The following is a 56805-nucleotide window of genomic DNA, read 5'->3' as shown; positions in this document are numbered from 1 at the left end:
CCGGGCGGTCGGCGTCGCGGCCAGCCCGCGCAGCGGGTACGAGGTGGTGGAGCTCGACGCCATCACCGGCCGCGCCCGGGTCGTCGGCGCCCCCCACACCGACCCGGTGGACCCCGCGTACTACCCGGCCCCGGAACACCGCACCTTCCGGGGCCCCGGCGGGCGCGAGATCCACGCGCAGGTCTATCCGCCGCACAGCCCCGACCACACGGCGCCGGAGGGCGAGCTGCCGCCCTACGCGATCTGGGCGCACGGCGGGCCGACCGGCCGGGCACCGCTCGTACTCGACCTGGAGATCGCCTACTTCACCTCGCGCGGCATCGGCGTGGTCGAGGTCAACTACGGCGGCTCGACCGGCCACGGCCGCGAGTACCGCAATCGGCTGCGCGAGCAGTGGGGCGTGGTGGACGTGGAGGACTGCGCGGCGGTGGCCCGGGAGCTGGCCGCCGAGGGCAGTGCCGACCCGGACCGCCTGGCCGTCCGGGGCGGCAGCGCGGGCGGCTGGACCAGCGCGGCCTCCCTCGCCGCGACCGAGGTCTACGCCTGCGGCACGGTCATCTACCCCATCCTCGACCTCACCGGCTGGGGCACGGGGGAGACCCACGACTTCGAGTCGCAGTATCTGGAGTCCCTGGTGGGGCCGCTCGCCGAGGTGCCCGAGCGGTACGCGGAGCGCTCGCCCTCGGAGCACGCCGAGAGCGTCACCGCCCCCTTCCTGCTGCTCCAGGGGCTCGACGACGTCATCTGCCCGCCCGTCCAGTGCGAGCGCTTCCTCGCCAAGATGAAGGGCCGGGGCGTGCCGCACGCCTACCTCACCTTCGAAGGAGAGGGGCACGGTTTCCGCCGCGCCGACACCATGGTCCGCGCCCTGGAAGCGGAACTCTCCCTCTACGCCCAGACCTTCGGCCTCACCGGCACGGGGGTTCCGCTCCTGGAGCTCAGCCGGTGACCAGCACCACCGCGGGAGAGGGCGCGCGTACGGCAGTGGACCCGGCGAGGGGCGCGGCACTGCCGGGCGCGCCCCGGCCGGGGGCCGAGCCGGTGCCCGCGCTCCGCCGGCCCCGTCGGCTCGCCCCGGGCGCCCGGGTGGCGGTCGTGGCGCCCAGCGGGCCGGTGCCGGGCGAGCGCCTGGAGGAGGGCCTGCGGATCCTGCGCGAGTGGGGGCTCGACCCCGTGGCCGGGCCCCATGTCCTCGACCGCCACCGGGAGTTCGGCTATCTCGCGGGCAGCGACGCCGACCGCGCGGCGGACCTCCAGTCAGCCTGGTGCGATCCCCGGGTGGACGCGGTGTTCTGCGCCCGGGGCGGCTACGGCGTCCAGCGGATGGTCGACCTGCTCGACTGGGAGGCGATGCGCGCCGCGGGACCGAAGGTCTTCCTCGGCTTCAGCGACATCACCGCACTCCACGAGGCCTTCGCCCGGCGGCTGGGACTCGCCACTCTGCACGGGCCGATGACCGCGGGCATCGACTTCCTCCGCAACGCCGAAGCGCGGGAGCACCTGCGGGCCACGCTCTTCGAGCCGGAGACGGTACGGACCCTCGGCCGCGGCCGGACACTGGTACCGGGCCGGGCGCGCGGCGTCACCCTGGGCGGCTGCCTGTCCCTGCTCGCCGCCGGTCTCGGCACGCCGGACGGCCGGTCCTCGGCGCGCGGCGGGCTGCTGCTCCTGGAGGACGTCGGCGAGGAGGCGTACCGGCTCGACCGCTACCTCACCCAACTCCTGCGCGCGGGCTGGCTGGAGGGCCTCGGCGGACTCGCGCTGGGCTCCTGGGAGGACTGCGGACCGGCCGCCGAGCTGCGCCCGCTCTTCCTGGACCGGTTCGGCTCCCTCGGCGTCCCGGTGGTGGAGGAACTCGGATTCGGCCACTGCGCGGGGGCGTTGACCGTCCCCTTCGGCATCCCGGCCGTACTCGACGCGGACGCCGGGACCTTGGCCCTTGAGGAGCCTGCTCTGGCCTGAGGCGGGGCGGGGGACGGGGGTCGCCGCTCCCGGGGCGGCCGTCGTCCCCTCAGGGCCTCGTGCGGCCTTCGTACCTGTGGCTGCCTGAGGCTGTCGTGCGTGGTCCGGTCTTTGCTGAGCTGAGCTGAGCTGAGCTGAGCTGGGCCGGGCCGAGACGAGCCGAGGCCGGGCCGGGGGAGTGGCCTGAGCGCGCCGGGCGGCGCCGGTTGCCGCATCCGCCACCACACCCGAGCACCAGCCACCGCACTCGCACCCGCACCCACGGCACCACACCCGCGCCCCGATCCCGGCGCCGATGCGACACCTGGCGCCACACAACGCCAAGTTGAGCCCCCCGGCATGCGCACCCCCGCACCCGCACCCCCGCACCCACGGCGCGCGCCGGAGCGTGCGCCCTTTTCACCACTCTCCGCTGCCCCTCTGCACCGGTTCACCGCACGCCCGTTGACCCTTTTCCGTATATCTCCCAGCATGAGCGACGACCGGTACCAACCGGTCGGTAGGCGACCTCAGCGTGGAGGATTCCGTGTACCGAGCACCCCTCAAGTCCCGGCCCTTATCCCTGCTGTCTCCGCTGTCTCGGCTGTCTCTGCTGTCCCGGCGTTCGACCCGGCGTCCACGGCGGGCCCTGGCCCTGGCCGCCATCGCCGCACTGGCCGCGCCGCTGGCGTTCACCGCCCCCGACCGGGCAGCCGCCACCGAGCCGTACACGATCACTCCGGTGCGGGTCACCGTGGACACGGGGGCCGCGGACTGCCGCGTCGACGCCGACCTCTACCGGCCCGCCGGGGTGAGCCGGGAGCACCCGGCACCGGCCGTGCTGATCACCAACGGCTTCGGCGGGAGCAAGAACGACGGCTCCACCGACGACACCGCCCGGGCCTTCGCCTCCCGGGGCTATGTCACCCTCGTCTACTCCGGGCTCGGCTTCGGCAGATCGGGCTGCACGATCTCGCTGGACGATCCGCGCATCGACGGCCGGGCGGCCTCCGGGCTGGTCGACTTCCTCGCCGGTGAGCGGCCCGCCGAGGACGGCACCCGGCCCGACTTCGTCACCCTCGACCGGCGCGGGGACCCCCGGGTCGGCATGATCGGCGGCTCCTACGGCGGAGCCGTCCAACTGGCCACCGCCTCCCGCGACCACCGGCTGGACGCCCTGGTGCCGATGATCACCTGGAGCGACCTCGGGCAGTCGATGCTCCCGAACGGCAGCGGCGCCGAGGACGTCCCCGGGGTCTACAAATGGCAGTGGACCAACGGCTTCTACCTGATCGGCGAGGGCCAGCCGATCACCGTGCCGAACGCCGACCCCTCCCGCATCAACTCGCTTGCCTGCCTGCACTTCGTCTCCGAGGCCTGCAACATCTTCAAGACCCTCAACTCGGGGGTGCTGCGCGAGAAGCCGATGCGCGAGCTGCTCGGGTACGCGCGCGGTATCTCGGCCGCCGGGTACGCCCAGGGCATCAAGGCGCCGACCCTGCTGATCCAGGGTCAGGCCGACAGCCTCTTCACGCTGAACGAGGCGGAGTCCACGTACCGGATGCTGCGTTCGCAGGGGGTCAGCACGCGGATGATCTGGCAGTCGGCGGGCCACAGCGGGGGCGTCAGCGATCCGGCGAGGGGCGAGCTGAACATGGACGCCGGGAATCTGGAGACCTCCTATGTGGGCAAGCGGATCCTCGCCTGGTTCGACCGCTATCTGCGGCACCGGGACGTCGGCACCGGACCCGCCTTCGCCTACTACCGCGACTGGATCGAGGACCCCGCCCGCACCTACGCCACCGGCCCGGCGGTGCCCGCACCGAGCGAACGGCTCTATCTGTCCGGGGACGGCAAGCTGGTCGGCGAGCGGCGGCAGGTGCGGTCCGGCAGCAGGACGTACGCCAATCTGCCGGTGCCCACCAGCCATTCGGGCAGCCCGCTCCTGCACACCCTGGGCCTGCCGGATCCGGCGCCCTACGACCTGAAGGGCACCCACCTCGCCTGGACCTCGGCCCCGCTGCCGGAGCCGACCGAGGTGGTGGGCGCGGCCCGGGCGCACCTGAGGGTGCACTCGCCGCGGACCGAGCGGGTGCAGCACTCCGGTGACGCCGCCGACAAGCTGGTCCTCTTCGCGAAGCTGTACGACCTCGCCCCGGACGGCAGCAAGACGCTGGTGCACCGGCTCGTCGCCCCGGTCCGGGTCCCCGATGTGCGGCGCGACTTCAGCGTGGAGCTGCCGGGCATCGTCCACCGCTACGAGCCGGGCCACCGGCTGCAGTTCGTGGTGGCGGCCAGCGACGACGCGCACTTCGGCAACCGCGGCATCAAACCGGTCACCGTCACCAGCGCGCCCGGCAGCACCGGCACCCTCGACCTGCCGGTGGTCGGCGGCTCCGGCTGACCGCGCGGGGGCCCCGGCCGGTCCGGACACCCCGGGCAGCCGGGCGGGGCCCACCCGGTGCGGCCGCCTCCCGTACCGTTGCCCCGTGCCCGACGACCCTCACCTCGCCCGCGGTCCCCGCGTGGGCATCCGCCCGTTCGCCGCCGCCGACTCGGCGGAGTTCACCGCGCACGCCCGCGCGAGCGTGTCCCTGCACCACCCGTGGCTGTTCCCGCCCCGGACCGAGCAGGAGTTCGCCGTGTACGAGGGGAGGCTGCGCGAGGATCCGGCCAAGCGCGGCTTCCTGGTGTGCACCGCCGAGGACGGGGGGATCGCCGGGTTCGTCACCGTCAACAACATCGTCGGCGGCGCCTTCCAGTGCGGCGCCCTCGGCTACGGCGCCTTCGCGCACGCGGCGGGCCGCGGCCTGATGACCGAGGGGCTCGGACTCGTGGTGCGGTACGCCTTCGGGCCGCTGGGGCTGCACCGCCTTGAGATCAACGTCCAGCCGGAGAACACGCCCTCCCTCGCCCTGGCCCGGCGCGCAGGGTTCCGCAAGGAGGGCTACTCGCCGGACTTCCTCTTCGTCGACGGCGCCTGGCGCGACCACGAACGCTGGGCCCTGACCGCCGAGATGCTCCGCGCCCGGGAGGCCGCCGGGCCCGGCGAGGGCGGCCGGGCCTGACCCTCCGGGGCCGGGCGGCGCGCTTTGCGCAATCCTGTCCCGTGCGCCCCTGGTCACCGCGGCGATCACCGTGTTCCATGGTCATCGGGGCGGGGCCGCATGCCGTGCCCTCGTGAGGGGAGGCCGCATGCCGAGCACCGCGACGACGATCCGCCGCGAGCAACTGACCCTGCCCGCAGCCGAAATGGGCCCCGACAACCCGCTGCCGCCGCTCTGCCCGCTGGACGAGGTCCACGAGGTCGACAGCCGCACCCTCCAGGGTCTGCCGCGCGCGATGGCACGCCAGATCGGCTACGAGCCGCTGCACAGCATCCTGCCCGCCCGCCTCCGGGACGGCTACGGGCGCGAGCGGAGCGAACGCGCCCTCGACGCGCTCGTCCTGGAGAACGACCACCTCAGGGTGACGGTGCTGCCGGGGCTCGGCGGCCGGATCCACTCGCTCTTCCACAAGGCCACCGGCCGCGAACTCCTCTACCGCAACCCGGTGTTGCAGCCCGCCTCCTTCGCCCTCAACGGCGCCTGGTTCTCCGGCGGCATCGAGTGGAACATCGGCGCCACCGGGCACACCACCCTGTCCTGCGCACCGCTGCACGCCGCGACCGTGCCCGGCCCGGACGGCACCCCGATGCTGCGCCTGTGGGAGTGGGAGCGGCTGCGCGACCTGCCCTTCCAGGTCGACCTGTGGCTCCCCGCCGACTCCGCGTTCCTCTACGCCGGGGTCCGCATCCGCAACCCGCACGAGCGGCCGGTGCCCACGTACTGGTGGACCAATATCGCCGTACCCGAGGAGCAGCGCGTCCTCGCGCCCGCCGAGGAGGCCTGGCACTACGGCTACGAGCGGACCCTGCGGCGCGTCCCGGTCCCCGTCTCGGACGGCGTCGATCGCACCTACCCGCAGCGCAGCACACACGCCGCCGACTACTTCTACGAGGTGCCCGCGGACCGGCGCCCCTGGATCGCCTCCCTGGACGAGCGGGGCCAGGGCCTGGTGCAGACCTCCACCGGGGTGCTCCGCGGGCGCAAGGCCTTCGTCTGGGGCAGCGGCCCCGGCGGCCGGCGCTGGCAGGAGTGGCTGACCGAGCCCGGCACCGGCGGCTACGCCGAGATCCAGGCGGGGCTCGCCCGCACCCAGCTCGAACACGTCCGCCTGGAGGCCGAGTCGGAGATCGGCTGGCTGGAGGCGTACGGCCCGCTCACCACCGACCCCGGCCGGGTGCACGGCGGCGACTGGGCGGCGGCCCGCGCCGAGGCCGAGGACCGCCTCGCCCAGGCACTGCCGAGCGGCACCGTCGACGCCGCCTACGCGGACTGGCTGCCGTACGCGGATCACGAACCGGTCGAGACGCTGGCCACCGGCTCCGGCTGGGGCGCCCTCGAAGTGCTGCGCGCGGGGCACAAGCTGCCCGGCACCCCCTTCGAGGAGAGCACCCTCGGCCCGGACCAGGAACCCTGGCGGGCCCTCCTGGACACCGGCAGCTTCCCCGCGCCCCGCAGGGTGGCGCCGCCCGGCCCCTCCCTGGTGGCCACCCACTGGCGCGACATGCTGGAGACCGCGCCCGCCGAGCCGCTCACCGAGTACCACCTGGGCGTGGCGCAGTGGCACGCGGGGGACCTGGCGCAGGCCGTCCGCAGCTGGGAGCGCGCCCTGCCGCTCGCGCCCTCGCTCTGGCCGCTGCTCCGGTGCCTGGCCGTCGCCGACCGGCTCGGCGGCAACCGGGAACGCGCTGCCCAGCGCTACGCGGAGTCCTTCGAGGACCTGGTGGGCGAGCGCCGGGACGCGGGCGAGACCTGGCGCGCGGTGACCGCGGCCCTCGGACGCGAGGCCATCGAGGCCCAGTTGGCGATCGGGGACACCGGGGCCGCACGCCGCGTCTGGGCCGGGCTGCACCCCTCGACGCGCGCCCGCGGCCGGTTCCGGTACCTGGAGGCCACCCTGCTGCTCGCCGAGGGCAGGTGCGAGGAGGCGAGGGCCGTGCTCGCGGAGGACTTCGAGGTCGCCGATCTGCGGGAGGGCGAGGAGTCGCTGGGCACCCTGTGGGAGAAGCTGGGCGAGGGGCGTCCGCTGCCGGGGCACTACGACTTCAGGATGCGCCCGACGGGGAACTGACCGCGCGGTTGGCCGGATCGCAGCGGTCGGGCGGTCCGGCAGGCGGTCTCCTCGCGGGGCGGTCCGGCGGGGAGAGCCGGTCCGGCGGGGGCCGACTCACCGCGCGGTCCGCGGCAGGCCTCCGGCACCGCCGCACCACGGGCCGCCGCATCACCCGCCGCTACATCACCGCGCGGCGGTCCGCGTACTCGAAGACGGCCCCGTCGGGGTGGAGCGCGATGAGGTTGCGGCCCACCGGGGTGGGCAGCGGACCGGCGATCACGCGGGCGCCCGAGGCGCTGAGCACCTCCTGGGCCTCCTCCACGTCCTCCACGGCGATGGTGGCGGTGACCTTGCGCAGCACCTCCAGCTCCTGCTCGGGTCCGCTCATCAGCAGGAAGCAGCCGATCGCGGCGACGGACACACCGCCCCGCTCGAACCGCATCGCCTTCGTGCCCGCGAGCCGCTCGTAGAACTGGACCGAGGCCTCCAGGTCCTCGACGCAGATACGCAGGGTCGCTCCCAGGATGTCCATAGGGCGGAGCCTAGTTGGAGCTGCCCGGGAAGGAGATCGTTTCGGCCGCATCGATCCGCGGCTTCGACACCCGGCCTCGACACTCGGCTTCGATCCGCGGCATCGACACCGGCAACGACACCTGGCATCGATCCGCCGCTCCGATCCGCGTATCGCTCCGGTCTGCCGCTCGGCCCGCCGGAACCACGCCACGCTCCCGAAGCCGCTGCCGCCTCCGCAACGGTGCCCGCCTCAGGCCCGGCAGAGCACCTCGCCGTGCAGCACCGCGAACCAGCCGTCCGGCGAGGCACCCCACGCGCGCCAGCCCTCGGCGATCTCCCGGAGCCTCCCGGGGTCGGCGTGGCCGCCCTCCACCGCCTGCTGTCCGTAAGGGGAGTTGAGCGTCCGGTCCGCCCACAGTCCGCTCCACCAGGCGCGCTCCTCGGCGGTGGCGAAGCACCAACTCCCGGTCGTCGCCGTGATGTCGGTGAAACCGGCCGCCCGCGCCCAGGACTTGAGGCGGCGGCCCGCGTCGGGCTCGCCCCCGTTGGCGCGGGCGATCCGCCGGTAGAGCGCCAACCAGTCGTCCAGGGCGGGGACTTGGGGGTACCAGGTCATCGCCGCGTAGTCCGAGTCGCGGGCCGCGACCAGGCCGCCGGGCCTGCACACCCGCCGCATCTCGCTCAGCACCCGCACCGGATCGCCCACGTGCTGGAGCACCTGGTGGGCGTGGACGACGTCGAAGGACCCGTCGGGGTAGGGGAGTTCGTGGACGTCCCCCACCTCGAAGCCCAGATTGCGCAGCCCGCGTCCGGCGGCGTGCTCCCGGGCCTGCTCCAGGATCCCCGGGGCGCGGTCGAGACCGGTGACCCGGCCCTCGGGGACCAGCGCCGCCAGGTCCGCGGTGATCGTGCCCGGCCCGCAGCCGATGTCGAGCACCGTGTCCCCGGGGCCGAGCGAACCGAGCAGATAGGCCGCCGAGTTGGCGGCGGTGCGCCAGGTGTGCGAGCGCAGTACGGATTCGTGGTGCCCGTGCGTGTAGACGGCGCTCTCCCGCGGCATGCCTGTTCTCCTCTTCGTGACCGGTGCTGCTCCTGGGCCACGGTACGCCGACAACCGCATGGTGAGACCGTCCGTCTCACCATGCGGAAGTGGGCGCGGAGCGGGCGCGGCTCAGAGCGCCGAGGGGCGGTACACGGTGAGCGCCTCGTGGCGCTTGTCCACCACCAGTTCGCCGCCCGAGGTGGTGGTGATCTCGCCGTCGAAGGCCAGCGGCGTACCGGGAGCCAGGCCCTCCACCACGAGACGGGTGCTGCGCACCGCCGCGTGGAAGGGCGAGCGGGTCAGCGGGCCCGCGAGGGCGGCCCCGAGCAGCCGCAGGCTCGGCAGCCGCCCGCCGTGCACGGCGCGGACGTCGAGCAGCCCGTCGGCGAGGTCGATCCGCCGGGCGGCCACCGGGCCCATCCGGGCGTAGGTGCAGTTCCCGGCGAAGAGCAGCCACAGGGCGCGCTGCTTGCCGTCCAGGCGGGCGTCGAGCGGGTGGTCCCGGCGCAGCACGTGCACCGCGCCCACCACATCGGCGAGCCGTCCGCCGACCCGCTTCGACCAGCGCTCGCGCTCCCGTACGAGTTCCGGATAGACCCCGAGGCTGAAGGTGTTGAGGAAGATGCCCTCGGTCCGCCCGGAGCGGAAGCGACCCACGTCCACGGCGACCGCGTCACCGTCGCGCACCGACTGGAACAGGTCCCGCGGATGCTCTATGCCGAGGTCGTAGGCGAAGTGGTTGAGGGTGCCGCCGGGCAGCACCGCGAGCGGGAGGCCGTGCCGCAGGGCCACGGCCGCCGCCGCGTTCACCGAGCCGTCGCCACCGCAGACCCCGAGCGCCTGCGCGCGGCCCGCGGCCTTCTCCAACTCGGTCTCCAGCTCGGCACCTTCGCACTCGACGATCTCGGCGAGCGGCAGCGCGTCGGCGAGGCCCCGTACCGCGTCCGGGGTGCCCGCACCGGAGTTGACCACCATCACCAGACCCTGGCCGCCGGGCAGCGGGGGCGCGTCCACCAGCGGGCGGCCGGGCGGCGGCAGCATGTCGCGGGTGGGCACCAGCCCGCGCACCGCGAAGGCCGCGCCCGCGCCGAGGGCGGCGCCCGCGAGGACATCGCTCGGGAAGTGCACCCCGGTGTAGACGCGGGAGAAGGCGACCGAGGCGGCGATCGGCGCGACCACCGCGCCCCAGCGCTTCGACTCCAGGGCCACCCCGGTCGCGAAGGCGGCCGCCGAGGCGGCGTGCCCGGAGGGGAAGGAGGTGGTCACCGGCTGCCGGTTCAGCTGCCGTACGAGGGGGACCCCGTCGCGTACCGGGCGGGGCCTGCGCACGGCCCGCTTGCCCAGGGTGTTGACCGTGGCGGAGGCGAGCGCGAGCGAGGAGAGCCCGCGCACCGCGGCCCGGCGGGCGCGCGGCGAACCGGTGGCGGCGATCCCGGCCGCCACCCCGAGCCAGAGCGCCGAGTGGTTCGCGGCCCGGCTCAGACCGGGCAGCACCTGCTGGGCGCCCGGCCAGTTGCGGGAGGCCACCGTCTCGAAGGCACGCCGGTCGAGCCCGGTGAGGCGGGGGAATCCGCGCCCGGCGGCGGGCGGCTCGCTCCCGAGGGCGCGCAGCAGTTCGCGGGGGCCGAGGACCCGGGGACGGGCGGTTTCGTAAGGCATTCCCCTCGGTTACCCGCAAAGCGTCAGGGCACCCTGCCGTGCGGCGCATTTCACGTCGATTGCCCCGCGCGGGCCCTCCCACCGGCGCTTCCGCCCCAGGTCACGGCCGTCCCGCCGGGCCGCCCCCGCGCTGGAAGGGACGCGGCGGCCCCGGCTTCGTACAGTGGACTGAGTACGGCCGGACCCGCGCCCCGCGGGTACCGGGCCGCCGGACACGGCACGGGGCGTGCCGGGCGGCGTACGGAGCGAGCGCTCGCGGATGTCGAGGATCCCGAGGAGAGCGAGGAGAAGGACGGAGCCCACCCCGGCCACGACTGAGAAGTGGGGTGCACCATGATCGGAGTCGAACCCGGGCGCCTGGACGACCAGCAGCTCATGAAGGAGCTGGAGACCATCCACCGCACCCGCCACTCCACCCTGCTGCACGGCTCGAACGACGCCCTGCACGCCCACAACGAACGCATGGCGCAGCTGGAGGGCGAGTACCTCCGGCGCCATCCGCGCCGCGTCATCACCAGCGGACGTACCCGTTCGGGCGCACGCGAACGGGAGCCGCAAGGAGAGTGACCATGCCAAGGACCGCCACCCGCAACCCCCTGCTCGAAAGGCATGGGCGGGCGCTGGACCTGTTCACCGACCGGGTCCGCGCGGTACGCCCCGCCCAGTGGCAGGACCCGACCCCCTGCGAGGGCTGGGACGTCCGCGACCTCGTCGGCCACCTCACCTCCGAACAGCTCTGGGTGCCGCCCCTGGTGCGGGACGGTGCCACCGTCGAGTCCGTCGGCGGTGGACTCGACGGCGATGTGCTCGGTTCCGATCCCCTCGCGTCCTGGGAGCGCGCCGCCGAGGGCGCCCGGGAGGCCTTCCGGCAGCCCGGCGCCCTGGACCGGACCGTGCACCTCTCCTACGGCGACACCGAGGCCCGGCACTACTGCGCCGAGATGGTCTGCGACCTGGTGGTGCACGCCTGGGACCTCTCCCGGGCCGTCGGCGCACAGGAGCGCCTGCCGGAGGCTCTGGTGGACTTCGTGGTACGCGAACTGACGCCCCGCGCGGCCGACTTGGCGCGCAGCGGACTCTTCGCCGCCCCGGTCGAACCCCCGCCGGACGCCGATGTGCAGACCAAGCTGCTCTGCCTGCTGGGGCGCAGGCCCTGACCCCGGCCCGTCCGGCGCGGGCGCGCGGACCCGGCGGCCGCCCCGGTCGCGAGCCCCACCGAGCCCGGAGGTACGGATGACCACCGCGGACGGCGCAGCCTCCGGCGGGCAGGTCCGCCACCTGCCCCCGCCGCCCGAGCACGGCTTCGGCGTGCTGGACGAGCTGGCCGAGGTCTTCGTGGGGGCGGCCGGCAGCACCCGGGCCGTCCCGCCCGGCGGGGACCCGGCGCTCCTGGAGGCGGCCGCGGGCTACTGGGAGCGCAGGGGCCTGGCCACCGGCCCCGGGCACCTCGCCGCGGCGCCCGGCGCCGGGACCTTCCTGCTCGCCTTCGACGCCCTGCTCGGCGGTGACGTCCTGCTGCCCCGGCCCTGCCCCGCCCACTGGGCGCCGCAGGTGCGCCTGCTCGGCCGCCCGGTCTTCCCGGTGCCCGCCCCGGCCGACTCCGGGGGCGTGCCCGATCCCTACGCCCTGCTCGAAACCGTCCGCAGACTGCGGGCCGAGGGGCGCGACCCCCGGCTGCTCGTGCTCTGCCCGGCCGACGATCCGACCGCCTGCGTACCGCCGCCCGAGCTGGTGCACGAGACCCTGGAGGCCGCGGCCGGGGAGGGCCTGCACATCGTCAGCGACGAGACCTGGCGGGACACCCTGCACCACCCGGACGAGACCGTCTTCCTCAGCCCGGCGGAGATGCTGCCGGAGCGGGTGACCGTCTTCGCGGACCTCTCCGGCGCCTTCCTGCCGCCGGGCTGGCCCGCCGCGGTCGCCCGCTTCCCGGCGACCGCCGAGGGCGCCGCGCTGCGCGCCCGCACCCTCGACGTACTGACCGCGCTCGGCGCCCGGCTCACCACACCGGTGGCGGCCGCCGCCGCGCACGCCCTCGGCGAGAGCCCGCCGACCACCCGGCGGCTGCTCGACTCCGCGCGCCTGCACGGCGCGGTCGCCGCCGCCGCGCACCGGGCGCTCGGCGGCGCCGGGGTACTCGCCCGCTCACCCCAGTCGGGGCGGCACCTCTACGCGGACCTCGCCTCGCTCAGCGGCGCCCTGGAGCGGCGGGGCGTCGGCGACTCCCAGGAACTGGAGAACGTCCTCGGCGGGCTGCTCGGCATGCCCGCACCCGGCGGCCACCGCTTCGGCGACGATCCGGCGGCCCTGCGCGTACGCCTGTCGACGGGGCCGCTCCTCGGCGCCACCGAGGCCGACCGCGAGCGGGCGCTCGCCGCCCCGGATCCGCTGTCGCTGCCCTCGGTACGGGAGCGCCTGGACGCCTTCACCCGGGTCTTCGCCGCCCTCGCCGCCGACAACGGGGCGGCCGGTGAGCCCCGCCCGCCCGCGTCCTCCCCGGCTCCCCGCGGCTGACGGAGCCCTCACCGCCGGGCAGCGCGCACCCGCCGCCACAGCGAGGGCGCCGCGCTGATCAGCAGGGTCAGCGCCACCGCGGCGACCACGCCCTGCCAGGGCTCGGGGAAGAGCGAGCCGCCGAGGACGCCGATCAGCTGGTACGCCAGCGTCCAGGCGAGGCAGGCGGCGGCGTCGGCCCGCGCGAACTCCCGGGTCGGCATCCGCGAGAGCAGGCAGGCCAGCATCACCGGCAGGCGGCCCGCGGGCACCAGACGGGAGAGCACGAGCACCGTCACACCGTGGCTGCCGAGCTTCTCCTGCGCCTGGTAGAGCTGCTCCTCCGGCGCGCGGGAGCGGATCGCCTCCAGCCAGCGGGAGCCGTTCTTCGAGTGCAGCCCGCGCCGCCCGAGCCAGTACAGCGCCACATCCCCGGCGAAGGCCGCGGCGGAGGACACCAGGAAGACGGCGAGCAGGCCGAGCGGCGACTTGTCGTGGAAGGCGACCACGGCCGCCGAGCTGACCAGCGCCCCGGTCGGCACCACCGGCACCAGCGCGCCGACCAGTACGAGCAGGAAGAGCGAGGGGTATCCGAAGGCCTGGTGCGAGCCCTCGGCGGAGGCGGCGGCGAGGATCACCGGCGCACCTCCGGGCGCACGCTCTCCCCGTGGTCGAGCCGGAGCACCCGGCTGCCCGGCGCCCGCACGGCGGCGAGCCGCGCGAACTCCTGCCCCGGAGCGTGGAATTCGTGCGGCCGTACCGCGTCGAGCCCGATCGGCCAGTACGTGCCGTAGTGCACCGGCACCGCGTGCGCCGCGCCGATTTGGGCCAGCGCCTGCGCCGCCCGCCCGGCGTCCAGGTGCTCGGGCCCGAGCCGGGGCCCCCAGCCGCCCACCGGCAGCAGGGCCACATCGACCTCGCCGACCTCCTCGGCCATCGCGTCGAACAGGCCGGTGTCCCCGGCGAAGTAGGTACGCGTCTGCCCGCTGAGCACATAGCCGAGCGCGGGCGACAGCTGCGGCCCGAGCGGCAGCCTGCGCCCGTCGTGCCGCGCGGGCACGGCCCGCACCCGTACCCCGCCCTCCTCGAACTCCTCGCCCGCCGAGACCTCGGTCAGCCGCAGATGGTCCAGCTTGCGCAGGGCCGGTACGGCGCGGGCGGCGCCGCGCGGGACGACCAGGCGGGCGCCGGGGGAGACCCGGGCCAGCGAGGGCACATGCAGATGGTCGGCGTGCAGATGCGAGACCAGGACCAGATCCGCCCGGTGGGCCTCCGCCGGGGGCACGGCGCCCCGGCGGCGCCGCAGATGGGCGAGGCGCCGGGCGAACAGCGGGTCGGTGAGGATCCGCAGCCCGGAGTCCTCGACCGTACAGGTGGCATGCCCCCACCAGGTGATCTCGGCAGGCACCTGTTTCCTCCCTCGGCCGACTCCCGCGAGCCTAGCCGCCCGGCCCCGGAGGCGGTCGCCCACGTCCCGCCAGGCACCCGGCAGGCGCGATTTCGACGACGCCGCGCGGGGCAGGAGTAGGGTCGGCGGCGCGCGCAGAGAGCGGGCAGGGGCCGGGGAAGACACGGAACGAGGGGGCCCATGGCGGGGAGAGGGACGGGGGCGGCCGCCCCCGCGCGGGGCCGCCCGGGCGCACTGCGGGTGACCGCGATCACCAGCCTGGTGCCCCTGGAGGAACTCGACCGCGAGCCCTTCCTCGTCGACTCCCGCAGCCAGTACGCGCTGTGCGCCGCCTGGGCCGAGCAGCACGGCCACGTCCTCACCCGCCAGCTCCTCGTGCACGGACTGCGCCCCGACCACCGCGCCCTGTGGACCGATGTCGAGGCCGGTCTCGTCGACCTCTTCGTGGCGGCCGGGCCCCGGGTCCTCGCGCGGGCCCTCTCCTCGGTCGAGGAGTTCACCGCCGAGTGCGCCCGCCGCGGCGTCCGGGTCGAGAGCACGGGCCTCGGTGAACCCTCCTACGACGCCGCGATGAAGGCCGATGTGCACCGCAGGCTCTCCATGCCCACCGCCGGTTACGACGGACGCTGAACCCGCCGCCCTCCCTGCCCCCACTGAGGTCACTGCCCTCGGCCGATCGCCGTGCCGGGCAGCCGCGGCCCTGTGACAAGGTGGAGGCCGTACGGACGTGAGGTGGGCGAAACGTGAGCGACGGCAGATGGCGGGCGGCGGGCCGCGCCCTTTGGCGTGTGGTCGCCGTCTGGTCCGTCTCCACCCTCACCATGCTGGCGCTCGCCGGGATCCTGCCCGACTTCCAGCTCCAGTCCGACTCCGGCGACAGCTCCACCCGGATCGCGATGACCGCGGCGCTTGGCGCCGGAGCCTTCGGCCTGCTGTCCGCCCTCGTCTGGCCGCTCCTCGTCCGGGCCCTGCTCCTGGTGCCCGCCCTGGTGCTCGGCCTGCTCGTCTTCTTCCTCAACGGCTCCCTGCTCCTGCTCGCCCTGCGGCTCAACCCCTCCGGCCGGGGCGAGGTGGCCCCCGAGACCGCGGTGGTGGTCGCCGCCGTGATGTCCGCGGTGGCCTCCGCGACCGGCGGTGCGCTGGCCGTGCGGGACGACGACGCCTACCGCCGCCGACTGGCCCGGCGGGCCGACCGCCGCCGCAGACGCGGTGCCGAGGGCGGCGGACCCACCACCCCCGGCACGGTCTTCCTGCAGTTCGACGGCGTCGGCCACGATGTCCTCCTCGACGCCGTCGCCCGGGGCCATCTGCCCACGGTCGCCGACTGGCTGGGACCCGCGGGCGCCGCCGCGGCCACCGGTGAGGCCCCGGCCGGGTCCTCCGCCGAGGGCGCCGCCGGGACCCACCGCCTGAGCAGCTGGCGCACCGACTGGTCCAGCCAGACCGGCGCCAGCCAGCTGGGCATCCTGCACGGCAGCAACCACGACATCCCCGCCTTCCGCTGGTACGAGAAGGACACCGGCGAGGTCATGGTCAGCAACCGGCCCGCCTCCGCCGCCGAACTCCAGCGCCGCGCGGCCGAACGCACCGGCGACCGCGGACTGCTGGCCCAGGACGGCGCCAGCCGCGGCAACCTCTTCAGCGGCGGCGCCGACCAGCTCGCCCTGGTGCTCTCGGTGGCCGCCCGCCGCGGCCGCCGCAACCGCTCCCGCGCCGGGTACTTCGCCTATTTCTCCGATCCGGCGAACGCGGTGCGCACCGCGATGTCCTTCCTGGCCGAAGTCGCCCGCGAGACGGGCCAGTCCGCCCGGGCCCGGCTCTCCGGCCGCCGTCCCCGGGTCGGCCGCGGCGGTCTGTACCCCCTGATCCGGGCCTTCGCGACCGTGGTGGAACGCGATGTGGTGGTCGCCGCGGTCATCGGCGACATGTTCGCCGGGCGCACCGCCGTCTACGCCGACCTGGTCGCCTACGACGAGGTCGCCCACCACTCCGGGCCGCGCAGCCAGGACGCGTACAAGGTCCTGCAACGCCTCGACCGCTCGCTCGCCCTGCTCGCCAAGGTCGCCGAACACGCCCCGCGCCCCTACCGGATCGTGGTCCTCTCCGACCACGGCCAGAGCCCCGGCGAGACCTTCCGCACCCGCTACGGCCTCGGTCTCACCGATCTCGTACGGGCAGGCTGCGGGCTGCCGGTGCCGCGCCGGGCCCGGCGCACGCACAGCGGGGCGGAGGCCAGGGCGACGGTCCGCGCGGCCCTGCACCGCTCGGTCGAGGCGGACGCGGCACAGCACCCGGGGCGGCGCCCGCGCGAGCCGATCGTCCTCGCCTCCGGCAACCTCGGCCTGGTCTCCTTCCCGGACGTGCCGCACCGGATGAGCCAGGAGGAGATCGACCGGCGCCACCCGGCCCTGCTCACCACCCTCGCCAACCACCCCGGCATCGGCTTCGTCCTGGTGCGCAGCGAGACCGACGGCGCGGTGGTGCTCGGGGCCGGCGGCGCCCGGATCCCGCTCGCGCGACTGGACGAGGAGCCGGGCCCGCTGGCCGACTTCGGACCGGGCGCGGCCGAGGCGGTACGCCGCACCGACTCCTTCCCGCACTGCGCCGACATCATGATCAACTCCTGGTACGAGCCCAAGGAGGGCGAGGTCCTCGCCTTCGAGGAGCAGATCGGCTCGCACGGCGGCCTCGGCGGCGACCAGACCCGGGCCTTCCTGCTCTGGCCGCACGAGCTGTCCGACCCGCTGGCGGGGCGGGGCGAACTGGTCGGCGCGGAGCAGGTGCACCGGGTGCTGCGCCGCTGGCTGGGCGAGCCCGCGGGGCCCCGGGTGCCGGTCGGGCCCCGCCGCCGGATCCGCGGGCTGCGCACCCCGCGCGGGACCGGGGCCCCGGAGCGGCCCAACACCCCGCGGGAGCACAGCACCTGAGCCGCCCTCGGCCGCTTCCCGCCGCCCGCCGGTCCTCGCGTCCTGCGTGTACGCGAGGGGCCGGTGTGATCGGATGGGCGGTGGGGAATCCACGTACCGCACATTCTGAGGAAGGAACCACGGTGGCAACCACTCGCTCCGCACACACAGTCTGGGACGGCAGCCTGACCGAGGGTCAGGGGGTCGTGAAGTTCGACTCCTCCGACATCGGTGAGTACGCGGTGACCTGGGCTTCGCGCGCCGAGGAGCCGAACGGCAGGACCAGCCCCGAAGAACTCATCGCGGCCGCCCACTCCAGCTGCTTCTCCATGGCGCTCTCGCACGCGCTCACCCAGGCGGGCACCCCGCCGACCCGGCTCGTCACCTCCGCGGACGTCGACTTCCAGCCGGGTACCGGGATCACCGGCATCCACCTCACCGTCGAGGGCCAGGTCCCGGGTCTGGACGAGGCGGCCTTCACCGCTGCCGCCGAGGACGCCAAGAAGAACTGCCCGGTCAGCCAGGCGCTCGCCGGCACCACCATCGGCCTCACCGCCAAGCTGGCCTGAGGCACCCGGGCCGCGGCCGTCCCCGGGGCGGCCGCGGCCCGGTTCAGTCCCGCCCGCGCAGCTGGGCCAGGGTCTGCGCGTCGGCGGGCAGGAAGGTCTCGACGGCGAGTCCGGCGACGGTCACGTCCATCGGGGTGTTGAAGGTGGCGATCGTCGACAGGAACGACAGCACCCGCCCCTCGTGCTCGATCCGCAGCGGCAGCGCGAAGTGCGCGGCGCCGCCCGTCTCCTCGGTGCCGGGATCGGCCACCGGATAGGCCGCGACCTCCTCGTACAGGGCGCGCAGCGCGGGGGAGCGGTCGAGGGCGATATCCCGCTCCATCTGGGCGAGCAGATGGGCCCGCCACTGGCCGAGATTGCGGATCCGGGGCGCCATCCCCCGCGGGTGCAGCGTCAGGCGCATCGCGTTGAGGGGGCCCGCGAGCAGCTCCTCGGCGACCCCGGCGAGCAGGGTGTCCACGCCCTTGTTGGCGGCCACCACCTCGTAGTGCGCGTCCAGGACCAGGGCCGGATACGGCTCGTAGCCCGCGAGCAGGGCCTCGATCCCGGCGCGTACCGGAGCGAAGGAGGGATCGCTCAGCGGGGTCTCGGTGAACCGGGGCGCGTACCCGGCGGCGAGCAGCAGGGCGTTGCGCTCGCGCAGCGGGACGTCGAGGTGGTGGGCCAGCTTCAGGACCAGCGCCTCGCTGGGCCGGGAGCGGCCGGTCTCGACGAAGCTGAGGTGGCGGGCGGAGGATCCCGCTCGCAGCGCCAGGTCCAGTTGGCTGATCCGCCGCCGCTCGCGCCAGCCGCGCAGCAGCGGACCGATTCCCCTGCCGGAGGAGGGAGTTGGGGTACGGGGCGGGGCCGAGGTCATGGGCCGACGGTAGCCCAGTCAGGGGCGCGCGGCCCGGATCGGCCACCGGGCGGACCTCCTGTGGCAGGCTGCGCAGCGGACCCCGCACCCGTACCCGAAGGAGCCGCGGCCATGGCCGTCGAACCGCTCGCCCAGCAGGACATCGAGAACCGGCTCGCCGAACTCCCCGGCTGGACCCTGGTCGGCGACAGGATCGCGCGCTCCTATGTGATCGGCCCGCACTTCGCGGCGGCGGCGCTGGTCATGCACATCGCCCAGGTCCAGGAGGAACTGGGCCACCACGCCGACCTCACCCTCGGCTACAACAGCGTGGCGGTGGCCGTGAACACCCACAGCGCGGGCGGCGCCATCACCGAACTCGACATCGACCTGGCCCGCCGGGTGGAGACCCTGGCCGCGGCGCACGGCGCGGAGTAGGCCGGACGGGGCGCCCCGGAACGCGGCGGAGCCGCCGCACTCCTGGTGCGGCGGCTCCGCTCTGTTCCGTACGGCGTCTTGCGTGGGGCTGCTCAGGCGGCGTCGAAGGTGGCCGGGTCGGGGCCGAGGCGGCGCTCCTCGTTGAGGGCGCGGATGGCGGCCAGGTCCTCCTCGTCCAGTTCGAAGCCGAAGACGTCGATGTTCTCCTCGATCCGCGCGGGGGTCACGGACTTGGGGATGACGATGTTGCCGAGCTGGATGTGCCAGCGCAGCACGACCTGAGCGGGGGTGCGGCCGTGCTTCTGGGCGATGGCCACGATCGCGGGCACCTCCAGGAGCCCCTTGCCCTGGCCGAGCGGCGACCAGGCCTCGGTGGCGATGCCCTCCTCGCCGTGCAGCTCGCGGGAGGCGATCTGCTGGAGGTGCGGGTGCAGCTCGATCTGGTTGACCGCCGGGATCACGGAGGTCTCGTCGATCAGGTTCCGCAGGTGCTCGGGAAGGAAGTTGGAGACGCCGATGGCGCGGACCCGGCCGTCCTGGAGCAGCTTCTCGAAGGCCTTGTACGACTCGATGTAGGTGCCGCGCGAGACCATCGGCCAGTGGATCAGGTACAGGTCGAGGTAGTCGAGCCCGAGCTTGCGCAGGGACTCGTCGAAGGCGCGCAGCGTCGCGTCGTAGCCCTGGTCGGCGTTCCAGAGCTTGGTGGTGACGAAGAGCTCCTTGCGGGGGACGCCCGAGCGGGCGAGTGCCCTGCCGGTGCCCTCCTCGTTGCCGTAGATCGCGGCGGTGTCGATGCTGCGGTACCCGGCCTCCAGCGCGGTCGCGACGGCCGTGGTGGCCTCGTCGTCCGGCACCTGCCAGACGCCGAAGCCCAGCTGCGGCATCTCGACGCCGTTGTTCAGGATGATCGGGGGGACCTTGCTCACGAGCTCTCGATCCTTAGTTCTCTCGGGGGTGGTACTCCCATGGTCAACGATCGGCACCCGGAGTGCATTCCAGAGGCGGGCGGGCGGCCGGACCCCCGGCTCAACTGCGGTACAGCGCCTCGACCTCGGCGGCGTAGACCCCTTCGATGGCCTTGCGCTTGAGCTTGAGCGAGGGCGTGAGCAGCCCGTGCTCCTCGGAGAACTGGTGCGCCAGGATGCGGAAGGTACGGATCGACTCCGCCTGGGAGACCAGCGTGTTCGCGGCGACCACCGCGCGCCGGACCTCCGTCTCCAGGTCCGGGTCGCGCACCAGCTCGGCCGGGGAGAGCGAGGGCTTCTCGCGCATGGCGAGCCAGTGCTCCACGGCGTCCGAGTCCAGGGTGACCAGGGCGGCGATGTACGGCCGGTCGTTGCCGACGACGATGCACTGCGCCACCAGCGGATGGTCGCGCACCCGCTCCTCCAGCTGGGCGGGGGAGACGCTCTTGCCGCCGGAGGTCACCAGGATCTCCTTCTTGCGGCCGGTGATCGTCAGATAGCCGTCCTCGTCCAGGGAGCCCAGGTCACCGGTGGCGAGCCAGCCCTCGTGCAGGGTCTCGTCGGTGGCCTTGGGGTTGTTCAGATAGCCCTGGAAGACGTTGCCGCCCTTCACCCAGACCTCGCCGTCCTCCGCGATGTGCACCGTGGTGCCGGGGATGGCCTGGCCGACGGTGCCGAAGCGGGTCCGCTCGGGCGGGTTGGCGGTGATGGCGGCGGTGGTCTCGGTCAGCCCGTAGCCCTCGAGGACGCTGACCCCGGCGCCGAAGAAGAACAGGCCCAGCCGGCGGTCCATCGCCGAGCCCCCGGACATCGCGTACCGGACCCGGCCGCCCATCGCCTCGCGGACCTTGGCGTAGACGAGCTTGTCGTAGAGCTGGTGCTGCATGCGCAGGGCCGCCGAGGGGCCCGGGCCCCGGCCGAAGGACTTCGCCTCCAGGGCCTCCGCGTAGCGCACCGCGACATCGACCGCCTTCTCGAAGGGGCCGTCCTTGCCGCTCTTCTCCGCCTTGCGCAGCCCGGCCTGGAAGATCTTCTCGAAGATGTACGGGACCGCGAGGATGAAGGTCGGACGGAAGGCCGTCAGGTCGGGCAGGAGGGCCGTGGCGTTGAGGTTGGGCTGGTGGCCGATCTTGATCCGGCCGCGCACGCAGGCCACTTCGACCATGCGGCCGAAAACATGCGCCAGCGGCAGGAAGAGCAGGGTGGCGGGCTCGTCCCCGCGCCTGCGCCGGAAGACCGAGTCCCAGCGGGCGATCACGGTGTCCGCCTCGAACATCAGGTTGGCGTGCGAGATCAGACAGCCCTTGGGGCGGCCGGTGGTGCCGGAGGTGTAGATGATGGTGGCGACGGAGTCCGGGGTGATCGCCCGGCGGTGGCGGTCCACCACCTCGTCGTCGAGGTGCTCGCCCGCGGCGTTCAGCTCCCCGACCGCGTCCGCGTCGAGCTGCCAGAGCCGCCTGAGCTGCGGCAGCCGGTCGATGACCGAGCCGATCGTCATGGCGTGGTCCTCGTGCTCGACCATCGCCGCCGAGACCCCGGAGTCGTGCAGCATCCACAGGACCTGTTCGGCCGAGGAGGTCGGGTAGACGGGCACCACCTGGGCGCCGACGGTCCACAGCGCGAAGTCGAAGAGCGTCCACTCGTAGCGGGTACGGCTCATGATCGCCACCCGGTCCCCAAAGCGGACCCCCTGCGCGAGCAGCCCCTTGGCGAGCCGCAGCACCTCGTCGCGGAACTGGGCCGCCGTCACATCCCGCCAGCGCCCGTCCGCGCCCTTGCGTCCGAACACCACATGCCGCGCGTCGTCCCGCGCATTGTCGAACACGGCGTCCGCCAGGCCGCCCACGGGCGGCGGCGTCGCCACCGCAGGGTTGGTGAACTCGCGCAATGTTGCTCCTTGTGGCGCTCCGCACAGCGCCGGTGACGGTACCCCACAGCGCGCCCTGGCGGGAGGGGTGCCAGGGCGCGCTCCACTGGTGTATACCTACAGGTCAGCGCGGCTAAATGGGGCCACAAGGGGAGCGGCGGGACAGAACAGTTACGGGTCGGTAGGTTTCGGTGCCGTAATCTCCACCGAATCTGTACCTGCCGGTTACGGCCGATGAACGACGTCCCGGGCGCCTTCGTTCTTGATCGTCTTGTCTGGCCCGACTTGTCGGGGATCCCGGACGAGCGCCAGTACGACGACCCCCGCCACTATGCCCGCCACCCCCGCGAAAACGGCAGCCGTGTTCAGGCCAGAAGCGAAGGCGTGGCGCAGAGTGCCCTCCGGGACCGCGCCGCGCAGCGCGTGGGCGCCGCCGCCCGCCAGCGCGTGGGCCTGCTCGGCGCTGAGCGAGTCCTGCATCCGCGAGGTGACGGCCGTACCGAGCAGGGCGACCCCGAGGGCGTAGCCGAGCTGGCGGAAGGCGTTGACCGAGCCGCCCGCCATCCCCGCCCGCTCCGGCGGCACCGCGGCGAGCGCCGCCCCCGCGAGGGAGGGCGAGGCGAGTCCGGTGCCCACACCGACCGCGATCAGGCCGGGAACCAGCGCCTGCCAGCTCGACCCGCTGTCCAGGACCGCCTGGAGCAGGCAGCCCGCGCCGATCAGCACCAGACCGCCGCCGATCGTGAAACGTGCCGGGACCCCGTGCAGCAGCCGCCCGCCCGCCGCGGCCACCAGGAAGGAGGCGGCGGACAGCGGCAGCAGGACCAGGCCGCCGCGCATCGGGCTCATGCCGAGCACGGTCTGCAGCCAGATGGAGGTGTACGGCAGCAGCCCGAAGGCGGTGGCGTTGAAGACGAAGGCGGCGAGGCTCACCCCGAGGAAGGCCGGGGTGCGCAGCAGCCCGATGTCGAACATCGGATGGTCGCTGCGCCGCTCGATCAGGACGAAGGCGATCAGCCCGGCCAGCGCGAGCGCGGCCGACAGCGCGGTCTCGCCGGAGACCCACCCGGCCTCGCCCGCGCGCACCGCGCCGAAGGTCGCGAAGCCCGCGAAGACGGCGAAGGCCGCGGTCCCCGGCCAGTCGATGCGCCGCTCGCGCGGCCCGCGGGACTCCGGTACGGCGACCTTGGTCAGCCACACCGCGGCGACGCTGACCGGCAGGTTCACGAAGAAGATCCAGCGCCAGCCGGGGCCCTGGGTGAGCAGCCCGCCGAGCACCGGACCGAGCGCCGCCGCGGCGCCGTTGACCGCGCCCCAGACGCCGAGCGCGACCGAGCGGTCCTTGCCCTGGTAGGCACTGGCGAGCAGCGGCAGGGTGGTCGCGAACATGGCCGCGCCGCCGAGGCCCTGGCAGGCGCGGGCGGCGACCAGCATGCCGGGTCCGGTGGCCAGCCCGCAGGCCAGCGAGGCGAGCGCGAAGAGCGCCACGCCCGCGAGGTGGACGCGTTTGCGCCCGAGGATGTCGGCCGCCGCCCCGATGCCGAGGAGCAGCGCGGCGAGCGCGAGGGCGTAGCCGTCGATGACCCACTGCAGGTCGCTGAGCGAGGCGTCCAGCGCCCGGGCCATGTCGGGAAGGGCGACGATCGCGATGGTGACGTCCAGCAGCAGCATGAACGTTCCCAGGCAGACCGCCGTGAGCGGCCCCCACTTGCGCATGTTCCAACCCCTTGGGTCTCTCGTCGGGTTCTCGCGTCGAGGACGCGCGATTGCACTGTCGTACGATCAGGTCGCGCAGGCCGAGATCTCCCATGAGGCGGGAGTGATCGGCGGATTCCGACACCGAGGGGAGGGCGGGCGGTGAGAACCGACGCGTTCGACCTGCTGGACCGGCAGCTCGTCCAGGCCCTGGAGATCGACGGGCGGGCCCCCTTCAGCCGGATCGCGGAGGTGCTCGGCGTCTCCGACCAGACCGTGGCCCGCCGCTACCGCAGGCTGCGCACCGCCCTCGGACTGCGCGTGGTGGGGATGCGCGACGCGCTGCGCACCGAGGAGGGGCAGTGGATGATGCGCCTGCGCTGCACCCCCGACGGCGCCGAACCGATCGCCGCGGCCCTCGCCAAGCGCCCCGACACCGCCTGGGTCGGCCTCGCCTCGGGCGGGACCGAGGTGCTCTGCTCCACCCACCCCCGCTCCCGGGACGAGCACGACGAACTGCTCTTCGGCAAGCTGCCGCGCACCCCGAGCATCGTCGAACTCCGCGCCCACCAGGTCCTGCACCGCTTCGCCGGGGGCCCGCTGCACGCCCTGGCCCGGAGCGGCGAGCTGACCGGGGAGCAGCGCGACCGGCTGCGGCCGCGGTACCAACCGGGCACCGGCCCCGGGCAGTTGACGCCCGAGGACGGTCCGCTGCTCGCCGCCCTGGAGCGCGACGGCCGGGCCGGCTACCCCGAACTCCAGAAGGCCACCGGCCGTTCCGAGTCCGCGGTCAAGCGGCGCCTCGAAGCACTGCTCGCCTCCGGGGCCCTCTACATCGACACCGAGTTGGACCACGACCGCCTCGGCTACGGCCAGAGCGCCCAGCTGTGGATCACCGCCGCTCCCGGCGCCCTCGACGAGGTCGGCAGGAGCCTCGCCGCCCACCCGCAGATCCCCTTCGCCGCGGCCACCACCGGCTCCTCCAATCTGGTGGCCTCCGTCCTGGTGCGCGACACCGCCGAGCTGTACGCCTATCTCAGCGGGCCGCTCGGCACCCTGGACGGGGTCCTGCGGATCGAGACGCTCCCGGTGCTGCGCCGGGTCAAGCGGCTGACCTACCCCTCGCCCCCGCGCGGCTGACCGGCCCCGCGGGCGGGCCGCTCGCCGACCCGGTCGAGCGGCAGCCGCAGCAGCGGGCTGCCGGTCACCGCGGCGCCCTTGCCGCCGAGTCCGCGGATCTCGGTGTCGCTCAGCGCCCGGGCGTAGACCCGTACCTCGTCGAGGTCGCCGTCGAAGAACGCCCGGCTGTCCAGGCGCTGCCCCACATGCACGCCGAAGGGTGAGGTGCGGGTCACCGAGCCCGGCACGTCGGCGGCGGTGACCGGCGTCCCGTCGAGGAAGAGGCTCAGCCTGCCGCCGCCGCGCCGCAGCGCGAGATGGTGCCACCGGCCGTCGTTGTACGCCCCGGTGGTGCGCACCGAGGCGGTCGTCGGCAGGGTCGCGCCCTGGCGGGTGGTGATCAGCCCGGTGATCCGGTTCGAGGCGGGCTCGCCGCGCAGCCAGACCTGCGGCTGGGTGGTGCCGATCCCGCCCATCCAGAGCATCGGCTGCTCACCCGTGGTGGCGGTGTACCTGAACCACAGCGAGCTGGTGAAATCGCGGCCGCCGAGCGGGAGTTCGTCCCGGTAGGGCAGGCGTACGGCGTCGTCGCGGCCGTCGAAGCGCAGCGCCTTTCCGTATCTGCCCCCGGTGCTCGCGGGGGAGCCGAGGACGGTGGCGCGACCGGCGCCCGGGGCGCGGTCCTCGGTGCTCGGGCCGGGGCCGCGGCGGTCGCCGAGCCAGTCGAGGCCGAAGCGGGCGAAGCGGATCTCGTCGCGGGCGTCGACGGCGCCGCCCTCGTAGAGCAGGCCCACCGCGTCCCGGCCGAGCGCCACCATGTCGGAGTACCCCGACCAGTCGGTGGTGACCACGCTGCCCCGGTCCACGGTGTCCCAGGTCTTCCCGTCGTCCCAGGAGCTGCGGATCATCATGGTGCGCCGCCGGTCCGGGTCGGCCGGGGCCGCGAGCAGCATCCGCTCGCCCATCCGCAGGCAGGAGGCCTGGACCTGCGGGATGTAGAGGTCGGGCATCGACTGGAAGGGCCGGGTGAAGCTCTCGCCGCCGTCCCGGCTGACGGTGTGGGTGCGGTGGCCGAGGTCGGTGCCGTCCTGCTCCCGGCCGCTCACGTAGACGGCGCCGTCGCGTCTCTCCTCGACGGTGAGTTCCGAGGGCTTCTGCCGGAAGGTGCCGTCCGCCGCGATCGGATAGCTGTCCTTGGCGCCCACCCGCCAGTGCTCGCCCCCGTCGTCGCTGATGATGAGCGCGGCGTGGTTGGCGGTGACCCGGCTGCCGTCCCAGGACTCGGCGTTGACCCCGATGACCAGGCGTCCGGTGTGCGCGCCCCGGGTGAGCTGGATGCCGTGCACCGGACCGGTGGCGTACCAGGAGTTCCACTCCTTCGGCAGGATCTCGCTGCTGAGGTCGCGGGGCGTGGACCAGGTCCGGCCGTCGTCGTCGCTGTGCTGCAGGTGCGGCGTGCGGTCGCAGGGCACGTCGCAGTTGCCGCCGCCGGGCTTGCCGGTGTTCCAGGTCTGGGCGAGCAGGATGCGGCCGGTGCGCCGGTCGACCACGGGGGCGGGGTTGCCGTGGCTGTCGCCGGCGCCCTCGTCGACCACCGAGAGCGCGCTCCAGGTGCGGCCGCCGTCCTCGGAGCGTTTCACCACGAGGTCGATGTCCCCGGCGTCCGAGCAGTCGTGGGTGCGGGCCTCCGCGAAGGCCAGCAGGGTGCCCTTGTTCGTCCGGACCACCGCCGGGATCCGGTAGCAGGCGTACCCAGGATCCTGGGAAGCCTTGAAGAGGACCTGCTGTTCGAGTCCCGCCGCCTTCGCAGCGGCGGCGCCGGGGGCGGCCGCGGCCGTACCGGGCAGGCAGACGACGGCGGCGGCCGAGGCCCCGGCGACCAGCAGACGTAAGAAGCGATGAGCCGCGGTGGTGAGGTGTGCCCTGCGAGGTGACGGCATGGTGCGACCTGCCCTTCATGTCATCCGAACATCTGGACATCCCACGTCCAACCTGCGCAACTCAGACGCTACTTGTGCGTCTGCGCACCTCACAAGGACCGTGCGCACGGGTAATGCGGTAAGCACATTCTCGGCTTATGTCATGCCTTGGCCGCAGCTCTCCCGGGCGGTCCTGCCCGGCCTCCCAGGGGGTCTCGGGCGCGGGTCAACTCCCGCTGTTCCGGGGTCCCTTGATGGCCGTACGGAGGACGGCCGGCGCCCTGGCGACGGTGTGCCAGGGCATACCGAGGCACGGTGCGGTACCTGATGGGCCGTCACTCATCTGGCCCCGCCTGGGCGATTCGCGCCGGGACGGGCCCCGGCGGGCGCTCAGGCCTGGTGGGCGGGCGCGTCGAGGGCGAGCCGCTCCTCGCCCGCGTAGACGTTCATCGAGGAGCCCCGCAGGAAGCCCACCAGGGTGAGGCCCTGCTCGGCCGCCAGGTCCACCGCGAGCGAGGAGGGCGCCGAGACCGCGGCGAGCACCGGGATCCCGGCCATCACCGCCTTCTGCACCAGCTCGAAGGAGGCCCGCCCCGAGACCATCAGCACCGCCCGCGACAGCGGGAGCAGCCCCTGCTGGAGAGCCCGGCCGATGAGCTTGTCGACGGCGTTGTGCCGCCCCACGTCCTCCCGCAGGTCGAGCAGTTCGCCCCGCTCGGAGAAGAGCGCCGCCGCGTGCAGCCCGCCGGTGCGGTCGAAGACCCGCTGGGAGGCGCGCAGCCGCTCGGGCAGCGCGGCGAGCAGCTCCGGGGTGAGCCGCAGCGCCGGTTCGTCCGCGAGCGGGAAGCGCGCGGTGGTGCGCACCGCCTCCAGGCTCGCCTTCCCGCACAGCCCGCAGGAGGAGCTGGTGTAGACGTTCCGCTCCAGTGTGATGTCCGGGACGGTGACCGTGGGCGCGGTCCGTACGTCGACGACGTTGTACGTGTTGGAGCCGTCCTCGGTGGCGCCCGCGCAGTACACGATGCTGGTGAGGTCCGAGCTGTGCGCGAGGACGCCCTCGCTCACCAGGAAGCCGGCCGCGAGGGGGAAGTCGTCGCCGGGGGTGCGCATCGTGACGGCGAGCCGCTTGCCGTTGAGGCGGATCTCCAGGGGCTCCTCGGCGGCGAGGGTGTCGGGCCGGGCGGAGACCTTCCCGTCCCGGATGCGGACGATCCGTCGGCGTTCGGTGGCACGGCCCATGGTCAGATCAGCCCCGGTTTCTCTCGCTGCGTGCGCGGTGGCCCCCCGCCCTTCGGGGCCATTGTCCGCCACCCGGCCCGCCCGCGCCGACTCTTACGGTACGGCCTGCCTCGCGGATACCGGCTCGGCCCGCGGATAACGTGAGCGAAATGGACAAGGAGTGCCGATATTTCCTGTCGGAGTCCACGCCCCTGTGCGGCCCGGCCGGTGACCAGACTCGTCGACGCGGGGCACCGCGCACCGCAGATCACACGGACCAGGGGGCGGCCGATGAACGGCTCGCGAATCACGGCGGTGGGCCACCACCAGCCCGCGCGCGTGCTCACCAACGGCGAACTGTCCACCCTGGTCGACACCAGCGACGAGTGGATCACCAGCCGCGTCGGCATCCGCACCCGGCACCTCGCCGGTCCCGAGGAACCGGTGGACGAGCTGGGCGCGCACGCCGCCGGGAAGGCGCTGGCCACCGCCGGGCTCGCCCCCGCCGACATCGACCTGATCCTGGTCGCCACCTCCACGGCCATCGACCGCTCCCCGAACATGGCCGCCCGGATCGCCGCCCGCCTCGGGGTGCCCGGCGCCGCCACCCTCGACCTCAACGTCGTCTGCGCGGGCTTCACCCACGCCCTGGCCACGGCCGACCACACGGTCCGGGCGGGCGGCGCGCGGCGGGCCCTGGTGGTCGGCGCCGACAAGATGTCCGAGGTCGCCGACTGGACGGACCGCAGCAGCTGCATCCTGATGGGCGACGGCGCGGGCGCGGTGGTCGTGGAGGCCTGCGCCGAGGACGAGGCCGGGATCTCCCCGGTGCTGTGGGGTTCGGTGCCCGAGATGAGCGAGGCGGTACGGATCGAGGGCTCGCCGCCGCGCTTCCGGCAGCACGGGCAGAGCGTCTACCGCTGGGCCACCACCCGGCTCCCGCCGCTGGCCCGGGAGGCCTGCGCCCGCGCGGGCCTGGCCCCCGCCGACCTCGACGCGATCGTCCTGCACCAGGCGAATCTGCGCATCATCGAGCCGCTGGCCGAGCGGCTCGGCGCGCACCGGGCCGTGATCGCCCGGGACGTGGTCGACTCCGGCAACACCTCGGCCGCCAGCATCCCGCTCGCCCTCTCCAAGCTGATCGAGCGCGGCGAGGTGGTCAGCGGCGACCGGGTCCTCCTCTTCGGCTTCGGCGGCAACCTCTCGTACGCGGGCCAGGTCGTGCGCTGCCCCTGAGCGGGCACCCGCCCCAGCGTTCCCGGCTCAGCTCTCCCGGTCCTGGATCCGCCGCCAGGGAACCGCCTCCTCGATCTCGAAGGCCAGGTGCAGCAGGGTGCGCTCGTCGCCGTGCGCCGCGGAGAAGTGCACACCGATCGGGAGCCCGTCCGCGGTGCGGCCCATCGGCAGCGAGAGGCCGGGGCCCCCGGCGGTGTTGTTGAACGGGGTGAAGGCGACGTAGTCGGTGAGGTGGGCGAAGAGCCGCTCGTACCCGGCCTCCGGGGACAGGTGCCCGAGCAGCGGGGTCGTATGGGCGAGGACGGGGGAGAGGACCACATCGGCGTCGGTGAACATCCGCGCGTAGTCCGCCTTCGTCCGGCGCAGCCGCAGCACGGCGCCGGGCAGCCGCCGCCGGTGGGTGCGGAACTGCCGGGCGAGACCGGCGGTCAGCGGGTCCAGGGCGCGCAGGTCGAAGTCGCGGGCGAACATCCGCTTGCCGTTGCTGCTCAGCAGGTAGGCGAGGAGTTCCCAGTAGAGGGCGAAGTCGGCCGGGAAGGTGGGCGCGGCCGTGATCTGCACCGGCGAGACCTGGTGGCCCATGCCCTCCAGGAGCCGGGCCGCCTCCTCCACGGCGGTCCGGGTCTCGTCGTCGGTGCGCTGCCCGGTGATCGAGTCCAGGACGAGGCCGATCCGCAGCCTCCGGCGCCCCGGGCCCTCGACTCCGCCCGCGGGCATCAGTCCGCCGGAGGGGCGGTGGGTCCGCTCGATGCCGGTGAAGACCCGGGCGGTGTCCCGCACGCTGCGGGTCAGCACCCCCTCCGAGACGATGCCCACCGGGAGCAGCCCGTGCCCGGCCGGTGCCGGGAACCTGCCCCGGGTGGGCTTGAGGCCGACGAGACCGCAGGCCGCGGCGGGGATGCGGATGGAGCCGCCGCCGTCGTTGGCGTGCGCGAGGGGTACGGCCCCGGAGGCGACCAGCGCGGCCGAGCCGCCCGAGGAGGCGCCGGAGGAGTAGGCGGGGTTCCAGGGGTTGCGGGTGGGCGGCAGTCCCGCGTACTCGGTCGAGGCGTTGAAGCCGAACTCCGGGAGCGTGCTCTTGCCGAGGTTGGCGAGGCCGAGGCCGAGCAGCAGCCGGGAGATCGGCGCGTGCGCGGCGGCGGGGCGTGCCGTGAAGGCGGTGGAGCCGTGCTGTGACGGCAGCCCCGCCACATCGGTGTTGTCCTTGATGAAGGTGGGGACCCCCGCGAAGGGCCCGCTGCCCGGCGGGGCCGCGAGCGCACCCTCGAAGTCCGCGTGCCGCACGGCGTTCAGCTCCGGCTGCACCTTCTCGATCCGGGCGATGGCGGCTTCGAGTACCTCGCGCCTGCTCAGCGCCCCGGCCGCGAGGAGTTCGGCGAGGGCGGTGGCGTCGTGCTCGCCCAGGGCGTCGTCGGCGTATGCGTGCACCCGTGTGCTGTCCATGCCAGGGATGTTACTCACGGGAAACCATGGCCCGGCAGGGGGAGACAGCAAAAAGACCCCAGGTCGACTGGGGTCTTCGCTGGTGTCCGAGGGGGGACTTGAACCCCCACGCCCGATAAAGGGCACTAGCACCTCAAGCTAGCGCGTCTGCCATTCCGCCACCCGGACAAGGTGTCTGCCGGTCCGCGAGGATCTTGCCCCGCGGCGACAGAGACAACAATACCAAGGTTTCCGGGTGCCTCTCACCTCCATATCGGCACGTCAGTGCGGTGCCTTCCGCGGCGGTCCGGCGGGTGCCCCGGCCTGTCCGGAGGGTGCCGGATGGTCCCGTTCGCCCTCCGGGTCGGTCGGCCGGTCGAGGCGGACCGGGGCGTCGAGTCCCACCATGAGGACGGCCGGAATCGTGCCCGTGAAGGTGAGGGCCGCCGGGGGCGGGCCAGCTCCATGCCGGAGGCGAGACGGGTGTCGGGTGCCGGGCGCCGGGGTGACCGCGCGGCTGGGGGTGCCGACATCCGGAAGTCGAGGTTCGGTCGGTGAGGTCGAGTGTCCGCGGTCGGCCGCCTTCTCTCCGTGCCCGTCCTTCCCGGTGGCTCGCCTTCGTCCATGATCGCGGGGGTGGCGAGGGGAAAGGTCCGAGTACCCTTCCGTACGTCCGGTTTGGAGGGTGGCCAGGCGCGCCAAATTTGGCATTGACCTGTCAAGCATTGGCATATGCCAGGATGGTTGCGATGGCAACAGTGCCTCGTCATGGGGTACATGACGAGGGGTCGCGCGCCGTACGCTTCCGCCCCGAGGCGGGGCCGGGTCCCGCGCGACAAGAGAACACAGCCCGCAAGAGGGGTGGCGAGTCGATGGCACACCAGGCGTCAGGTCCGCGGCCGGGGCCGGACCCCGGCCTGCAGGATCCCGGGCTCCACGGCTACCTCCAGGACTACGCGAGACTCCTCGACTCGGTGCCGCACCCCTCGGTCGTCTTCGACCACCGCTGGGACGTCCTGCTCGCCAACCCGGCCTTCGATGTCCTCTTCTCCGGCCTCGACCGCTGCCCCACGGCCATGCCCTGCGAGAACTTCCTGCGCTTCGTCCTCTTCCATCCGGACGCCGGGAGCGTGCTCGTCGACCGGGAGGCGCTGTGGTGCCTGCCGATGATGGCCAACTTCGCCCGGGCGGTGGAGCGCGACACCGAGGACCCCTCGCTCCAGTCCATCCGGCGCGACATCGCCGTCGACCCGCTGATGGAGGAGGCCTACGTCCGCGGACTCCCGCACTGGATCCGCTCGGTGGGCGAGGACGGTCTCGAACACGACGGCGCGGTACGCCCGTTGAGGCACCCGGACCCGCGCTGGGGCCGCACCTCCTGCCGGGTGGTCGGCGACACCCCGCGCACCCTCCAGTCGCGCGGCTACTCGCGGCTGACCCTCGTACTGCGTGAGCCCCGGCCGCGCCCCGCGCCCCTCGCGGGTCGGCTGCCGCGCCAATCGCGGCGCGGGACGGGGCACTTGAAGGCGGTTCCGCTGCACGACCGGTGAGCCCGCACTCGTACGAGTGCAGGTCCGGCAGGTGGTCCGGCATCCCTCGAACGGGTGGAACCGGGGTAATGTGCCCGGATGACGACACATGCGAACACTCCCGCCGGCTGGTACCCCGATCCGCACGGCGCCTCGGGCCTGCTGCGCTGGTGGGACGGGAGCACCTGGACCGAGCACACCAGCGGCCAGGGCGGGAACGCCCCGGGGCAGCAGGTGCCGCAGCAGGCGGCCGATCCCGCGAGGGTGCAGCGCCAGGTGCGGCAGCAGGCCGGTCTCGCCCCGGGCGGCAAGGGGGGCGGGACGCTGTTCACCGAGCCGGTCCTGGTGGTGAACCAGAAGGCCAAGCTCATCGAACTCACCAATGAGTACGGTGTCTTCGACCAGAACGGCGGCAGCCTCGGTTCGGTCGTCCAGGTCGGCCAGAGCGGGCTGAAGAAGGCGCTCCGCTTCGTCGCCAGCATCGACCAGTACCTCACCCACCGCCTGGAGATCCGCGACCCGCACGGGCAGGTCCAGTTGGTCCTGACCCGCCCGGCGAAGTTCCTGAAGTCCCGGGTCCTGGTGGAGCGTCCGGACGGGCAGCCGGTGGGCGAGATCGTCCAGCAGAACGTCTTCGGGAAGATCAACTTCGCGATCCTGGCGGACGGCCGGCAGGTCGGCGCGATCAAGGCGGAGAACTGGCGCGCCTGGAACTTCGCGATCGTCGACCACACGGACACCGAGGTCGCCCGGATCACCAAGACCTGGGAGGGCCTCGCCAAGACGATGTTCACCACCGCCGACAACTACGTCCTGCAGATCCACCAGCAGCTGCCCGAGCCGCTGCGGAGCCTGGTGGTCGCCACGGCGCTCACCGTCGACACGGCCCTCAAGCAGGACGCCCGCGGCCTCGGCTGAACCGCCGCCGCCGGTGAGCGGTCGGCCCTGCCGGGGAGCGCGACGGGCCGGTCCCGTCGCGGGACGCGGGCGGTGGGGTCCTGCCGGGGGACGCGCCTCGGCCTGTTGGGGGAGCGCGCCCCCGGCCGCCTCAGCTGGCCCGCTGCTCCCGCTCCGCCTCCGGTGGCGGGGCCGTGCGCCGGTGCAGCCACCGGGGCGGGTCCGCGAGCTCCGCGGGCTGCGGCGGTACGTAGGAGAGCACCGGACCGGGTGCCGCGTCGCCGCGCGGTGGTGTCGCGCGGGCCAGCAGGAAGACCCCGCGGGCGGCGAGGCCCGCGCCGCACAGGGCGAGCAGCACCCCGAGCGGTCCGCCCTGCATGCGCTCGCCGAGGAGGGTGATGCCGATCGCCGCGGCCGCGATCGGGTTGCTGAGGGTCACCACCGCGAGCGGCGCCCCGAGCCCGCCGCGGAAGGCGGTCTGGGCGAGCAGCAGGCTGCCCGCGGCGAAGGCGGCCACCAGGACGGCCACCACGACCACCTGCACGCCGAACGGCGAGGCCTTGTCGTCGGTGACCGCGACGGTGACGGTCTGGGTGAGCGCGGAGGCGAGCCCCGAGGCGATGCCGGAGGCGCTCGCGAAGCGCAGCCCGGGGCGGGCCCCGCGGCAGAGCACGGCGATGAGCAGCCCGGCGGTGACCGCCACCGTCATCGCCTCGTTCGTCGACAGGGTCTGCTCCGGGGCGGGCCCGGTCGCGGTGACCAGCAGGGCGCCGAGGCCGAGGAGGGTGAGGACGGTGCCGCGCCACTCGATCCTGGCGACCCGCCGGTGGGCGAGCCGGGCGCCGAGCGGCACCGCGGCCACCAGGGTGAGGGCCCCGAGCGGCTGCACCAGGGTGAGCGAGCCGTACTTCAGCGCGGCCACATGCAGCAGCGCGCCCCCGGAGTTGAGGCTCACCGCCCACCACCAGGAGCCGCGCGCGAGCAGCCGCCAGACCCCGCCGGTGCCGCTGCGCGCGGCGAGCCGCTCCTGGGCCACGGCCGCGGCGGCGTAGGCGACCGCGGAGAGCAGGCAGAGGAGGACCGCGAGGAGGGTCGCGCTCACCGCGCGGCCCACGGGGGGACGGCGCTGGAGCGCAGCCAGACGGGGGAGTGCGCGGGATGGCGGCGGGTGCGCGTGCCGGTGGCGGCCGGCGCCGAGGCGAAGACGTCCTTCACGGTGAGGCTCCCTGACCCTTTCGCGCGGGATGCGGCGGTCGTACGTTTGCGGACACGGGAGCCCGTCAGGGCGCACCGCAGTTACCGAAACGACAGTGTACCGATACGACCCCGTACCGGTACACTGCCGTATCGATGAATCGTCGGCGGATTCCGTCACGTTCCCGGCCCGAGGAAGTGCAGCCATGACCGCGAAGGAGGCGGGTGTCGCGGTGTCCTCCTCGCCGCGGTCCAAGATCACGCCCGAGCGCGAGCAGGAGTTCTACGAGGCCGTGCTCGACGAGATCAGGGAGAACGGCTACGAGGCGCTGACCATGGAGGGGGTGGCCGCCCGCACCCGGTGCAGCAAGTCGACCCTCTACCGGCAGTGGGGCTCCAAGCCGCGCCTGGTGGTCGCCGCGCTGCGCTCCACCCGCTGTGTGCGCTTCGCCGGGATCGACACCGGCTCGCTCGCCGGGGACCTGCGGCAGGCGGCGCGGGCCGCGGGCGACGGCCCCGACGACGACACCACCCTGCTGCACGCCCTGGCGCACGCCGCGATGCGCGACCAGGCACTCCAGAAGGCCCTGCGCGAGACCCTGATCGAGCCGGAGGTCGCGGCCGTCGGCGAGATGATCCGGCGCGGGGTGCTCCGGGGCGAACTGGCGGCCGACCACCCGGCGGCGCCCTTCCTCGCCGCCCAGCTGGTCGGGGTGATCCGGGTCCGGCCGATGCTGGAGGGCCGGTTCGCCGACGCCGAGTACCTCGGCCGCTTCGTCGAGCACTGCGTGCTGCCGCCCCTCGGGCTCACCGGCCCCTGAGACCCGCCCGGCCCCGGCGGGCAATCGGCCCCGCCCGCGCGGGAGTTGGCCGGTTATAGCGCACCGCGGCGGCGAATACCACACCTGGGCACGGAAGTTCGTCCCACCCGGCCAAGGTGCACGGACCGCCACCGCCGGGCGGCCGCTGCGGTTAGTCTCGAACGGGTACACCGAAAGGCGGCTCGGACAGGTGATGGTGGAGGTAGCGCGATGACGCACGGCCTGGACGGGTCCGCTGCCCCGCTGTGGGAGCGCGACGCCGAACTCGCCGGCGCCGCGCGGGCCGTGGAAGCCCTCTGCGCCCCGGCCCGCTCCGGCAGCCTGCTCGTCTTCCGCGGCGAGGCCGGGATCGGCAAGACCGCCCTCCTCGCCGAGGTCCGGCGGCTGGTCCGCGACCGCTGCACCGTCTGGTCGGCCCGCGGCGGGGAGGCCGTCACCTCCGTCCCCTTCAACGTCGTACGGCAGCTGCTCCAGCCCGCCCTGCTCGCCCTCGGCCCCGAGGAGGCCCGCGAATACCTCGGGGACTGGTACGACATCGCGGGACCCGCGCTCGGCATAGCCGAGCCCACCGGGCGCCAGGCCGACCCGCGGGGCGTCTGCGACGGACTGGTCGAGGCGGTCGGGCGGCTCGCCCGGCGCCACTGGCCGCTGGTCCTGCTCATCGACGACGCCCACTGGGCCGACCAGGAGACCCTGCGCTGGCTCGCCGCCTTCGCCGAGCGCCTGGACGATCTGCCGGTGCTCCTGGTCGTCGCCCACCGGCCGGACGAGGCGCACGGGGAGAGCGCCGTCCTCCTGGACCGGGTCGGCGCCGCGGCCCGCCCGCGCAGCACCCTGCGGGCGCTCACCCCGGAGGCGACCGCGGGCCTGACCCGCGCCAGCGCCGGGGAGCACGCCGACGCGCCCTTCTGCCGCGAGGTCTGGGCCGTCACCGGCGGCAATCCGTACGAGACCGTGGAACTCCTCGCCAAGGTGCAGGACGCCGGGCTCGCCCCCGTCGAGTCCTCCGCCGCGGAGCTGCGCGACCTGAACCGCTCCGCCCGCGGCCGCGGCCTCGTCGCCCGCCTGGAGGCCATGGGCACCGACGTCACCCGCTTCGCCTGGGCCGCCGCGATACTCGGCACCCGGATCTCCATCCCGCTCGCCGCCACCCTCGCGGGCATGAAGCCGGAGGACGCGCGGCGCTGCGCCGAGCAGCTGTGCACGGCCCGCATCCTCGCCACCGGTGTCCAGGCGGCCGAAAGCCGTTACGCCGAGGGCGAGATGGAGTTCGTGCACCCGCTGATCGGCAGCGCGGTCTACCAGTCCATCCCGGGCGGGGTGCGCACCGCCATGCACGGGCAGGCCGCCTGGGCGGTCACCCAGTCGGGCCGGGGCGCGGCCGCCGCCTCCCGGCACCTGCTCGAGGTCCACCCGGACGACGACGCGGAACTCGTCGAGCAGCTGCGGGAGGCCGCCCGCGAGCACCTCGCCGTCGGCGCGCCGGACGCGGCCCGCCGCTGCCTCGAACGCGCCCTGAAGGAACCGCCGCTGCCCGGGGTCCACGCGGGCGTGCTGTACGAACTGGGCTGCGCCACCCTGCTCAACTCGCCCGCCACCACCGTCCGGCATCTGCGCGCGGCCCTGTCGATGCCCGGCCTGGAGGGCGAGAACCGGGTCGACGCGGTCTGCCGCCTCTCGCAGGCGCTGGTCCACAACGGCGAGCTGGAGGAGGCCGTGCGCACCGTGGACGCCGAGGCCGACCGGCTGCCGCCCGGCCCCGCGCGGCTGCGGCTGCAGGCCGTCCACTACATGTGGGAGGGCATCCACGCGGGCGAGGAGGACTCACCGGCCCGCTCGCGCAGCCTCGCCGCCCTCGCCGGGCCCCTGACCGGGCGTGACAACTCCGAGCGCGCGCTGCTGATCCTGCGCGCCTTCGACGCGATGACCCGCGGCGAGAACGCCGAGGAGGTCGTCGAGCTGTGCGACCGCGCCCTGGTCAACGGGCGGCTCGCGCCCGGGCTCGGCTGGACGGACACCGAGTGGGGCTTCGAACTCCTCGTCATGCTGGGCAGCGCGTACGCCTTCGCCGACCGGCTCGACCGCGCCGAGAGCCTCTTCAACGACGCGCTGCGCAGCTACGAGAGCGCCGGATGGAGCGGCGGCCACCTCGCCCTCGCGCACGCCTTCGTCGGGCACGTGCACCGCAGGCGCGGGCGGCTCGCCGAGTCGGAGGCCTTCCTGCGCGAGGCGCTGCGGCTCGCGGACCGGGTGGGCAGCGGCCTGCCCATGCACTGGGACGCCGCCTGCATGCTGATCGACACCCTGCTCGCCCGGGGCCACGTCGAACAGGCGCAGGAGATCGCGAATCTCTACCGCATCGAGCCGCCCTACCCCTCCACGATCGTGCTCCCCGACCTGCACTCGGTACGCGGCCGCCTGCTCGTCGCCGCCGACCGGACCAAGGAGGGCATCGGCGAACTGGAGGCCGCGGAGCGGTCCGCCGCCGCCCGCGGCCGGCACAACATCGTCATGGCGCCCTGGGCGGGCGACCTCGCCCGCGCCCTGGCCGGCGAGGACCCGGTGCGCGCGGAGGCGCTCGCCGCGGACGCCCGGGTGCAGGCGGAGCGCTTCGGCACCGACACCGCCATAGGCGAGGCCCTGCGCACCGCCGCGGCCCTGGAGACCGGCCAGCGCTCGGTCACCCTGTACGCCCAGGCCGTCGCCTATCTGGAGGCCTCGCCGAGCGCCTTCGAACACGCCCAGGCCCGGGTCGAGTACGGCATCGCCGCCCGCTCCCGTACCGAGCTGACCCGCGGCCTCACCCTCGCCCGCTCCTGCGGCGCCGACGGCCTGGCCCAGCGCGCCCGCGAGGTCCTGGAGACGGGGCGGGGGCTGCGCTAGCCCGTCTCGCCCGGCCCCGGATCGGGAAGCGGGCCCAGGGCTTTCCGGCGGATCAGGCCCGCAGATCTCTCAGGAGGCCGCCGACCACCACAGCCGCACCTCCCTGCGGACGTCGCTCGGGCGCAGCTCCCACCCCTGGGCGAGGGCGACCTCGGCGACATAGCCGCCGCCCACGCCCCGGTAGGCGCGCAGCGGTATCTCGCACTCCACCGGCGGCTTCGGCTTCTTCGGCTCCGCCGGTGCCGAGGCGCGCTTCGTCCAGTTGCCGACCACCTTGTCGACCCGCGCCCGGTAGAAGGCGGTGTCGCCCTCGTGGCGCAGCTCCGGCCAGGTCACGCACCACGAGGCCAGGGGCAGCAGGCGGCCGGCCGTCCGGTCCATCATCCGCAGGAAGGCGCGCTCGTAGCGGTCGCTGACGATCGCCAGGGCCTCGGTGAAGAGGCCGATCGCGAGCAGTACGGCGAAGACCGCCGCGAACACCCCGCAGAACACCGGGAAGAACACCACGCTCGCCAGGAACTGCGGGATCAACTGCCTTCGCGGGCGCACCGGTTCGGGCTTCCAGGTGGCCGGGTCCTCGTAGACGTCCATGACCGGAATCCTGTCGCACGCGCGCGGGCGGCCGTCCGGCGGCCCCGCTCACTCCTGCCGGTCCTCCGCGAGGACGATCCAGACCGGCCCCTCGGCGAAGGGCAGGCGCCCGCCGTCCGGGTCGGTGAACTCGGTGGCGCTCGACACGGCCGGGCGCTGCCAGCGGCCCTCGAAGGCGCGGCCGTCGCGGAGCACCTGGGCCCGGCCCGAGCCGGTGCTCTGCGAGTAGGGGGAGTTGCTGCCGCGCACGTCGTGGTAGCCGGACTCGCGCACCTTCACGTACTGCACCACCACCGTCGCCGCGGCCAGCGGAGCGCCGCCCGCCGCGGTGGCCCGCCTGCCGTCCATCGAGACCAGCCAGCGCCCCTTGCCCGCCGACCAGTCGAAGCTGAAGCGCGCCGAGGGGTAGCCCACCGTGCGCGAGCCGAGCGCGGTGCCGCCGTCCGGCCGCGGCCCGAAGCCGACCCCGGCCCGACGCAGCGCCTCCTTTCCGGCGGCCTTCTTCAGCAGCCGGTCCGGGTGCAGATAGAGGTTGTGCGGTGCCGCCCGGCCGCTGTCCCGGAAGAAGGCGCCGCCGGGCGCCGAGCCCGGGGTGACGGCGCGCAGCGGGGCCCGGCCGATCACCGGCAGGAGCTTCGACTGCGCGCCGGAGAAGGCGAGCACCGGGTCCTCGAACTGCCGCAGCAGCTCCAGGTCGCTCTCCCGGGCGCTGCGCACCGGGCCGACGGTCTTCGGCAGCCGGGTGGCGTAGAGCGCCATCAGCCTGCTGAGGCCCGCCTCCACGCGCTCCACGTAGACGACATCGGCGGATTCGACGCCGGTCTGCGGGCGCGCCGGGCCCACGTTGTCGATCTTCACCGCGAGGACGGGGCCGCCCCCTCCGGAGCGGTCGGGCGTCTTCTCGTCCTCCGGTGTGCAGGCCGGCAGCACCACGGCGAGCAGTGCCGCGGCCACCACCGCCAGCCGCCCGCGTCCCCTGCTCGCCTTGTGCATCGCGCCCCCTCCGGGTTCTGCGCCGGTTCCTACCCGGGTACGGGCCCCGGCACCCCCGGCCCGTGTCCGCGGCCCCGCGGCCTCGCGCTCAGCCGCCGAGGATCTCGTCCAGGTCGTAGCGGACCGGCTCCTCCAGCTGGGCGTAGGTGCAGCTCTCCGGGGTGCGGTCGGGGCGCCAGCGGCGGAAGCGGGCGGTGTGCCGGAAGCGGGCGCCGTTCTCCATGTGCTCGTAGGCCACCTCGCAGACCCGCTCGGGGCGCAGCGGAATCCAGGACAGGTCCTTCTTGCCGGTCCAGCGGCTCGGGGCGCCCGGCAGCCGGGCGCTCTCGTGCGCGGACTCCTCGGTCCAGGCGGCCCAGGGGTGCCCCTCGGCGCTCTCCATCCGCAGCGGCGCCAGCTCCTCGACGAGTTCGGCCCGGCGCTTCATGGCGAAGGCGGCGGCGACCCCGACGTGCTGGAGCACCCCGGCCGCGTCGTACAGGCCGAGCAGCAGCGAGCCGACCACGGGCCCGCTCTTGTGGTGGCGGTAGCCGGCGACCACGACATCGGCGGTGCGCTCGTGCTTGACCTTGAACATCACGCGCTCGTTCTGCCGGTAGCCGAGCCCGAGCGGCTTGGCGACCACCCCGTCCAGGCCCGCGCCCTCGTACTCCTGGAACCAGCGCTCGGCCACCGCGCGCTCGGTGGTCGCGGGCGCCAGGTGCACCGGCGCCCGGACGCCCGCGAGCACGCTCTCCAGGCGCTCCCGCCGCTCCTGCTGCGGGGTGTCGAGCAGCGAGGCGGAGCCGAGGGCGAGCAGGTCGAAGGCGACGAAGGAGGCGGGGGTGCGCTCGGCGAGCAGCCGCACCCGGGAATCGGCCGGGTGGATGCGCTCGGTGAGCGCGTCGAAGTCCAGATGCCCGTCGTGGGCGATCACGATCTCGCCGTCCAGGACGCAGCGCTCGGGCAGCCGCTCGGCGAGCGCCGCGGCCAGCTCCGGGAAGTAGCGGGTCAGCGGCTTGCCGGTACGGCTGCCCAGCTCGACCTCGGCGCCGTCCCGGAAGACGATCGCGCGGAAGCCGTCCCACTTCGCCTCGTAGAGCATGTCCGGCGGGATGCTCGCCACCGACTTGGCGAGCATCGGCTTCACAGGGGGCATCACCGGCAGGTCCATGGGGAGATTCTGCCGCCGTATGCCGACATGCGCCCCCGGGCGGGCTGCGCCTACCGTGACGGCATGGCGGCACACGGCAAGGCCCTGGAACTCCAGGCGGGCGCCCGTACGGTCCGGCTGTCCAGCCCGGACAAGATCTGCTTCCCCGAGCCCGGCTACACCAAGCTCGACGTGGCCCGGTACTACCTCGCGGTCGGCGAGGGCGTCCTGCGGGCGCTGCGGGACCGGCCGACCACCCTGGAGCGCTACCCGGAGGGGCTCAGCGGCGAGTCCTTCTTCCAGAAGCGGGTGCCCAAGAACCACCCCGAGTGGATCCCCACGGCGCGGATCGAGTTCCCGAGCGGCCGGCACGCCGACGAGATGTGCCCCACCGAGGTCGGCGCGGTGATCTGGGCCGCGCAGTACGGGACCCTCACCTTCCACCCCTGGCCGGTGCGCCGCGGCGACACCGAGCACCCCGACGAACTGCGCATCGACCTCGACCCGCAGCCCGGCACCGACTACGAGGACGCCGTCCGCGCCGCCTTCGAACTGCGCGCCCTGCTCGACGAGTTCGGGCTGCGCGGCTGGCCCAAGACCTCCGGCGGCCGGGGACTGCACGTCTTCGTGCCCCTGGTGCCGCGGTGGACCTTCACCGAGGTGCGCCGCTGCGCGATCGCCTGCGGGCGGGAACTGGAGCGCCGGATGCCGGGCCGGGTGACCACCGCCTGGTGGAAGGAGGAGCGCGGTGAGCGGATCTTCGTCGACTACAACCAGACCGCCCGGGACCGCACCATCGCCTCCGCCTACTCGGTACGCCCCCACCCGCGCGCCCAGGTCTCGGCGCCGCTGCGCTGGGAGGAGGTCGACCGGGCGCACCCGGCCGACTTCGACCTCGGCACCATGCCGGGCCGCTTCGCCGAGCTGGGCGATGTGCACGCCGACATGGACGAGCACGCCTTCCGCCTCGACGGCCTCCTCGAACTCGCCGAGCGCCAGGAGCACGACCACGGGCTCGGCGATCTGCCCTATCCGCCGGAGTACCCGAAGATGCCGGGCGAGCCCAAGCGGGTGCAGCCCTCCCGGGCCGCCAAGGACGAGGGCTGAGCCCGGCCGCCCAGGTGCTCCGCCCCGGGTCGGAGCGGCGGCAGAAGTCGGCCTCGGGTGGAAGACTCGGAGACACACGCCCGTACCGGGCCGCCTGGCACCTCGGGCGTGACACGGACGTACCCGAGGAGGGCCGCATCATGCTCACCACCCGACCCGTGGACGGTGCCCCCAACTGGATCGACCTGGGCACCCCCGACATCGAGGCCGCGGGCCGCTTCTACGGGGAGATCCTCGGCTGGGAGCTTAAGCGCCTGGGGCCGGAGACCGGCGGCTACGGGATGTTCAGCGTCGGCGGGAAGTACGCGGCGGGCGCCATCCCCGTCCCCACCGACCAGGGCCCGCCGTCCTGGAGCGTCTACTTCCGCAGCACCGACGTGGACGCCACCGTACGGCGGGTCGAGGAGCACGGGGGCAGCGTCACCTTCGCGCCGATGGACGTCACCGACCAGGGGCGGTACGCGCACCTCGTGGACCCCGCGGGCGCGGGGTTCGGCGTCTGGCAGGCCGGGGTCCACCAGGGACTCGGCTTCGCCGGGGCGAACGGACTGTGCTGGACCGAGCTGTACGCCCCGGACATCGAGGCGGCCACCGGCTTCTACGCGCGGGTCTTCGGCTGGACCAGCGAGGAGGTCGCCTTCCCGGGCGGCAAGTACACCGTGGTCAGCCCCGGCCCCGAGAAGGGCGACGGCGGCTTCGGCGGCGTGGCCGACCTGGAGTCCGACCCGAGCGAGCGCTACACCGACCCGCACTGGACCCTCTACTTCGCGGTGGCCGACGCCGACGCCGTCTGCGCGCGCACCACGGAGCTGGGCGGTACGGTGCGCAGCGGCCCCGAGGACATGGCGGGCGTCGGCCGCCTCGCCCAGCTCGCCGATCCGCAGGGCGCCCGCTTCGCCATCCTGAAACCCGCACCGCAGGAGGGCTGAGCGGGCAGCTCCCCGCACGCGCGGGACCGTCTCCCAGCAGCTCGTATACGGCGTGTCCTGCGCGTTGATCGGACGTTGATCGGTCGTTTTTCCCCGGTCGGCAGCATCGTGAGCATGCAGACCAATGTGATCGCCCAGGAAGACCTCGCCTGGCAGGAACAGGCCCTGTGCGCACAGACCGGTGCCGGCTTCTTCTTCCCGGAGCCGGGCAGCTCGGTGCGCGAGGCCAAGCAGATCTGCCGGATGTGCGAGACCCGCGCCGAGTGCCTGGAGTACGCCCTGACCCACGACGAGCAGTTCGGGGTCTGGGGCGGTCTCTCGGAGAAGGAGCGGCTGCGACTCCAGCGCCTCAGGCGGGCGGAAGCCGCCTGAGGCGCGCGCGGCGGCGGCCCGACCGCGGCGCGGCGGGGCGGCGGCCCCGGCCGGGCTCAGCCCGCGGCGCGGGCGGCCATCCGGGCCTTGCGGGCCGCGAGGCGCTCGTCGAAGCGGCTGGCCTCGCTGTCCAGGCCCTCCATGTAGAGGCCGAGCTCCTGCTGGGCGCGCTGCCCCTCGGGGCCGAGTCCCTTGATCTGGAGCACGCCGAGGTAGCGCAGCACCGGCTGGAGCACGTCGTCGTGGTGGATGCGCAGGTTGTACACCTCGCCGATCGCCATCTGGGCGGCCGCCCGCTCGAAGCCGGGCATGCCGTGGCCGGGCATCCGGAATCCGGTGACCACGTCGCGTACGGCCTGCATCGCGAGGTCGGGGGCGAGCTCCAGGGCGGCGCCCAGGAGATTGCGGTAGAAGACCATGTGCAGGTTCTCGTCGGTCGCGATCCGCGCGAGCATGCGCTCGCAGACCGGGTCGCCGGAGATCCGGCCGGTGTTGCGGTGCGAGATGCGGGTGGCCAGCTCCTGGAAGGCCACATACGCGACCGAGTGCAGCATCGAGTGCCGGTTGTCCGACTCGAAGCCCTCGGACATGTGGGTCATCCGGAAGGACTCCAGCTCGTCGGGGTCGACGGCGCGCGAGGTGAGCAGGTAGTCGCGCATGACGATGCCGTGCCTGCCCTCCTCGGCGGTCCAGCGGTGCACCCAGGTGCCCCAGGCCCCGTCCCGCCCGAAGAGGCTCGCGATCTCGTGGTGGTAGCTGGGCAGGTTGTCCTCGGTGAGCAGATTGACCACCAGGGCGATCTTGCCCAGATCGGTGACCGAGGACTGCTCCTTGTGCCAGGCCTCGCCGTCCTCGAAGAGCCCGGGGAAGTTGCGGCCCGCGGACCAGGGCACGTACTCGTGCGGCATCCAGTCACGGGCGGACTTGAAGTGCCGGTTCAGCTCCTTCTCGACGATCTCCTCCAGCGCGAAGAGCAGCCGGGTGTCGTCCCAGGTGTCCGATGCGAGGGGGCGGGTGTGGGAGATCGTCATGGTGGCTCCAGCAAGACGTGCGGGCGGATCAGTGAACCTACGACACCGTAGGCTACGACACCGTAGGTTACGGGAGCGTAAGGATGATCGGCCCGCCGGGGCCCTGCCGGGACCGGCCGGATCCCGTGAGGGGGCCCGGCGTGGCGCGGGCCCCTCACCTGCTCAGTCGAGCTGGGCGCGCACCTCCTCCTCGCTGGTCGGGCGCAGCTCCCCGTCGAGGAGCAGCCAGCGGGTGAGGCCGAGGCCGGCGAGGAAGTCCAGGTCGTGCGAGGCGACCAGGAGCGCGCCCCGGTAGGCGGCGAGGGCGGTCGTGAGCCGGGCCACCCCCGAGGCGTCCAGGTTGTTGGTCGGCTCGTCGAGGAGGAGCAGCTGCGGCGCGGGCTCGGCCAGCATGAGGGCGGCGAGGGCCGCCCGGAAGCGTTCGCCGCCGGAGAGGGTGCCCACCTCCTGGTCCGCGCGGGCGCCCCGGAACAGGAAGCGGGCCAGGCGGGCGCGGATCGCGTTGTCCGTGGCACCCGGCGCGAAGCGCGCCACGTTCTGCGCGACGCTCAGCTCCTCGTCGAGGACGTCGAGCCGCTGCGGCAGATGCCGTACCGGCACCTGGACCCCCGACACACCGCTCACCGGCGAGAGTTCACCGGCGAGTACCCGCAGCAGGGTCGACTTGCCCGCCCCGTTGCGGCCGAGCAGGCCGATGCGCTCCGGGCCGTGCACCGAGAGGCCGCCCGGCACCCGGGCCCCGGTGTACGGCAGCACCAGCTCGCGCACGGTGCACACCTCGCGCCCCGGCGGGACCGCCGTGGACGGCAGCTCGATACGGACCTCGTCGTCCTCGCGCACCGAGCGGGCCGCCTCGTCGAGCCGCTGCCGGGCGTCCGCGAGGCGCCCCTCGTGCAGCAGGCGGTGCTTGCCCGCCGACACCTGGGCCTGGCGCTTGCGCTGGGCCATGACCGCCTTGGGCTCCCGCTTGGTGTCCCACATCTTCTGCCCGTAGCGCTTGCGGCGGGCCAGCACCACCTGGGCGTCGGCGAGTTCGCGCTCTTGCCGGCGCAGATCGGCCTCCGCGGTGCGCACCTTGCGCTGCGCCGCCTCCTGCTGGGCGGCGAGCACCTCCTCATAGGCGCTGAGGGTGCCGCCGTACCAGGTCAGGGAGCCGCTGCGGAGTTCGGCGATCTGGTCGACGCGCTCCAGGAGTTCGCGGTCGTGGCTGGCCAGCACGAGGACGCCGGGCCAGCTCTCGACCGCCCGGTGCAGCCGCCTGCGGGCGTGCAGGTCGAGGTTGTTGGTGGGCTCGTCCAGGAGCAGCACCTCGGGGCGCCGCAGCAGCAGCGCGGCCAGGCGCAGCAGTACGGACTCGCCGCCGGACAGCTCGCCGACGGTGGCGTCCAGGGCGCTGGGCAGGCCGAGGGATTCGAGGGTGGCGCCGGCCCGCTCCTCGACGTCCCAGTCGTCCTGCACCGCGGCGAAGTGCTCCTCGTCCACCTCACCCGCCTCGATGGCGTGCAGGGCGGCGCGCACCCGGCGGATGCCGAGCGCCTCGTCGACCCGCAGCCCCGTGTCGAGGGTGAGGTTCTGCGGCAGGTAGCCGACCTCGCCGCTGGTACGGACGGTGCCCGCGCCCGGTGCCAGCGCACCGGTGATCAGCTTGAGCAGGGTCGACTTCCCGGCGCCGTTCAGCCCGACGAGACCGGTCCTGCCCGGGGCGAAGGCGGTGGTGAGCCCGTCGAAGACGGGGGTCCCGTCCGGCCAGGCGAAGTGCAGTCCGGTGCACTGGACCAGGGAGGAGGCGGCGGCCGGGGTGAAGGAGGAGGAGTGGTCGTGGTGGGTCATGGAGGCCTCACGGATTCTCGGAGTGCGGGCGGCGGGGCGACGCATCCGGAACACCGCGGTCACTTCGAAGAGAGGCCCGGGGCGCCGGGAAGGGGGCTGCCCGAGGGACGGCTCGTGACACCGAGGTCGGTCACGGTGCGCGCGGCGGCCGGATACGGCAGGCTGCACGGCACGGTGTTCCGGGACCTCAGTGGAGCAACGTCCTTCTCCGTTCGGCGGGGGTGGGGCCAGGAACACCGTAGGAGAAGGGCCGGGCCGGGGCAACGGATTAACGCGGCGTCCGAGGGCGGCCGTTGCGCCGCCGCCGCGAGCCCCCGGAAAGAGGGAGCCAGATGACCGACACGCCCCGCTCGCTGCCCGCCTGCCTGTACCTCCTCGCCTGGGACACCGGCGAGGACCGCCCCGCCGCGGCCGCCGGTCTCGGCCGCCTGGTGCGGGCCGGGGCGCTCGCCGAGCTGGCCTGGCGGGGGCTGCTCGCCGACGAGGACGGGGTGGCGGTGCCCACCGACCCGGATGCCGAGACCGGCCAGGACCCGCTCGACGGTCTCCTCGAACTCGTCGCCGAGTCCCGGCCGCGCACCTGGCAGGAGTGGGTGGGCGCGCACACGGGCGCCACCCGGACCGCGGTACGCGCGTCACTCGTGGCCGAGGGCTTCCTGCGCGCCCGGGGCCACCGCCTGCTCGGCCTGCTCCCGCCGGGGCGCCATGTGCTCGCCGACCCCGCTCCCGTACGGAGCCTGCGGGCGAGGGCGCGGGCCGCGCTGTGCGGGCCGGTGCCGGTGGCGGAGGTCGGGCACCGCGCGGCGGCGATGACCGTCCTCGCGGTGGACGCCGGGCTCGGCACCTTCGCCACCGCCGGGGAGCGCGCGGCGCACCAGGACCGTACCGAGGCGCTGGCCGCGCGCGGCGGCGAGGCGGGCCCCGCGCTGCCCGGGGTCTTCCGCGAGCTGCGGGCGGCGGTCCGGGCGGCGGCGGTCACCGGGGCGGCGGCGCGGGGGAGTTGAAGATCCGGGGCGGGTTTCCGGGGCGGGGCGGCCCCCGCCCCGGAGGGTTCAGCAGACGTCGTCGAGGGCGTCCGCGAGATCCTGCTCGATGTCGGCGAACAGGTGCTCCTCGCCCGGCGGGACGAGCGCCCGGGTGAGGTCGAGGAAGCCGCGGAGCTGCTCGGTGAGGATGTGCACCACCGCGATGCCCTCGGCCCCGTGGAACTCCAGGATGGTGCGGCCGTAGCCGTAGGGGCGCACCCGGACGTCGCCCTCGCCCGCGTCCTGTTCGAGGCCCTCGGCGAGCAGTTCGCGGCCGAAGGTCCAGCAGACCTCCTGGCCGCGCAGGGCGGCATGGGCCGGGAAGGTCATCCGTACGGCGAAGGGGTCCCGGCCGTCGTAGTGCAGGGTCGCCGGAATGACCGGAATGCGGGGGGCGACGGCGATCAGCCGGACTTCGACGGAGTGCGAGACAGAGGACAACTCCTGCTCCTTGCGGGGGCCGGGGCGCGTGAAGGCGGGCGCGGGGGCGGGGGCGGACACCCTGTGAGAGGGGCGCGGGACCGGATCCGTGCATTGAGAAGGGGAGTGACCTTCCTCACTTCCTAGGGGGCGATTCTCGGCCAGATGGCTGTGGCCGGTCGGTCTCCGCCCTCCGCGCCGGTGCGGGAGCGCCTGCGCCGCCCGCCGCGGCCGCTGGCCCCGCCCCGGCGTACCCTGGCCGACCATGATCACGAGCTTTCCGCTGCCCGCGGGCTGGCCCGCCACCGAGGCCCGGGCCCGCGCCGTCCAGGAGGAGTTGCGTTCCCGGGTGGTCCTCGGCGACCCGGGTCCCGCGCCCGGCACCGGGACGGTCACCGGGGTCGATGTCGCCTACGACGACGCCCGCGACCTGGTCGCCGCCGCGGCGGTCGTCCTGGACGCGGCGAGCCTGGAGGTCCGCGAGGAGGCGACCGCGGTGGGCCGGGCCGGTTTCCCGTACGTGCCCGGGCTGCTCGCCTTCCGCGAGGTGCCCGCGGTCCTCGCCGCCCTCCGCGGGCTGGACACCGACCCCGGGCTCCTGGTCTGCGACGGCTACGGACTCGCCCATCCCCGGCGTTTCGGGCTCGCCTGCCACCTCGGGGTGCTGACCGGGCTGCCCGCGATCGGCGTCGCGAAGAACCCCTTCACCTTCACCTACGCGGAGCCCTCCGGGGCGCGCGGCTCGGCCGCCCCGCTCACCGACGGCGCGGAGGAGGTCGGCCGTGCGCTGCGCACCCGGGCCGGGGTGAAACCGGTCTTCGTCTCGGTCGGGCACCGCACCACGCTGGAGTCGGCCTGCGCCCATGTCCTCGCGCTCACCCCGCGCTACCGCCTGCCCGAGTCCACCCGCCGCGCGGACGCGCTCTGCCGCCGGGCGCTCAAGGGGGCCCTGGGGTCCGCCTGACGGTTCCCGTACGGCGCGGATGGTCGGACCGACTCCGGGCGCCGCCCCGGCCGACCTTTCGTGCCCGTACGACGCGGGGCGAACTGCCCGCCCCCGTACGGCGGTCGAGGAGGGCCGGGGCGGCCCAGGGGAGGCGGGTGGCTCAGCGCACCGCGGCGACCCGGATGGTGAGGCCCGCCGCGCGCAGCCGTTCCGTCAGGGACTCGCCCATCGCGACCGCCGGGGTGACCTGTCCCGCGGTGGCGGGCAGCTTGTCGAAGGCGAGGCTGAGCGCGGACTCGGCGAGGATCTTCGCCGTCTCGTCGTAGCCCGGGTCGCCGCCCGCCACCTCGGTGTAGACGCGGCGGCCGCCGCCCTCGCCGATGAAGCGCACCGAGAAGGTGCTGCGGGCCCGCCGCTCCGCGCTCGGGCCCTCGCCCGGCTTGAGGCGGTCCGAGAGCCAGCGCCGGGTGGGCCCGAACTGGGCCGCCGCGAAGGTGGTGGTGACCAGCCCGAGCAGCCCCGCCACGGTGGCCAGGCGCCGTACGCCCGCGTAGTGCCGGTAGCGGAAGTCGGGCCCGTAGCGCTCCAGGGCGCGGGCCGAGCGCTGGACGATCTGCGCGTCGATGGTGGGCAGCGGGAGCCCCCAGGCGCCGATCTCCCCGGAGTAGTGGAAGGTGCCGGGCGGGGCGTAGGCGCGGCGGCCCTGCGGGCGGGGCTCGTGCTGCTTGCGCTCCCGGGCGGCGGCGAGCATCTGCGGCCCCCGCGAGAAGGCGGTGAGGGCGGAGGCGAAGGTGCCCCCGGAGGCCTGCGCGTCGACCTGCACATAGCCGTCGACGCGCAGCGGCACCCCCTCGGGCAGCTGCGCCACGGTGAACTGCACACCGAGGTCGTGCGGCACCGAGTCGAAGCCGCAGGCGTGCACCAGGCGGGCGCCGGTCTCCCGGGCCCGGGCGTCGTGGCGTACGTACATCAGGTCCACGAACTCGGGCTCGCCGGTGAGGTCGAGATAGTCGGTGCCCGCCTCGGCGCAGGCCGCGACCAGGCCCTCGCCGTAGCTGATGTAGGGGCCGACCGTGGTGGCCACCACCCGGGCGCCCGCGGCGAGTTCGCGCAGCGAGTCGGCGTCGTCCACATCGGCGCGCACCACCTCGGGCGCGGGCCCCTCGGGCGCGAACTCGGCCAGCCGGGTCCGCAGGGCGTCCAGCTTGGCGGGGTTGCGCCCGGCGACGGCCCAGCGCAGTTCGGCCGGTGCGTGCGCGGCCAGGTACTCGGCGGTCAGCTGCCCGACGAAGCCGGTGGCTCCGAACAGCACGATGTCGTACGTGCGCTCCGCCCGCTCGGGACTGCTCTGTGCTGCCATGACACCCCTTGTCCTCGACCCCCGTGCCTCGGGCCCCGGCGGCCCCGGCCACGAGCCCGGCCGATCCGCGCGGAACGCCCTCTTCCGGGCCCGAGGTTAGCGTGCGCGATCACAGCGGCAGCGGCCCGTCCGCCTGGTGGGCGGGCGGGCATCCGGGGGAGTTACTGAGCGCTTGCTCGACAGGGCTTGTGCGCGGACCCGCTGGTTCATAACATCAACACTGTTACATCGATGGTGTCACAGTGCATGTCGCGTACCGAGGGGTTGTGGAGTCAGTGGCAGAGCCGCCGGGACAGGGACCGCTCACCGGGGTGCGGGTGGTCGAACTCGCGGGCATCGGACCGGGCCCCTTCGCCGCCATGCTGCTCGCCGACCTCGGCGCGGACGTGGTCCGGGTCGAGCGCCCCGCCGGGGGCCTCGGCATCGCCCCGGAGAAGGACCTCACCAACCGCAACAAGCGCTCCGTCGCCGTGGACCTGAAGTCGCCGGGCGGCACCGCCGCCGTGCTCGGCCTGGTGGAGCGCGCCGACATCCTGATCGAGGGCTACCGGCCCGGCGTCGCCGAACGCCTCGGCGTCGGCCCCGAGGACTGCCTCGCCCGCAACCCCCGCCTCGTCTACGGCCGGATGACCGGCTGGGGCCAGGAGGGACCGCTCGCCCAGCGCGCCGGGCACGACCTCGGCTACATCGCGGTCACCGGCACCCTGGGCATGATCGGCAAGGCGGACGAGCCCCCGGCCGTCCCGGTGAACCTCGTCGGGGACTACGCGGGCGGCTCGCTCTACCTGGTCGTGGGCGTCCTCGCCGCCCTCCAGCACGCGCGGGCCACCGGCACCGGGCAGGTCGTGGACGCCGCCATCGTGGACGGCGCCGCCCACCTCGCCTCGATGATCCACGGCATGGCGGCGGCCGGGGTCTGGCAGGACCGCCGCGGGGTCAACCTCCTCGACGGGGGCGCCCCCTTCTACGGGAACTACGCGACCTCCGACGGCGGGTACATGGCCGTCGGCGCCCTGGAACCGCAGTTCTACGCGGAGTTCGCCGAACTGCTCGGCCTCGGTGAAGTCGCCGCCGCCCGCGAGGACTTCGGCCGCTGGGAGGAGCTGCGGGAGGCCGTCGCCGCCCGCTTCAGGACCCGCACCCGGGCCGAGTGGACCGAGGTCTTCCAGGACTCCGACGCCTGTGTCGCACCCGTGCTGTCCATGCGCGAGGCGCCCGAGCACCCGCATCTGGCCGCCCGCGGCACCTTCGTCGAGCACGCCGGGCTCACCCAGCCCGCCCCCGCCCCGCGCTTCTCCGCCACCCCGACCCGGGTGCGCACCGCCCCCGCGCTGCCCGGCGCGGACACCGAGGAGGTCGCCCGCGACTGGGACGTACCGCACCTGGTGGCGGAGCCGTCCTGAGCCACCGAACCCCGTCCGGGCGAGCAGCCCGCGGGGCCCGACCGAGACCGCCGGCGCCCGGCCGGGTGCCACGCCGAACCGCCCACAGGAGGAAGCCGTGAAGCGGATCATCTACTCGCCCGAGCACGAGGCATTCAGGGAGACGGTCAAGACCTTCCTCGCCAAGGAGGTCCTGCCGCACTACGAGCAGTGGGAGAAGGACGGCATCGTCTCCCGCGAGGTCTGGCTCGCGGCGGGCCGCCAGGGGCTGCTGGGTCTCGCGGTCCCCGAGGAGTACGGCGGCGGCGGCGAGCCGGACTTCCGCTACAGCGCCGTACTCGCCGAGGAGTTCACCCGGGCCGGGGTGGCCGGACTCGCCATCGGCCTGCACAACGACATCATCGGCCCCTACCTCACCTCGCTCGCCACCGAGGAGCAGAAGCGGCGCTGGCTGCCCGGATTCTGCAGCGGCGAGCTGATCACCGCCATCGCCATGACCGAACCCGGCGCGGGCTCCGACCTCCAGGGCATCCGCACCACCGCCGAGGACCGCGGCGACCACTGGGTGCTCAACGGCTCCAAGACCTTCATCTCCAACGGGATCATCTCCGACCTGGTGGTCGTGGTCGCCAAGACCACCCCCGAGGGCGGCGCGCACGGGCTCTCGCTGCTCGTCGTCGAGCGCGGCATGGAGGGCTTCGAACGGGGCCGCAACCTCGACAAGATCGGCCAGAAGTCCCAGGACACCGCCGAGCTGTTCTTCAACGACGTACGGGTGCCCAAGGAGAACCTGCTCGGCGAGCTGAACGGCGCCTTCGTCCACCTGATGACCAACCTCGCCCAGGAGCGGATGGCCATCGCGATAGCGGCCATCGCCGGGGCCGAGTACCTGGTCGAGCTGACCACCACCTACGTCAAGGAGCGCGAGGCCTTCGGCAGGCCGCTCGCCCGGCTCCAGCACGTACGCTTCGAGATCGCCGAGATGGCCACCGAGTGCGCGGTCACCCGGGCCTACCTCGACCGCTGCATCACCGACCACGCGGACGGCACCCTGGACGCGGTGAACGCCTCGATGGCCAAGTGGTGGGCGACCGAACTGCAGAAGCGCACCGCCGACCGCTGCCTGCAACTGCACGGCGGCTACGGCTACATGAACGAGTACCCGGTGGCCAGGGCCTTCACCGACGGCCGCATCCAGACGATCTACGGAGGCACGACCGAGATCATGAAGGAGATCATCGGCCGCTCGCTGCTCGGCTGACCACGACGGGCAACCGCCCCGCCGCCTCACCCTCCCCGCCCGAGAAAGGCTCCAGTCTTGACCACCGAAGCGTACGTCTACGACGCGATCCGCACCCCCCGCGGGCGCGGCAAGGCCACCGGCTCCCTGCACGGCACCAAGCCCATCGACCTGATCGTCGGCCTCATCAAGGAACTCCGCGGCCGCCACCCGGACCTGGACCCGGCGACCATCGACGACATCGTCCTCGGTGTCGTCAGCCCCATCGGCGACCAGGGCTCGGACATCGCCCGGATCGCCGCCCTCGCCGCCGGTCTCCCTCAGACGGTGGCGGGCGTGCAGGAGAACAGGTTCTGCGCCTCCGGTCTGGAGGCCGTCAACATGGCGGCGGCCAAGGTCCGTTCGGGCTGGGAGAGCCTGGTGCTCGCGGGCGGCGTCGAGTCGATGTCGCGAGTGCCCATGGGCTCCGACGGCGGCGCCTGGTTCCACGACCCGATCACCAGCCTGGAGACCAACTTCGTCCCGCAGGGCATCGGCGCCGACCTGATCGCCACCCTCGGCGGCTGGACCCGGGCGGACGTGGACGAGTTCGCCGCCCTCTCCCAGGAGCGCGCCGCCACCGCGCAGAAGGAGGGCCGCTTCGACCGGTCGGTGATCCCGGTCCGCGACCGCACCGGGCTGCTCGTCCTGGAGCGGGACGAGTTCCTGCGCCCCGGCACCACCGTCGAGGCCCTCGGCAAGCTGAAGCCCTCCTTCGCCGACATCGGCGAGCTCGGCGGCTTCGACGCGGTGGCCCTGCAGGAGTACCACTGGGTCGAGAAGATCGACCACGTGCACCACGCGGGCAACTCCTCCGGCATCGTGGACGGCGCCTCGCTGGTCGCCATCGGCAACAAGGAGGCCGGTGAGCGCAACGGCCTCACCCCGCGCGCCCGTATCGTCTCCGCGGCCGTCTCCGGCTCCGAGCCCACCATCATGCTCACCGGTCCCGCGCCCGCCAGCCGCAAGGCGCTCGCCCTCGCCGGGCTGACCATCGACGACATCGACCTCATCGAGATGAACGAGGCCTTCGCCGCGGTCGTCCTGCGCTTCGCCGACGACATGGGCGCCGGCCTGGACAAGATCAACGTCAACGGCGGCGCGATCGCCCTCGGCCACCCCCTCGGCGCCACCGGAGCCATCCTGCTCGGCACGGTCATCGACGAGCTGGAGCGCCAGGACAAGCGCTTCGGCCTGGTCACCCTCTGCGTCGGCGGCGGCATGGGCATCGCCACCGTCGTCGAGCGCCTCTGACCCGTCCCGTCCCCTTCCGGATCCCCTTACGGAGAAGCTTCCATGACCGAGAGCACCACCATCCGCTGGGAACAGGACGAGACCGGCCTCGTCACCCTCGTCCTGGACGACCCCAAGCAGTCCGCGAACACCATGAACGCGGACTTCCGCGCCTCCCTCACCGCGGTCGCCGACCGCCTGGAGACCGAGAAGGAGTCCGTCCGCGGCGTCATCTTCACCTCCGCCAAGAAGACCTTCTTCGCCGGCGGCGACCTGCGCGACCTCATCCAGGTCACCCCCGAGACCGCCCAGCTCGCCTACGAGGGCGGCCTCGCCATCAAGCGCGACCTGCGCCGCATCGAGACCCTCGGCGTCCCCGTCGTCGCCGCCCTCAACGGCGCGGCCCTCGGCGGCGGCTACGAGATCGCCCTCGCCTCCCACCACCGGATCGCCCTGGACGGCTCGGCCACCAAGATCGGCCTGCCGGAGGTCACCCTCGGCCTGCTGCCCGGCGGCGGCGGCGTGGTCCGCACCGTACGCCTGCTCGGCATCGCCGACGCGCTCCTGAAGGTGCTGCTCCAGGGCACCCAGTACACCCCCCGGCGCGCCCTGGACGCCGGTCTCATCCACGAGATCGCCGCCACCCCCGAGGAACTGATCGCCAAGGCCCGCGCCTTCGTGGACGCCAACCCCCAGTCCGCGCAGCCCTGGGACAAGCCCGGCTACAAGATCCCCGGCGGCACCCCCGCGAACCCGAAGTTCGCCGCCAACCTCCCGGCCTTCCCGGCCAACCTGCGCAAGCAGACCTCCGGCGCCAACTACCCGGCCGCGCGCAACATCCTGGCCGCCGCGGTCGAGGGCTCCCAGGTCGACTTCGCCACCGCGGAGCAGATCGAGGCCCGCTACTTCGTGGAGCTGGCCGGCGGCCAGGTCTCCAAGAACATGATCCAGGCCTTCTTCTTCGACCTCCAGGCCGTCAACTCCGGTGCCAACCGTCCCAAGGGCATCGAGTCCACCAAGGTCCGCAAGGTGGCCGTGCTCGGCGCGGGCATGATGGGCGCCGGTATCGCGTACTCCTGCGCCCGGGCCGGTATCGAGGTGGTCCTCAAGGACGTCAGCGCCGAGTCCGCCGCCAAGGGCAAGGCCTACTCCGAGGGGCTGTGCGCCAAGGCGGTCTCCCGGGGCCGCACCACCCAGGAGAAGGCGGACGCGCTGCTCGCCCGGATCACCCCGACCGCGGAGGTCGCCGACCTCGCGGGCTGCGACGCGGTGATCGAGGCCGTCTTCGAGAACACCGAGCTGAAGCACAAGGTCTTCCAGGAGATCCAGGACGTCGTCGCCCCGGACGCCCTGCTCTGCTCCAACACCTCCACCCTGCCGATCACCGGTCTCGCCGAGGGGGTGAAGCGGCAGGAGGACTTCATCGGCCTGCACTTCTTCTCGCCGGTCGACAAGATGCCGCTGGTCGAGATCATCAAGGGCGAGCGCACCGGCGAGGAGGCGCTGGCCCGCGCCTTCGACCTGGTCCGCCAGATCAGCAAGACCCCGATCGTGGTCAACGACTCGCGCGGCTTCTTCACCTCCCGGGTCATCGGCCACTTCATCAACGAGGGCGTGGCCATGGTCGGCGAGGGCATCGAGCCCGCCTCCGTCGAGCAGGCCGCCGCACAGGCCGGCTACCCGGCCAAGGTGCTCTCCCTCATGGACGAGCTGACGCTGACCCTGCCGCGCAAGATCCGCCTGGAGACCAAGCAGGCCGTCGAGGCGGAGGGCGGCACCTGGACCGCGCACCCGGCGGAGGAGCTGATCGACCGGATGGTCGAGGAGTTCGACCGCCCCGGGCGCAGCGGCGGCGCCGGCTTCTACGACTATGAGGACGGCAAGCGCGCCGGTCTCTGGTCCGGGCTGCGCGAGCACTTCACCAAGCCCGGCCACCGGATCCCGTTCGTGGACATGCAGGAGCGGATGCTCTTCGCCGAGGCCCTGGACACCGTCCGGCTCCTGGAGGAGGGCGTGCTGACCTCGGTGGCCGACGCCAACATCGGCTCGATCATGGGCATCGGCTTCCCGGCCTGGACCGGCGGCGTGCTCCAGTACATCAACGGCTACGAGGGCGGCCTGCCCGGCTTTGTGGCCCGGGCGCGCGAACTGGCCGCCACCTACGGCGAGCGCTTCGAGCCGACCGGCCTGCTGCTGCGCAAGGCCGAGGCGGGGGAGACCTTCGGCGACGAGTGAGGGCCACCGGGGTCGGGGTGAGCCCCGGCCCCGTACGCCCACGGGCCCCGGTCCGCGCCGTGAGGCGCGGGGCGGGGCCCTCCGTACGCCCCGCTCCCGGACCTGCACCCGCCCGGCTACGGAGCGGACTGCGGCCCGAACCAGCCCCGGATCTCCTCGCGCATGGAGCGCTGGAAGGCCGTGAGCATCGCCTGCACGATCAGCGGCTGCATGTGCGCGGAGAGGGACTTCATCGCCGCGGTGTGCTCCTGCTCCGAGGCGCCCTCGCGCCCGGCGTCCCAGACCTCCTCGCGGAAGAGCCGGGACATCTCCCGGGCCACCGCCCTGGTGTGCTCGATGAGCACGGTCCTGGCGGCCAGGATCGTCTCGTTGGGGATGGGCACGTCCACCATCTCCACCCCGAGGCGCAGCTGACCGGGGTCGGTGTCGAAGACGTCCGGGTCCTCGGTGCGCCGGATGATGTTCATCGCGACGAGGCGCTCCAGGTCCGCTTCGGAGAGCTCGCGCCCGGCCCGCTTGCGCAGCTCGGCGCGGGAGAGCGGCTCGGTGGACTCCGGGGTCCAGGAGGAGACCAGGGCGCGGTGGATCGCCAGGTCCTGGGCGCTGAGGTCCTTCGGCAGCTGCTGGAGGTAGCGCTCGATCCCGGCGAGGGTCATGCCCTGGTGCTGGAGCTCCTCGATGAGGGCGAGCCGGGAGAGGTGCGCGGGCCCGTAGAGGCCGACCCGGCGGGGGCCGATCACCGGGGGAGGGAGCAGTCCGCGGGTGCTGTAGAAGCGGACGGTGCGTACGGTGACGCCCGCGCGCGCGGCCAGTTCGTCTACCGTGAGCGTCGGCTCGGCGGTTTCCGCGGTCATGACGTGCTCCTGTGTCCGGTGGCGCGCACTGCTGGTGCAACAGTATTGCTGTCTCACCAGCAATGTGAAAGTGAGCGGGCGCCGGTATCCCCGGCCCCTATCCCGCTTCCTCCCGGCTGGACACCCCCTGCCCAGCATGTGAGAAGTTCCGCTCTGTGATCCATGCCACCGCGTAATCGCCGCAGCTCGGGGGAGGGTTGCCGACGGCCCGTGCCCGGCGTGATCCGGCATGGGCCGCGGCACATCCGTACAACCGGAGAATCTCCGCGTACCAGAGAGTGGTTCCACCGTGAGCAAGGAAGTTCTCGACACGGCACCCGCCGTGTCCCGGACGGACACGGCCCCCACGCCCCACGACGC

General features: G+C 73.9%; 49 protein-coding genes and 1 tRNA gene (2 of these 50 running past the window's edge). 28 read left to right on the top strand and 22 right to left on the bottom strand.

Features of this window, described 5'->3' with window-relative positions:
* The 5 genes from MID12_RS01365 to MID12_RS01345 all read left to right on the top strand — a co-directional run.
* Nucleotides 1–949 carry the final stretch of a prolyl oligopeptidase family serine peptidase gene (locus MID12_RS01365; RefSeq protein WP_411576891.1) on the top strand. 1028 nt of this gene lie to the left of the window's left edge, so only the last 949 of its 1977 coding nucleotides appear in the window; its start codon lies beyond the left edge, outside the window; it ends in the stop codon at nucleotides 947–949.
* A 92-nt stretch (nucleotides 950–1041) separates the two neighbouring features.
* Nucleotides 1042–1962, top strand: coding sequence for an LD-carboxypeptidase (locus MID12_RS01360; RefSeq protein WP_263172791.1), 921 nt, complete (start codon nucleotides 1042–1044; stop codon nucleotides 1960–1962).
* A gap of 592 nt (nucleotides 1963–2554) precedes the next feature.
* Nucleotides 2555–4345, top strand: a complete 1791-nt coding sequence (locus tag MID12_RS01355; RefSeq protein ID WP_263172789.1) for a CocE/NonD family hydrolase — start codon at nucleotides 2555–2557, stop codon at nucleotides 4343–4345.
* Between the two features lie 85 nt (nucleotides 4346–4430).
* Nucleotides 4431–5009, top strand: coding sequence for a GNAT family N-acetyltransferase (locus MID12_RS01350; RefSeq protein ID WP_263164297.1), 579 nt, complete (start codon nucleotides 4431–4433; stop codon nucleotides 5007–5009).
* A 127-nt stretch (nucleotides 5010–5136) separates the two neighbouring features.
* Nucleotides 5137–7116 (top strand): DUF5107 domain-containing protein, encoded by a 1980-nt coding sequence (locus tag MID12_RS01345; protein ID WP_263164295.1) that lies wholly within the window; start codon nucleotides 5137–5139, stop codon nucleotides 7114–7116.
* Nucleotides 7117–7276: 160 nt separating this feature from the next.
* On the opposite strand, the gene MID12_RS01340 is transcribed toward MID12_RS01345, so the two are convergent.
* The 3 genes from MID12_RS01340 to MID12_RS01330 form a co-directional block, all read right to left on the bottom strand.
* Nucleotides 7277–7630 carry a VOC family protein gene (locus MID12_RS01340; protein ID WP_040246186.1) on the bottom strand — a complete coding sequence of 118 codons (354 nt, stop codon included), beginning with the start codon at nucleotides 7628–7630 and terminating at the stop codon, nucleotides 7277–7279.
* A gap of 231 nt (nucleotides 7631–7861) precedes the next feature.
* Nucleotides 7862–8671: a methyltransferase domain-containing protein gene (locus MID12_RS01335; protein WP_263164293.1), complete on the bottom strand. Its 810-nt coding sequence runs from the start codon at nucleotides 8669–8671 to the stop codon at nucleotides 7862–7864.
* A 111-nt stretch (nucleotides 8672–8782) separates the two neighbouring features.
* The gene (locus tag MID12_RS01330) at nucleotides 8783–10312 is read right to left on the bottom strand and encodes a bifunctional phosphatase PAP2/diacylglycerol kinase family protein (protein ID WP_263164291.1); all 1530 of its coding nucleotides are present in this window, start codon (nucleotides 10310–10312) and stop codon (nucleotides 8783–8785) included.
* A gap of 333 nt (nucleotides 10313–10645) precedes the next feature.
* On the opposite strand from MID12_RS01330, the gene MID12_RS01325 reads away from it, so the two are divergent.
* The 3 genes from MID12_RS01325 (at nucleotide 10646) to MID12_RS01315 (ending at nucleotide 12826) form a co-directional block, all read left to right on the top strand.
* The gene (locus MID12_RS01325) at nucleotides 10646–10879 is read left to right on the top strand and encodes a DUF6158 family protein (protein WP_040246184.1); all 234 of its coding nucleotides are present in this window, start codon (nucleotides 10646–10648) and stop codon (nucleotides 10877–10879) included.
* Nucleotides 10880–10881: 2 nt separating this feature from the next.
* Nucleotides 10882–11469: a TIGR03086 family metal-binding protein gene (locus MID12_RS01320; RefSeq protein ID WP_263164289.1), complete on the top strand. Its 588-nt coding sequence runs from the start codon at nucleotides 10882–10884 to the stop codon at nucleotides 11467–11469.
* A gap of 76 nt (nucleotides 11470–11545) precedes the next feature.
* The gene (locus MID12_RS01315; RefSeq protein ID WP_263164287.1) at nucleotides 11546–12826 is read left to right on the top strand and encodes an aminotransferase class I/II-fold pyridoxal phosphate-dependent enzyme; all 1281 of its coding nucleotides are present in this window, start codon (nucleotides 11546–11548) and stop codon (nucleotides 12824–12826) included.
* Nucleotides 12827–12834: 8 nt separating this feature from the next.
* On the opposite strand, the gene MID12_RS01310 is transcribed toward MID12_RS01315, so the two are convergent.
* Nucleotides 12835–13443: a DedA family protein gene (locus MID12_RS01310; protein ID WP_052482021.1), complete on the bottom strand. Its 609-nt coding sequence runs from the start codon at nucleotides 13441–13443 to the stop codon at nucleotides 12835–12837.
* Nucleotides 13440–14213, bottom strand: coding sequence for an MBL fold metallo-hydrolase (locus MID12_RS01305; RefSeq protein WP_040246181.1), 774 nt, complete (start codon nucleotides 14211–14213; stop codon nucleotides 13440–13442). Before MID12_RS01305 ends, MID12_RS01310 begins: the two co-directional genes overlap by 4 nt.
* Nucleotides 14214–14393: 180 nt before the next feature.
* Between MID12_RS01305 and MID12_RS01300 the strand changes: the two genes are divergently transcribed.
* The 3 genes from MID12_RS01300 (at nucleotide 14394) to MID12_RS01290 (ending at nucleotide 17688) form a co-directional block, all read left to right on the top strand.
* Nucleotides 14394–14843, top strand: a complete 450-nt coding sequence (locus MID12_RS01300; protein ID WP_040246179.1) for a hypothetical protein — start codon at nucleotides 14394–14396, stop codon at nucleotides 14841–14843.
* Between the two features lie 113 nt (nucleotides 14844–14956).
* Nucleotides 14957–17140 (top strand): phage holin family protein, encoded by a 2184-nt coding sequence (locus MID12_RS01295; protein WP_263164284.1) that lies wholly within the window; start codon nucleotides 14957–14959, stop codon nucleotides 17138–17140.
* A gap of 122 nt (nucleotides 17141–17262) precedes the next feature.
* Nucleotides 17263–17688, top strand: a complete 426-nt coding sequence (locus tag MID12_RS01290; RefSeq protein WP_040246178.1) for an OsmC family peroxiredoxin — start codon at nucleotides 17263–17265, stop codon at nucleotides 17686–17688.
* Nucleotides 17689–17731: 43 nt separating this feature from the next.
* Here the strand turns inward: MID12_RS01290 and MID12_RS01285 are convergent, their stop codons facing one another.
* Nucleotides 17732–18544: a helix-turn-helix domain-containing protein gene (locus tag MID12_RS01285; RefSeq protein WP_263164282.1), complete on the bottom strand. Its 813-nt coding sequence runs from the start codon at nucleotides 18542–18544 to the stop codon at nucleotides 17732–17734.
* A 111-nt stretch (nucleotides 18545–18655) separates the two neighbouring features.
* Between MID12_RS01285 and MID12_RS01280 the strand changes: the two genes are divergently transcribed.
* A complete protein-coding gene (locus tag MID12_RS01280; RefSeq protein ID WP_263164280.1) occupies nucleotides 18656–18961 on the top strand; it encodes a 4a-hydroxytetrahydrobiopterin dehydratase in 306 nt (101 codons plus the stop codon).
* Between the two features lie 92 nt (nucleotides 18962–19053).
* On the opposite strand, the gene MID12_RS01275 is transcribed toward MID12_RS01280, so the two are convergent.
* From MID12_RS01275 to MID12_RS01265, 3 genes are all read right to left on the bottom strand, one after another.
* Nucleotides 19054–19887, bottom strand: a complete 834-nt coding sequence (locus tag MID12_RS01275) for an aldo/keto reductase (protein WP_317633356.1) — start codon at nucleotides 19885–19887, stop codon at nucleotides 19054–19056.
* Between the two features lie 100 nt (nucleotides 19888–19987).
* Complete coding sequence (locus MID12_RS01270) at nucleotides 19988–21814, bottom strand: AMP-dependent synthetase/ligase (RefSeq protein WP_263164279.1); 1827 nt, start codon at nucleotides 21812–21814, stop codon at nucleotides 19988–19990.
* 204 nt (nucleotides 21815–22018) lie between these two features.
* Nucleotides 22019–23509: an MFS transporter gene (locus tag MID12_RS01265; protein WP_263164277.1), complete on the bottom strand. Its 1491-nt coding sequence runs from the start codon at nucleotides 23507–23509 to the stop codon at nucleotides 22019–22021.
* Nucleotides 23510–23650: 141 nt separating this feature from the next.
* Between MID12_RS01265 and MID12_RS01260 the strand changes: the two genes are divergently transcribed.
* A complete protein-coding gene (locus MID12_RS01260; RefSeq protein ID WP_040246170.1) occupies nucleotides 23651–24628 on the top strand; it encodes an Lrp/AsnC family transcriptional regulator in 978 nt (325 codons plus the stop codon).
* Here the strand turns inward: MID12_RS01260 and MID12_RS01255 are convergent.
* Nucleotides 24604–26547, bottom strand: a complete 1944-nt coding sequence (locus MID12_RS01255; RefSeq protein WP_263164275.1) for a sialidase family protein — start codon at nucleotides 26545–26547, stop codon at nucleotides 24604–24606. The two genes, MID12_RS01260 and MID12_RS01255, sit on opposite strands and share 25 nt — an antisense overlap.
* Before the next feature lie 369 nt (nucleotides 26548–26916).
* Nucleotides 26917–27765, bottom strand: coding sequence for a formate dehydrogenase accessory sulfurtransferase FdhD (gene fdhD / locus MID12_RS01250; protein WP_263164273.1), 849 nt, complete (start codon nucleotides 27763–27765; stop codon nucleotides 26917–26919).
* A gap of 270 nt (nucleotides 27766–28035) precedes the next feature.
* Here fdhD and MID12_RS01245 point away from each other — a divergent pair, with 270 nt between their 5' ends.
* On the top strand, nucleotides 28036–28980 hold the full coding sequence (locus tag MID12_RS01245; protein ID WP_040246167.1) for a beta-ketoacyl-ACP synthase III: 945 nt from the start codon (nucleotides 28036–28038) through the stop codon (nucleotides 28978–28980).
* A gap of 27 nt (nucleotides 28981–29007) precedes the next feature.
* Here the strand turns inward: MID12_RS01245 and MID12_RS01240 are convergent, their stop codons facing one another.
* Entirely contained in the window at nucleotides 29008–30423 is a 1416-nt protein-coding gene (locus tag MID12_RS01240; protein WP_040246166.1) for an amidase, read from the bottom strand.
* An 80-nt stretch (nucleotides 30424–30503) separates the two neighbouring features.
* Nucleotides 30504–30591: transfer RNA gene (locus tag MID12_RS01235), tRNA-Leu, on the bottom strand.
* Nucleotides 30592–31274: 683 nt separating this feature from the next.
* On the opposite strand from MID12_RS01235, the gene MID12_RS01230 reads away from it, so the two are divergent.
* Nucleotides 31275–31952 carry a hypothetical protein gene (locus MID12_RS01230; RefSeq protein WP_040246165.1) on the top strand — a complete coding sequence of 226 codons (678 nt, stop codon included), beginning with the start codon at nucleotides 31275–31277 and terminating at the stop codon, nucleotides 31950–31952.
* Between the two features lie 78 nt (nucleotides 31953–32030).
* A complete protein-coding gene (locus MID12_RS01225; RefSeq protein ID WP_263164271.1) occupies nucleotides 32031–32849 on the top strand; it encodes a phospholipid scramblase-related protein in 819 nt (272 codons plus the stop codon).
* A 130-nt stretch (nucleotides 32850–32979) separates the two neighbouring features.
* Here the strand turns inward: MID12_RS01225 and MID12_RS01220 are convergent, their stop codons facing one another.
* Nucleotides 32980–33930 carry a DMT family transporter gene (locus MID12_RS01220; RefSeq protein WP_263164269.1) on the bottom strand — a complete coding sequence of 317 codons (951 nt, stop codon included), beginning with the start codon at nucleotides 33928–33930 and terminating at the stop codon, nucleotides 32980–32982.
* A gap of 298 nt (nucleotides 33931–34228) precedes the next feature.
* Between MID12_RS01220 and MID12_RS01215 the strand changes: the two genes are divergently transcribed.
* Complete coding sequence (locus MID12_RS01215; protein ID WP_040246163.1) at nucleotides 34229–34843, top strand: TetR/AcrR family transcriptional regulator; 615 nt, start codon at nucleotides 34229–34231, stop codon at nucleotides 34841–34843.
* A gap of 210 nt (nucleotides 34844–35053) precedes the next feature.
* Nucleotides 35054–37726 carry an ATP-binding protein gene (locus MID12_RS01210; RefSeq protein ID WP_263164267.1) on the top strand — a complete coding sequence of 891 codons (2673 nt, stop codon included), beginning with the start codon at nucleotides 35054–35056 and terminating at the stop codon, nucleotides 37724–37726.
* Nucleotides 37727–37795: 69 nt separating this feature from the next.
* Here MID12_RS01210 and MID12_RS01205 read toward each other — a convergent pair whose 3' ends face one another.
* From MID12_RS01205 to MID12_RS01195, 3 genes are all read right to left on the bottom strand, one after another.
* The gene (locus MID12_RS01205) at nucleotides 37796–38317 is read right to left on the bottom strand and encodes a hypothetical protein (RefSeq protein WP_263164266.1); all 522 of its coding nucleotides are present in this window, start codon (nucleotides 38315–38317) and stop codon (nucleotides 37796–37798) included.
* Between the two features lie 48 nt (nucleotides 38318–38365).
* A complete protein-coding gene (locus MID12_RS01200) occupies nucleotides 38366–39310 on the bottom strand; it encodes a DUF3048 domain-containing protein (protein ID WP_263164265.1) in 945 nt (314 codons plus the stop codon).
* A gap of 88 nt (nucleotides 39311–39398) precedes the next feature.
* A complete protein-coding gene (locus MID12_RS01195; RefSeq protein WP_040246159.1) occupies nucleotides 39399–40463 on the bottom strand; it encodes an ATP-dependent DNA ligase in 1065 nt (354 codons plus the stop codon).
* A gap of 63 nt (nucleotides 40464–40526) precedes the next feature.
* Between MID12_RS01195 and ligD the strand changes: the two genes are divergently transcribed.
* The 3 genes from ligD (at nucleotide 40527) to MID12_RS01180 (ending at nucleotide 42850) form a co-directional block, all read left to right on the top strand.
* Nucleotides 40527–41549: a non-homologous end-joining DNA ligase gene (gene ligD, locus MID12_RS01190; RefSeq protein WP_052482982.1), complete on the top strand. Its 1023-nt coding sequence runs from the start codon at nucleotides 40527–40529 to the stop codon at nucleotides 41547–41549.
* A gap of 140 nt (nucleotides 41550–41689) precedes the next feature.
* The gene (locus MID12_RS01185) at nucleotides 41690–42478 is read left to right on the top strand and encodes a VOC family protein (RefSeq protein ID WP_040246158.1); all 789 of its coding nucleotides are present in this window, start codon (nucleotides 41690–41692) and stop codon (nucleotides 42476–42478) included.
* Between the two features lie 114 nt (nucleotides 42479–42592).
* On the top strand, nucleotides 42593–42850 hold the full coding sequence (locus MID12_RS01180; RefSeq protein ID WP_168541427.1) for a WhiB family transcriptional regulator: 258 nt from the start codon (nucleotides 42593–42595) through the stop codon (nucleotides 42848–42850).
* A gap of 56 nt (nucleotides 42851–42906) precedes the next feature.
* On the opposite strand, the gene MID12_RS01175 is transcribed toward MID12_RS01180, so the two are convergent.
* On the bottom strand, nucleotides 42907–43881 hold the full coding sequence (locus MID12_RS01175; RefSeq protein WP_040246156.1) for an acyl-ACP desaturase: 975 nt from the start codon (nucleotides 43879–43881) through the stop codon (nucleotides 42907–42909).
* 162 nt (nucleotides 43882–44043) lie between these two features.
* Complete coding sequence (locus tag MID12_RS01170; protein ID WP_263164261.1) at nucleotides 44044–45711, bottom strand: ABC-F family ATP-binding cassette domain-containing protein; 1668 nt, start codon at nucleotides 45709–45711, stop codon at nucleotides 44044–44046.
* A 332-nt stretch (nucleotides 45712–46043) separates the two neighbouring features.
* Between MID12_RS01170 and MID12_RS01165 the strand changes: the two genes are divergently transcribed.
* Entirely contained in the window at nucleotides 46044–46715 is a 672-nt protein-coding gene (locus MID12_RS01165) for a GOLPH3/VPS74 family protein (RefSeq protein WP_263164259.1), read from the top strand.
* Between the two features lie 48 nt (nucleotides 46716–46763).
* On the opposite strand, the gene MID12_RS01160 is transcribed toward MID12_RS01165, so the two are convergent.
* On the bottom strand, nucleotides 46764–47177 hold the full coding sequence (locus MID12_RS01160; protein ID WP_040255992.1) for an SsgA family sporulation/cell division regulator: 414 nt from the start codon (nucleotides 47175–47177) through the stop codon (nucleotides 46764–46766).
* Between the two features lie 244 nt (nucleotides 47178–47421).
* Between MID12_RS01160 and MID12_RS01155 the strand changes: the two genes are divergently transcribed.
* A complete protein-coding gene (locus MID12_RS01155; RefSeq protein ID WP_263164256.1) occupies nucleotides 47422–48120 on the top strand; it encodes an endonuclease V in 699 nt (232 codons plus the stop codon).
* Nucleotides 48121–48262: 142 nt separating this feature from the next.
* On the opposite strand, the gene MID12_RS01150 is transcribed toward MID12_RS01155, so the two are convergent.
* On the bottom strand, nucleotides 48263–49462 hold the full coding sequence (locus MID12_RS01150; protein WP_263164254.1) for a saccharopine dehydrogenase family protein: 1200 nt from the start codon (nucleotides 49460–49462) through the stop codon (nucleotides 48263–48265).
* Nucleotides 49463–49728: 266 nt separating this feature from the next.
* Here MID12_RS01150 and MID12_RS01145 point away from each other — a divergent pair, with 266 nt between their 5' ends.
* From MID12_RS01145 to MID12_RS01130, 4 genes are all read left to right on the top strand, one after another.
* Complete coding sequence (locus tag MID12_RS01145; protein ID WP_078844671.1) at nucleotides 49729–50865, top strand: CaiB/BaiF CoA transferase family protein; 1137 nt, start codon at nucleotides 49729–49731, stop codon at nucleotides 50863–50865.
* A gap of 97 nt (nucleotides 50866–50962) precedes the next feature.
* Nucleotides 50963–52105: an acyl-CoA dehydrogenase family protein gene (locus tag MID12_RS01140; protein ID WP_263164252.1), complete on the top strand. Its 1143-nt coding sequence runs from the start codon at nucleotides 50963–50965 to the stop codon at nucleotides 52103–52105.
* A 57-nt stretch (nucleotides 52106–52162) separates the two neighbouring features.
* A complete protein-coding gene (locus tag MID12_RS01135; RefSeq protein ID WP_263164251.1) occupies nucleotides 52163–53377 on the top strand; it encodes an acetyl-CoA C-acetyltransferase in 1215 nt (404 codons plus the stop codon).
* Between the two features lie 42 nt (nucleotides 53378–53419).
* Nucleotides 53420–55591, top strand: a complete 2172-nt coding sequence (locus MID12_RS01130) for a 3-hydroxyacyl-CoA dehydrogenase NAD-binding domain-containing protein (protein ID WP_263164249.1) — start codon at nucleotides 53420–53422, stop codon at nucleotides 55589–55591.
* A gap of 116 nt (nucleotides 55592–55707) precedes the next feature.
* Here MID12_RS01130 and MID12_RS01125 read toward each other — a convergent pair whose 3' ends face one another.
* The gene (locus MID12_RS01125) at nucleotides 55708–56445 is read right to left on the bottom strand and encodes a MerR family transcriptional regulator (RefSeq protein ID WP_040246148.1); all 738 of its coding nucleotides are present in this window, start codon (nucleotides 56443–56445) and stop codon (nucleotides 55708–55710) included.
* A gap of 289 nt (nucleotides 56446–56734) precedes the next feature.
* Here MID12_RS01125 and MID12_RS01120 point away from each other — a divergent pair, with 289 nt between their 5' ends.
* A protein-coding gene (locus MID12_RS01120) for an amino acid permease (RefSeq protein WP_263164247.1) crosses the window boundary here: on the top strand, nucleotides 56735–56805 show its 5' portion. Its footprint extends 1378 nt past the window's final position; 71 of the gene's 1449 nt are visible here — the first part of the coding sequence; its start codon is at nucleotides 56735–56737; its stop codon lies beyond the right edge, outside the window.

It is taken from the genome of Streptomyces sp. SCSIO ZS0520 (assembly GCF_025643355.1).
GTDB lineage: Bacteria > Actinomycetota > Actinomycetes > Streptomycetales > Streptomycetaceae > Streptomyces > Streptomyces physcomitrii.
Note: the sequence above shows the minus strand (reverse complement) of the source record. Positions and strands in the feature narration are given on the sequence as shown.

Excerpts from the sequence above, each read along its gene's own strand:
- MID12_RS01345 (WP_263164295.1), top strand. The coding sequence starts at position 5,137 with ATGCCGAGCACCGCGACGACGATCCGCCGCGAGCAACTGACCCTGCCC.
- MID12_RS01340 (WP_040246186.1), bottom strand. The coding sequence starts at position 7,630 with ATGGACATCCTGGGAGCGACCCTGCGTATCTGCGTCGAGGACCTGGAG.
- MID12_RS01335 (WP_263164293.1), bottom strand. The coding sequence starts at position 8,671 with ATGCCGCGGGAGAGCGCCGTCTACACGCACGGGCACCACGAATCCGTA.
- MID12_RS01330 (WP_263164291.1), bottom strand. The coding sequence starts at position 10,312 with ATGCCTTACGAAACCGCCCGTCCCCGGGTCCTCGGCCCCCGCGAACTG.
- MID12_RS01325 (WP_040246184.1), top strand. The coding sequence starts at position 10,646 with ATGATCGGAGTCGAACCCGGGCGCCTGGACGACCAGCAGCTCATGAAG.
- MID12_RS01320 (WP_263164289.1), top strand. The coding sequence starts at position 10,882 with ATGCCAAGGACCGCCACCCGCAACCCCCTGCTCGAAAGGCATGGGCGG.
- MID12_RS01315 (WP_263164287.1), top strand. The coding sequence starts at position 11,546 with ATGACCACCGCGGACGGCGCAGCCTCCGGCGGGCAGGTCCGCCACCTG.
- MID12_RS01300 (WP_040246179.1), top strand. The coding sequence starts at position 14,394 with ATGGCGGGGAGAGGGACGGGGGCGGCCGCCCCCGCGCGGGGCCGCCCG.
- MID12_RS01285 (WP_263164282.1), bottom strand. The coding sequence starts at position 18,544 with ATGACCTCGGCCCCGCCCCGTACCCCAACTCCCTCCTCCGGCAGGGGA.
- MID12_RS01280 (WP_263164280.1), top strand. The coding sequence starts at position 18,656 with ATGGCCGTCGAACCGCTCGCCCAGCAGGACATCGAGAACCGGCTCGCC.
- MID12_RS01265 (WP_263164277.1), bottom strand. The coding sequence starts at position 23,509 with ATGCGCAAGTGGGGGCCGCTCACGGCGGTCTGCCTGGGAACGTTCATG.
- MID12_RS01255 (WP_263164275.1), bottom strand. The coding sequence starts at position 26,547 with ATGCCGTCACCTCGCAGGGCACACCTCACCACCGCGGCTCATCGCTTC.
- fdhD (WP_263164273.1), bottom strand. The coding sequence starts at position 27,765 with ATGGGCCGTGCCACCGAACGCCGACGGATCGTCCGCATCCGGGACGGG.
- MID12_RS01245 (WP_040246167.1), top strand. The coding sequence starts at position 28,036 with ATGAACGGCTCGCGAATCACGGCGGTGGGCCACCACCAGCCCGCGCGC.
- MID12_RS01240 (WP_040246166.1), bottom strand. The coding sequence starts at position 30,423 with ATGGACAGCACACGGGTGCACGCATACGCCGACGACGCCCTGGGCGAG.
- MID12_RS01230 (WP_040246165.1), top strand. The coding sequence starts at position 31,275 with ATGGCACACCAGGCGTCAGGTCCGCGGCCGGGGCCGGACCCCGGCCTG.
- MID12_RS01225 (WP_263164271.1), top strand. The coding sequence starts at position 32,031 with ATGACGACACATGCGAACACTCCCGCCGGCTGGTACCCCGATCCGCAC.
- MID12_RS01215 (WP_040246163.1), top strand. The coding sequence starts at position 34,229 with ATGACCGCGAAGGAGGCGGGTGTCGCGGTGTCCTCCTCGCCGCGGTCC.
- MID12_RS01210 (WP_263164267.1), top strand. The coding sequence starts at position 35,054 with ATGACGCACGGCCTGGACGGGTCCGCTGCCCCGCTGTGGGAGCGCGAC.
- MID12_RS01205 (WP_263164266.1), bottom strand. The coding sequence starts at position 38,317 with ATGGACGTCTACGAGGACCCGGCCACCTGGAAGCCCGAACCGGTGCGC.
- MID12_RS01200 (WP_263164265.1), bottom strand. The coding sequence starts at position 39,310 with ATGCACAAGGCGAGCAGGGGACGCGGGCGGCTGGCGGTGGTGGCCGCG.
- MID12_RS01195 (WP_040246159.1), bottom strand. The coding sequence starts at position 40,463 with ATGGACCTGCCGGTGATGCCCCCTGTGAAGCCGATGCTCGCCAAGTCG.
- ligD (WP_052482982.1), top strand. The coding sequence starts at position 40,527 with ATGGCGGCACACGGCAAGGCCCTGGAACTCCAGGCGGGCGCCCGTACG.
- MID12_RS01185 (WP_040246158.1), top strand. The coding sequence starts at position 41,690 with ATGCTCACCACCCGACCCGTGGACGGTGCCCCCAACTGGATCGACCTG.
- MID12_RS01180 (WP_168541427.1), top strand. The coding sequence starts at position 42,593 with ATGCAGACCAATGTGATCGCCCAGGAAGACCTCGCCTGGCAGGAACAG.
- MID12_RS01175 (WP_040246156.1), bottom strand. The coding sequence starts at position 43,881 with ATGACGATCTCCCACACCCGCCCCCTCGCATCGGACACCTGGGACGAC.
- MID12_RS01170 (WP_263164261.1), bottom strand. The coding sequence starts at position 45,711 with ATGACCCACCACGACCACTCCTCCTCCTTCACCCCGGCCGCCGCCTCC.
- MID12_RS01165 (WP_263164259.1), top strand. The coding sequence starts at position 46,044 with ATGACCGACACGCCCCGCTCGCTGCCCGCCTGCCTGTACCTCCTCGCC.
- MID12_RS01155 (WP_263164256.1), top strand. The coding sequence starts at position 47,422 with ATGATCACGAGCTTTCCGCTGCCCGCGGGCTGGCCCGCCACCGAGGCC.
- MID12_RS01150 (WP_263164254.1), bottom strand. The coding sequence starts at position 49,462 with ATGGCAGCACAGAGCAGTCCCGAGCGGGCGGAGCGCACGTACGACATC.
- MID12_RS01130 (WP_263164249.1), top strand. The coding sequence starts at position 53,420 with ATGACCGAGAGCACCACCATCCGCTGGGAACAGGACGAGACCGGCCTC.
- MID12_RS01125 (WP_040246148.1), bottom strand. The coding sequence starts at position 56,445 with ATGACCGCGGAAACCGCCGAGCCGACGCTCACGGTAGACGAACTGGCC.